The sequence below is a fragment of the Streptomyces sp. NPDC058307 genome (assembly GCF_042880295.1).
Classification (GTDB): domain Bacteria; phylum Actinomycetota; class Actinomycetes; order Streptomycetales; family Streptomycetaceae; genus Streptomyces.
This window is the reverse complement of sequence record NZ_JBHVYZ010000027.1, coordinates 1-57,671: the sequence shown is the minus strand read 5'-3', so window position 1 is coordinate 57,671 and position 57,671 is coordinate 1. Positions and strand designations below refer to the sequence as shown.

Genomic DNA, 57,671 nt, shown 5'->3' with positions numbered 1-57,671 from the left:
CTGACGGCCGGCTTGAGGATGGACTCGATCCACACCGTGTGCATCTTGAGGTACGAGTCGAGCGCCAGCGCGTCCTGCACCTGCTGGCCAGGCGACTCCGACAGGTGCGCCGCGTAGAGGTGCTGCAGGATCGGCAGCAGCTCGTTGTCGATGCTGGCGCACTGCTCGGAGCCGGAGCCGGAGCCGGAGCCGGAGCCGGAGCCGGAGCCACCGCCGGAGGTCGGCGTGGCCGTCGGGGTCGCGGTGGGAGTTGCGGTGGGCGTGCCGGTGGGCGGCGTCACGGTGGGGGTGGCCGTCGGAGTGGCCGTGGGCGTGCCGGTCGGCTTCACCGTCGGGGTGGGCGTGGGCGTCGTACCGCCACCGCCACCGCCGCCGCCGGACGCGGCGACGACCTTCACGGACGACACCATGTCCGGGTGTACCGCGCAGTAGTACTCGTACGTCCCCACCTTGGTGAAGGTGTACGACCACGACTGGCCCTGCTGCAGGGTCCCCGAGTCGAAGGCCACGGGGGCCTTGGTCGTGGTCACCGTGTGCGGTGCGCTGTCGTGGTTGGTCCACCGGACGGTCTGGCCGGCCTCGACGACGAGCTGCTTGCCGTCGCCGAACTTGTAGCTCATGATGTCGACTTGGTAGTCCGGCTTGGCGGCCGCGGCGGGCTGTACCTCGGCAGCGGCGGCAGCGGGCGCCTGAGCCGCGCCCGCGGTCTGCTGCGAGGAACTCGTGGATCCCGAGGCCACGTTCAGCAGTCCGAGACTGAGCACGGCCGCGAGTGCCGCGCCGAGCCCCACGAACAGCAGGGACCGGCCCCCGGACCTACCGGCCTCGGCCGTCGGCGGCTCGAGCCGCCGTTCGCCGGTCTCTTCGCTTCTTTTCACTTCAACTCCTATTGTTTCCCAGGGAGTTGTTTCCCATGGAGTTCAGCGGCCAGGATCGGCCGTGACCAGCAGACTCGTCACGGCGAGGACGACGAGGACCAGCCCCGTCTCGACCGCGACCGAGTAACCGAAGGGCCGCACGGTGGCGGCGTCGCCGCGCAGCAGCACGGCGAGATCGAGGCGGGTGCGCACCCACTGGCGGCTCGCGTACGCGGCCACCAGGACGCCCCCGAGGACGGCTGTCTTGACGAGCAGCAGATGCCCGTACGAGGTGTGCAGCAGGGCGCCGTACGACCCCACCACCTGCCAGGCGAGCACCAGCCCGGCGCCGACGATGCCGGTCACGCTCACGGCCGCGAGCTTCGAGTAGCCCGGCACGACCCGCGCCAGCTCCCCGGCTTGGCGGCGCGGGAGCACGGCCAGCGCGAGCATCGCGAGCCCGCCGATCCACAGGGCGGCCCCGAGCAGGTGCACGAAGTCGGCGATGGCGCCCCAAGTGGGCTCGCTGCCCTCGGAGTTGTGGCCCGTCATCCCGGTAGTGCGCAGCAGGCCGAAGGTCACGGCGAGGGCGCCCACCCGCCAGCCCGGCGAGCGGGAGGTGGCCGGGCCGCCCTGGAGCAGGGCGCTGAGCACCACGGCCGCGAGCACCCACATCAGCCCCCGTGCGGCGAGCACGATGCCGGGTTCGGTGGCCAGGACGTCCGCGTAGGTCGCCGGGCGCAGGGCGTCCCGCAGGCCGCCGAGGGAGGTGTAGGCGCCCTGGAGTCCGAGGGCCGCCACGGTCGCCAGCAGTCCGGCCGTCCAGGCGAGCCCGAGCAGCACCCGGGCCCGCGGTTCGTGGGTGCCGCCCGGCCACAGCAGCGCGACGAACGCGAGCCCGCCGACGAACAGGGCCAGCGCGAGATAGCCCGCCCAGCGGGCGGCGACGAGACCCTTGCGGACCGAGGGGGACGGTCCGGGAGCGGCAGCCGGGGCCTCGTCGCCGCCGGTCTTGATGGCGGCCGTGCCTGCGGTGAAGGCGATCCGGCCGGAGGAGGCGTGCCCGTCCTTCTCGTCCACGACGGACCAGACGACGGCGAACCTCCCGTCCGCCGGGCTGTTGAGGGCGACCCGCACGACACTCTTCTTCGCCGTACCCGACACCGGCAGCCGGTCGCCGTCCACGGTCAGCACCCGTACGTCGGTCAGGTCGACGGGCTCGTCGAAGGTGAGGGTGAGGCTGCCGGGCGCCTTCTTCAGGTCGGCCCCGTCCTTGGGGGAGGAGCTCACCAACTGGGTGTGGGCGAAGGCGGGCTGGACCGCGCCGAACAGGGCGCAGAGCAGCGCGGCGAGCAGGAGCAGGGTCCGGCGCAGGGTCCTCACGGGGTCGCCTCCGGCTGCGGGGAGGCGGAGGCGGGGGCGAGGATGCCGCCCAGGAGGCTCGACGCGGGGGCGAGTCCGACGCAGGGGGAGGAGGCCGGCGACGGGGAGGGGCTCGCCGCCGGGCCGTTCAGGAGGCCGAGGACGGAGTCGGTGACCCCGACGAGCAGCGGCTGTACGAGGTTGACCTCGCCGTCCGTGCAGCCGTCCGTGTCCGAGGGGGAGGGCGTGGGGGTGGTGGGCCCGGGGGTGGGCGTGGGGGAACCGGTGCCCGGGACCGGCGTGGTCCCGTGGCCGGTGTGCCCGCCGCCCTGACCGCCACCGGAGCCGACGGGGACGGTACCGGTCACCACGCCCCCGCCCCCGCCCCCGATGCCGTACCCGCCGCCGTATCCGAGGCCCCCGCCGACTGAGCCGAATCCGCCGGCTCCACCGACGCCGCCTCCGCCGACTCCGCCGTACGACGGCAACTCCCCTGATCCCACCGGTGCTTGACCTGCCCCAGGGGAGGTCGTCGCCGGTGCCGTGGCGGCGGGCGGGTTGAGCGCCGGAGCGGCCTCGGCCGCGCCGGAGGCGGGGGCGCCGATGCCCGACGCATAACCCAGCACGATCACCACGGTGCCGACGAGCGCCCCGGCGACAAGTTCGTCACGGTGGTCGCGTGCGGAGGCTCGGGTCGCCCTGCGGAACAAGGGCATGACTCACTCCTGACATGCTCATCTCAATCCGGCCGGAGAACGCGGCCGATGACGAACAGTGGAGTGGAGGGTGGATTCCGCATCACTACGCACTGGTTAACCGATGGTTGCCTACCTCTCCACAGCGGGGGTGTGGTCTGTGAGAACGGTCGATTCCGCACTGTGCTCGAATGCAAATCGAACTCGTGTTGAGGATTCCGGGGAGGCTTGGCGTATGCCAAGACGGAGGGTCCCGACGGGAATTCAGAGAAGCCGGCCGACGACGGCCGCGGCCCACTCCGGCTGCTCCTCCAGCCAGCGTCCCAGGTGTTCCCGGACGGCTTCCTCGACGGCGGAGCGCACGGTCACGTTGCCCAGCGCGCCGCTTGTGGCGCCGAGGAACTCGGGCTCGTCCACCTTCACCGACACGACAGCGGTCAGGCCCGCACAGATTTGCTCGGTGCTCAGACCGGGATCGGCCGGGGGCAGCAACCGCTGCTTTCGCGCATACGCGTTGAGCGCGGCGGCCACTCCGCCGAGGAAGCCCTCCGTATGCGTGCCGCCATCAGGGGTGGGCCGGCTGTTGGCGTAACTCCGGATCCGCTCCTGGCCGGAGCCGCGCCACCGCAGGCCCACTTCCACGGTCCCAGCCGCTTTCGGGTCCTCTCGCTCGAAGCGGATGACGTCCGGATGGAGGGGCGGCCCCGCCTCCGCGTCGAGGAAGGCGACGAACTCCGCCACCCCGTCCGGGAATCGCCACCGCACCGAACGTGGCTCGCCCGAAGTGCGCTCGTCGGTCAGCGAGATGTCCAGGCTCCGGTTCAGGAAGGCCAGTTCCCTGAAGCGCTCCGCCAGCGCGGTGAACGAGAACTCCGTCGTCTCGAAGATGGTGTCGTCCGGTCGGAAGACGAGGGTGGTCCCGCTTCCGGTCGCCGGTCCGGCGGTGACGGGTGCGGAGACCGCGGCGCCGTGGACGTACTCCTGGACCCAGCGCACCCCCTCGCGCCGCACCTCGGCCCTCAGGCTGCTCGACAGGGCGTTGGTGACGCAGGGGCCGACACCGACGAACCCTGACGTCACCGAGTGGCGGCCACCGGGGTCCGCCCCGGTGACGGGCCGGGTCAGCAGGCTCTCGAGACCGGGACTGCCGACGTGACCCGCGGCCTCCACCGGTACACCAGGTCCGTCGTCGGCGACCCGCACGCCGCCGTCGGCGGTGAGGGTGACGTCGACGCGGGTGGCGCGGCCGGCCAGGATCTCGGCCACGGCCGGGTCGGTGGCCTCGAACACCAGCTGCCGCAGCCCGCGTTCGCCGACGGAGCCGGCGTACATCCCGGGCCGTCTCCGGATCGCTTCCAGCCCCTCCAGAACCTTGATGCAACTGGCGTCGTACCTGATGGCTTCCTCGCTCACGAAATCCTCCCGCGGTGGTGCCCGAAAGACCTCGCCAGCGTAGGGGAAATTCAGGAAACGGCCAGGTCAGAGCAGATGTGCCGAGGCCGTGGACGGGCGGGTGGGCAGCGACCGCGAGGCCGCCGACCAAAGGGGTCCGAGCCCGTCACCGCATCGTGTCCACGGCCGCGCCGAGAGCGCGCATGGGGCAACTCCCGTCCGCTCCCGGGCCGTTGATTCCGTTGATTCACTATCGTGCACGGATGTGGAGGACGTTGCGGCTGGCGGTCGCTCAGAGCACGGTCACGGAAGATCCCACCGACCCCGGGAACCTGCGGGCGAGCGGCTCGGAGATCCGCGGTCTGATGCGTGACGCGCGGGCCGCAGGTGCCCGGCTCGTGCAGTTCCCGGAGGGCGCGATCACCTATCCGGGCAAGTACGTGATGTCGTCCGGCGCCCCGGGGACACTCGCCGCCGCGGACTGGAGCCGGGTCGACTGGGACGTCGTACGGGAAGAGGCCGAGGCCGTCGCCGACCTGGCCGGTGAGCTGGGGCTGTGGGTGGCCTTCGGGGCCCCGCACCCGCTGACGCCTCCGCACCGGCCCCACAACAGCCTGTACGTCGTCTCGGACGCCGGGGCACTCGTCGCCCGCTACGACAAACGCCACCTGTCGCACACCGAGGTCTCGTACCTGTACACCCCCGGCACGGCACCCCTCGTCTTCGCGGTCGACGGCGTCCGCTTCGGTGTCGCGCTGTGCATCGAGGCGAACTTCCCCAAACTCTTCGCGGAGTACGAGCGGTTGGACGTGGACTGCGTACTGCTCTCCGTCATGGTCGACGACGCCGCCCGCGCGGCCCTCGCGCAGGCGTACGCCACCCTCTACAGCTACTGGGTGGGCTACTCCGTCCCGGCCCAGTTCGCAGCGAGCGCCCCGGCCACGATCACCGCCCCCGGAGGCCGGCGCCTCGCGACCGGGCCGGCCGGCAACCGGCCCGGCCTCGCCGTCGCCGACATCGACCTGGACGCCCGGGATCCCGACATCGACATCGCCCTGCGCCGCGCCCGCCCCTGGCGCCGGACCTCCCGCGCCGGCCTGTACGACAGCCACGTCGTCGTGGGCGACACCAGAAGCGACACCCGCACCGAATTCTGACGTGAACGCGCCCGCAGCCGTACGGCATCATGCGGGGATGCTCACCGTGCGGCCCGTCCTGGAGATCTGCGCCCCCGAGGGGTTCGACCTGTGGCCGACGGCGACGGCTGGGCCGGCTTCGGCCACCACCCGTCACCGGTGGCCGAACGGCACGGCGAAACGGTCCGTCTGACCGTCGACAGCGAGGCGGACGCGAGCCCGGTCATCGAGGTCTCCGTGCCCGAACTGCGCCGCCTGCTCAGCGAGGCCGAACGCGAGGTGGCCGCCTTCGCGCACCGGGCCGCACTCTGGACCGCCGCACAACTGCCCGACCACTCGGAGCAGGTCTCCCGGGCGATCAGACGTGCGCTGACGCTGCCCGCACCCGGGACGTCCGAGCCCTGTGCGCTGACGCTGCCCGCACCCGGGACGTCCGAGCCGTAGACCTCTGTGCGCCGTTGTCGAGGCGGTCGGCCCGCGCCTCAGGCGGTCGGCCGTCCCATCGCCCGGTACGTCCACCCGGCCTTGCGCCACAACTCCGGGTCCAGGGCGTTGCGGCCGTCGAGGACGACCTTCGCCGCCGCGACCTCGCCGAGGGCCGCCGGGTCCAGTTCGCGGAACTCCCGCCACTCCGTGAGGTGGAGTACGACGTCGGCGCCCCGGACCGCGTCCACGGCGGTGTCGGCGTAGCCGAGGGTCGGGAACAGGCGGCGGGCGTTGTCCATGCCCTTCGGGTCGTAGACCGTGACCTGGCCGCCCTGGAGGTGGATCTGCCCGGCGACGTTCAGCGCGGGGGAGTCGCGGACGTCGTCCGAGTCCGGCTTGAAGGTGGCGCCGAGCACCGCGACCCGCTTGCCGAGGAACGGCCCGCCGCCCAGGATCTGCCGGGCCAGCTCCACCATCTGGCCGCGCTGGCGCATGTTGATGGAGTCGATCTCGCGCAGGAAGGTCAGCGCCTGGTCGGCGCCGAGCTCACCCGCCCGGGCCATGAATGCGCGGATGTCCTTCGGCAGACACCCGCCGCCGAAGCCGATCCCGGCCCGCAGGAACTTCTTCCCGATCCGGTCGTCGTAGCCGATGGCCTCCGCCAGCTTCGCCACATCGCCGTCCGCGGCCTCGCACACCTCCGCCATCGCGTTGATGAAGGAGATCTTCGTGGCCAGGAAGGAGTTCGCGGACGTCTTCACCAGCTCGGCGGTCGGGAAGTCCGTCACCACGAACGGCGTGCCCTCGCCGAGCGGCGTCGCGTACACCTCGCGCAGCAGCTTCTCCGCGCGCTCACTGCGCACGCCGACGACGATCCGGTCCGGGTGCAGCGTGTCGTCCACCGCGAAGCCCTCGCGCAGGAACTCCGGGTTCCAGGCCAGCTCGGCGTCCGCGCCCGCGGGGGAGTGGTCGGCCAGGTAGCGGGCCAGCCGGTCCGCGGAGCCCACCGGCACGGTCGACTTGCCGACGACCAGGGCCGGGCGGGTCAGGTGCGGGGCGAGGGAGGCGATCGCCGAGTCGACGTACGACATGTCGCAGGCGTACTCGCCGTGCCGCTGCGGGGTGTTGACGCAGACGAAGTGCACGTCACCGAAGGCGCCGGCCTCGGCGAAGTCCATGGTGAAGCGGAGCCGGCCGGTGGAGCCCTCGATCCCGGCGACATGCTTGCGCAGCAGGTCCTCCAGGCCCGGCTCGTACATCGGGACCTCACCCCGCTGGAGCATCTCGATCTTCTCGGGCACCACGTCGAGCCCCAGCACCTCGAAACCGAGCTCGGCCAAGGCCGCGGCGTGGGTGGCGCCGAGGTAGCCGGTGCCGATCACGGTGATCTTGAGGGCCATGGAGACTCCATAAAGGGGGACGGTCCGGTGCGCGCCCGAGCATAGTCGGAGCGCCTGACGGGCAGCTTTCCCGCTGTCGCCAAGCTCACGTCGTCACTCCCGTGGGCGGACCCCTAAAATTTGAGTTACTTAACGGTAATTAGCACAGGCACTGCAGCGTCCTTGGAGCGTGAGAGACCTTGGCCGGATCGGCTGACTTCGACCTGTACCGCCCGTCCGAGGAGCACGACATGCTCCGGGACGCCATCCGCTCGCTGGCGGAGGCGAAGATCGCGCCCTACGCCGCCGCGGTCGACGAGGAGGCCCGCTTCCCGCGCGAGGCGCTGGACGCCCTGGTGGCCAACGACCTGCACGCCGTGCACGTCCCCGAGGAGTACGGCGGCGCGGGCGCCGACGCGCTGGCCACGGTGATCGTCATCGAGGAGGTCGCACGCGCCTGCGTGAGCTCCTCCCTCATCCCAGCCGTGAACAAGCTGGGCTCGCTCCCGGTGATCCTCTCGGGTTCCGAGGACCTGAAGAAGAAGTACCTCTCGCCGCTCGCCAAGGGCGACGCGATGTTCTCCTACGCCCTCTCCGAGCCGGACGCCGGCTCCGACGCGGCCGGCATGAAGACCAAGGCGGTCCGCGACGGCGACCACTGGATCCTCAACGGCGTCAAGCGCTGGATCACCAACGCGGGCGAGTCCGAGTACTACACGGTGATGGCCGTGACGGACCCGACGAAGCGCTCGAAGGGCATCTCGGCGTTCGTCGTCGAGAAGTCCGACGAGGGCGTCTCCTTCGGCGCCCCCGAGAAGAAGCTCGGCATCAAGGGCTCCCCGACCCGCGAGGTCTACTTCGACAACGTCCGCATCCCCGCCGACCGCATCATCGGCGAGGAGGGCACCGGCTTCGCGACCGCCATGAAGACCCTGGACCACACCCGCATCACCATCGCCGCGCAGGCGCTCGGTGTCGCCCAGGGCGCCTTCGACTACGCCAAGGGCTACGTCCAGGAGCGCAAGCAGTTCGGCAAGGCCATCGCCGACTTCCAGGGCATCCAGTTCATGCTCGCCGACATGGCCATGAAGATCGAGGCCGCGCGCGCCCTGACCTACCAGGCCGCGGCCGCCTCGGAACGCCTCGACAAGAACCTCACCTTCCAGGGCGCGGCGGCCAAGTGCTTCGCCTCGGACGTGGCGATGGAGGTCACCACGGACGCTGTCCAGCTCCTCGGCGGGTACGGGTACACCCGTGACTACCCGGTGGAGCGGATGATGCGCGACGCGAAGATCACACAGATATACGAGGGCACGAACCAGGTCCAGCGGATCGTGATGGCAAGGAACCTTCCCTAGCAGGGTTTTTGCAGGTCAGAAGTTGTTTCGAAGGTCCGGAGAGACACCCTCGGCTTTCTGCCCGCTGCGGTCCGATCAGGGCCGTTCCTGGGCGTCATGCTGGGGGAATCCTGGGCAGATGCCGGGCTGGAAACGGCCACTGACCTGCACAAACAACACAGCCCCCGGCGTCGCGCCGGGGGCTGTTGTCGTACGCGCATCAGGCGACCTCTGATGCCTCCGTGGGGTCGTCGGCGCCGGGCGTCAACATCGTTGCGATGGCGGCCCGACCGCGCTGCTCGGCCCCTTCGAAGATGTAGTGGTAGTGCTCCCTCAGCACGTCCGTGCTGCTGTGGCCCATCCAGTCGGCCACATCGTTCTCGGGGACTTCGGCGTACAGCAGCCGCCATCCGTAGTAGTGCCGGAGTGAGTGGGCCTTGCAGTACTTCACCTGCCCCTTGCCCAGAGCCTCCATCCAGATCCTCGGGTAGAAGTACGACGCGTAGAGGTAGCCGGTCCGCGTCACGTTGGGGAAGAGAAGCCGCTCCGGCCCCCATAGGCCGTGGTTCTTGATGTGCCGCCGAAGCTCGAAGGCGACGTTCGGAGGGAGGGGGACAGTGCGCCCTGGCTCGCCTTCGTCACGAGCCTTGATGTGCCGACGCTGGATGGCGCTGTTCTTCCCCGACTCGGTGTCTCCGTCCTCCGCAATCTGGAAGTCGACGCGAAGCGTCTCGGCCTTGAAGTCGATCTGATCGCGGGATACCGCCATGGCCTCACCCAGCCGCAGGCCGCACCCGAACTTCATGGAGGATCGGCCACGTCCTCGCAGATTCTCCCGTACATGGGAGCGACGGCCGCTGAGGTCCGAGCGCTTCCGGAAGTTGTGGTGACCGTAGAACGGTCAGGCAAGACGGGTCGGCCAGCCACCGTTTTCAGACTCCGCGGTGACGATTCCGAGCCCGCGCCAGAACCGGTCTCCCATTCTCCCGCCCCCATGCCGGCCGAAGCGGAACGGGAGGCGAAGCGGCCCACCGTCGTCCGCCTGGACGCCTACCGCCCGGAACCGAAGCAGGCCCCGGATCCTGTGCCGGAACCGAAGCGGCCGGTTCTCCCTCGGGTTTCCGTGACCAGGCGGCCCGAACCGCTCGAAGAGAACCCGTTCCGCGCACTGATCCAGCGAACAAAGCCAGCCCTCGGAGCCACTTCTGGGGGCTTCGGTGAACCCGCACCGATGAGAGGGCGCAAGCGTCCTGCGAGCAACCGCGCGGTCCGGCCAGGGACTGAGAGTCCGGTGTTTATACCTTGCTCGCGACCACCATGTAGTTCTCGGCCTCCAGATCGAACGTGCTCAGTTCCACCTGGAGTCCGACCCGGTGCAACTCGACTTCGAGTTCCTCGTACCGGTAGGGCCAGCAGGACAGCAGTTCCGAGCGGACAAGAACCAACCCGGTCGCATCAACTTGCGCGATCGCAATCTCGATATGGTGCTCCTCCTCCCAATGCGGCGCAATCTCCCAGCGGTAGACCACGACAGCATCGCGACCGTTCCGGCGGACGAGTCGGTCACTGATGTCCAGCCGGGAACCTCTGGCCCTCACGAGTTCCCAAGTACGGGAGGTGAGTACCAAGCGCCCGCCGGGACTCAGAAGCCGTGACATCGACTCCAGAGCAGCAACCCTGCCTCTCGCGCCCACGGCATGGTGCAGCGAGTTGCCAACGCAGAACACCATGTCGAACGTGTTGTCCTGGAAATGGTCGGGCAACTCTTCCCAGTTCGCCCGTACGGCCCGGACGGATGCCCCGAACTCCTCAGACAACTCTGCAGTCCGACGAACCATCGTTTCGCTGGCGTCAGTTGCGACAACCTGCATGCCACGACCGGCGAGGCCAACCGCCAACTGTCCGGTTCCGCACGAACAGTCGAGGACGTGAGAGTTCGACGGCAGGAGATTGAGGACGTCATCGAACGACGCAGCGAACTCGGCTGGAGCCAGCTTTGCATCCGAGATGAGCCACTCGTACACCTCGGCAAGCGCGTTATAACCCGTCACAACTACTACCTCCGTCACGCGGCAGACTCACGGCTGGACGTCAGTTCATCAACGGAGCAAGCCGGGCACCAATGGTTTTCGCAAGGATGGCTCTGACGGTGTTTGTGGGTTGTCAGTTGTCCGTCTGAGTGGATGTCATCGGCTGGTCAGCTGAGAAGTTGTTCGTGAGGTAACTCTGCGCCGCAGCCGGCCAGCACGGACAGCAACAGGAACCGGGACACTTCCCGTCACGCTGAGCTGCAGCCGGCCAGCGCGGAGCGCGAACAGAACCGCGCAACGGTTGGCCAGCTTGACGCTTACCGACCAGCACCCAAGCCTGCGCCGGAACCGAAGCGACCGGAACCGCTCGGGGACACGAATCGACTACGCGACTGGGCAGGCCGCTCCAGGAAGCGCACGATTCGGGGAGCACGTCACCACTGCCAGGGACAGATACGAGGGACGTTCCAGATAGAAGCCGTACGACACATCAGCGCCCGAGTGCAGGTGTTCGGCAGCAGAGACCACCAGGCGGGCCAGGCGGGGGGTGTCTCGGTCCCGTTTCGCCGCGAACCGGGGCGCGTACTCGGCCAGCCGCTCACCGAGCCAGGCCGCCGCCTCCTTGGCTTCCTCCCATGTGCCACGAACGATGGAACGGGGCTTGATCAGCCAGTATGCCGTTTCAAGGGGCGGCAGATCGGTGGTCGGGAACTCCGCCGCGACCTCTCGATAACGCTCGATCAGTTCTGGTCTGCTTCCCGCCGGGGGCGGCTCAGGATGTGGAGGTGGCCGCAGGGCCTCATTGTCGAAACGCTCTTTCGGGCCGGTCCATAGATAGCCGTGGTGGTGCACCAGTCGTTCCGTTCCGAGGAGTGCCAGCCGGGCCGGACCCAGGGACAGGAGGACCCGGCCCGGCTGGCGGGAGGGGGAGGCTCAGACGTTCAGTCCGAAGCGCGCGGGGTCGATACCGGCCGCGTCCAGTTCCTCCGTGGTGAACCGCAGCGGTTGGGCGTCCAGCCGCTTGCTGTCACCCAGGGCCCAGGCGTCGTCACCGATCCGCGCCAGGGTCACGCACCCTTCGGTGCAGGGGCCGCCGCATGCCTTCACGAACGACGCCCCGTTGATGTCGAGCGCGTACAGATCACTTCCGTCCAGCATCACTGCACCTTCCTGCTCAACTGATCACGGCCATGACTGACCGTCGCCGCCCATACCGGGCGGGAGTTCAGGGATTCCACCGCAGGGGCGGTGTCTCACTCGGCGCGAACGACCATGGCGAACGAGGTCCGGATGCGCCGGAAACCGGCGTGCCCGGACCGGCCCGTGTGGCTCATGCACTCCACGTCGACGGAGGCCGAGTCATCGGCGGGAGTTGCCTTCCAACCGCAGTGCAGACACTCGGCCTCGAACGTCACGTCCGTGTCGGGATGCTCGATGATCCGGTGCATGACGTACCGCATGGCCGCTCTGACGCTCACAGCCCACCCCTACGGCTCCGCGCGTTGGCTGCGGAGACTCTGCCGCTCAGTCCCGCTGACGGGCTATTCGGCGGGGGCTTGTAGTCAGGACACTTCGGGCTCCCGCACTCACACCGAGGCCAGTGCAAAGCCGAACTCGGCGCCAGGTCCGCGCCCTCGGGGCCAGGGTCGCTCTTCTGCACCATGAGCACGCCGCCGACGCCGAACGCTCCGGAGAGACGGGAGGGGAACTGTCGGGCCTCACTGCTGCCCAGATGATCTGCCGCTTCGGTCCTATGTGCCTTGCTGTCGCTCACCATGGCCTCCATCTTCGGCGGCCCACGATTGCGCCTCTAGCCTGTTTCCTGTTCCCGCAAAAAGTCGTTGCGGATGCTTTCGATCAGATCCCGCATTTCATCGCCGGCCAGCGCGGCTCGCGCGAATCCTTCGAACTTGTCAACGTAGAGACTCACATCTCGCGGGTCCGTAACGACGACTTCGGCATGGACGGTTTCAACCGTCACCATGCGGTCGTCACGGATGACGAAGGCATGATTTGCGATGTCATGTTGCTGAATTCTCAGAGGGACTATCCGGATGTCCACGTGGGAGAGCCGTGAAATGGAGACGATGCGATCAAGCTGAGCGGCCATCATCTGCGGTCGCACGATGCGCCAGCGCAGAACAGGTTCGGTGATGATGAACCGGAGCGACTTTGTGTTGTCGTAGAGAACCGCTTGCCGTTCGAGTCGCCCATTGATCGTTCGCGTGAGTGCGTCTTCACTCAGATTGTGCCGTTGCAGAATGGCCCTGATGTACTCGGGCGTCTGGAGCAGGCCCGGAACGAGCGCGGGTTGAAACAGCCGCAGTACAGACATCTGGGCTTCCAGAGCCTTGGCGGCCTGCTGGCCCTTGTGGACCCCGATTCGCTTGAGCAGGCGCCACGCCGTCGCTTCCGTCGCTGACGCGCGTGCGGCTTCTGCGTACTCCGCTTTGACCTCGTCCGAGACACCGATGGCGGTCAGGATGCGCTCTACGTCCGTCGCGCTGGGTGCCAGCTTCGCATTCTCGATCTTGGACAGCTTGGACGGAGACATGAGGGCGCTGCGGGCCACCGCTTTGGCTTCCTTGCCGGATGCCACTCGCAGCGCCCGCAGCGCGGCTCCAAGCTGTGCTCTGTTCACGTCCCGTACTTGGCCCACCATTCGGTGAACGGTTCCGCGTGGGCGAGAGCCGCATCACGGTACCCCGTGAATTCCGCTGTTCGTTCCGGCGGTAGCACTTCCGATCCCAGGTACTTTCCGCTTCCGTCGTAGTTCATCACGGCCACGGATTCGGAGTCGAAGAACCAGAAATCCGGAACGTTCTCCAGGGCGTTGGGTTTGTCGGTGATGTCGAGGATGAAGAACTCTTCACCCCCGCTCGCATTCTTGTGGTAGCCCCAGCCGAGTTCGAACCTAAGATAGTCCGTGAGCGGGCGGGACAGGATATGGACCCGGTATACCCGCTTCCCCTTCTCGGTGTGCGAGCGTAGTTCTTTGATCCAGCCTGCGTTGTAGTCGTCTGGCTGTGGCTCCCCGGCCAGGAATGCCTGATAGGCGTCGATGCTCCCGGACTTGCTGTAGTCGTCCAGGGTCTCCAGCCGGAATGCCTCGCGCTCGAATGCCTCGAAGAGGTCGCCGAGGGTCCTAGATGAGGTTGTCACGGATGGCCTTCTGGATCAGTTCCATCGGGATCTCGACCAGGGTTTCGTGCGCGGGAATCTGAAGCCCGTGGTCGGTCGGCGTCTCGCCCTGTACCAGGAAGGTGCCACGATCCGTGGCGTAGATCGTCGGGCAGTCCTTGATGTCGCACGTGCTGACCAGCTTGGTGACCTTCATGGTCTGGGTTCCCCTCTCCCGTGCCGCTGCCCGTACCCCGCATCTGGGTTGATGCTCCCGAGGGCTGTGCGCACCGGTCAAGCGATCACGGTTGACGGAACGGGAAACCGCGTAACTTGAGTCGGGCCTGCTCGTATACCGCGCGACTGGCGGCGGTGCCTCCAGCGCGCTTCGTGCCTGCGGTAAAGCACGCAGATCTACGAGGGCACGAACCAGGTCCAGCGGATCGTCATGGCCCGCAACCTGCCGTAGCGAGCCGCGGAGGAAGCCCCGGTCCGATGGGGCCGGGGCTTTTCAGTGCGCTGCCCGCGCCGCGTACGACACGAACTCCGCCCAGGCGGTGGGCCCGAGGGGGAGGTGGGGGCCGGTCGGGTTCTTGGAGTCGCGTATGTGGATGGCGGTGGGGGTGGGGGCTATCTCGACGCAGGAGGACGCTTCCTCGCTGTACGTGGACTTCTGCCAGTTGAGTGCGGTCATTGACCAGCCTCCTAGGTGTCCTGGGTGATGCGGTGGATCAGGTCATGGGATGCATCAGGGGCTAGGGCGGCCTCCTGCATGCGGTCGAGGATGAGTCGGTACTTGGTCAACTGTGCGACGGAATCGATGAGTTCGCTTCCGTGAGCCGCGTCTAGCTGTGCCGTGTCGAGGGCGGGGACAGGCCCGTACGTGTAGTCGAGCCCATGGCCGACGGTGGGGAACATGGTGCCGTCGAAGGGGATGACCCGGAGGGTGACGTGCGGTAGTTCGGCCATCTTTGACAGATGATCCAACTGGGCGCGGGCCACTTCGGCACCGCCGAATCGCATGCGCAGCGCGGCCTCGTGAATGATCGCCGTGTACTGGGGCGGCTGCTCGCGATAGAGAATGGCCTGGCGCTTGATGCGGTGGGAGATGCGGTACTCGATCTCGTGCGGCCGCAGGGCCGGCACCGCCTGACGGAACAGGCTGCGGGCATGTTCCGGGGTCTGGAGCAGGCCGGGGATGTTGATGACCTGGGCCACGCGCAGGGCGACCGCGTGGTGCTCCATCTCCGCGACATCCAGGAACCTTGGCGGCAGCGTGTCCCGGTACTCCTCCCACCAACCGCGGTCCCTGGACGTCGCCATGGACACGAGCGCCTCGATCAAAGCCTCGTCGGTGCAGTCGTAATTGTGGGCGAGGGTGCGGACGCTCTGTTCGCTGAGGCCGAAGCGGCCTGTCTCGATGTTGCTGATGCGCGCCTGGTTGGCGCCGATCATCTCGCCGGCCTGCCGGGCAGTCAGCCCCGCGTTCTCGCGCAGCTTGCGCAGTTCGACGCCCAGACGTAGCTGGCGTGCCGTAGGTGACTGCCGTGGAGGCATGGTTCCGCTCCCTCGCCTGATTCGTACATGGTCACCCACACGAGTGCAGAGTCGGATGTATCTGCAGATTGAGTAGAAACTATTCTACGGCCACCAGTACGGTGGAACCCAAGCCGCTCAACCCTCCCCGCCGACAAGCCGGAAGCGCACCGCGCCGTCACGCCTCGCGCGCGGCACTGCCACCGCAGGCAATCCCTCCACCGCAGGAGCCGTTCATGGTCACCGTATCGCCGCCCGGCACCTGGACGTACGCCCTCCGCCTGCCCCGCAACCCTCGCGCGGCACGCGTCGCACGCATGACCGTACGGGCCGTGCTCGACAGCCATGGCAGGCCCGAACTCCTCGACACCGTAGAGCTCTTGACCTCCGAACTGGTCACCAACACCTACCTCCACACCACCGGCCCCGCCTCCCTCCGCCTCACGGCTCTGGCGGACGGACGCCTGCGGGTCGGCGTCTGGGACAGCCACCCACGCGTCCCGGCCCTCTTCGGCGAAGCCCCCTCGGACAACGTCCCGTCGGACTGCGACGGCGGGCGCGGTCTGCATCTGGTGCGGGCGTACGCCGACCGCTGGGGTGGCTGGTCGTTCGCGGACGGGCCGTTCGACCGCCGTGCCGGAAAGCTGCTCTGGTTCGAGACGGGGGGATGAGACCCCGCCCCCGCCCTCGGTGTCCGGCTTCAGTCCTCGAATCCCTCCGCCGCCCGCTTCTCCCGCAGCTCCACGATCGCCCGGCGCCTCGCCAGTCGATGTGTCCGGCGGATCTGCGCCTCCTGGTAGCGGCGCTCGTCGCGTTCCGTCTCCGGGAGCACCGGAGGGACCCGGCGCGGCCTGCCGTCGGCGTCGACCGCGGCGAAGACGAGGTAGGCGGAGCCGACCTGGGTGGCGGGCGTGGACTCGTTCCAGCGTTCGGCCAGGACCCGCACACCGACCTCCATCGAGGTCCGGCCGGTCCAGTTGACCTGGGCCTTCACATGGACGAGGTCACCCACCCGGACCGGCTCCAGGAACGCCATCTCGTCCATGGAGGCAGTGACCGCCGGCCCGCCGCTGTGCCGCCCGGCCACCGCACCCGCCGCGTCGTCCACCAGCTTCATGATCACGCCACCGTGCACGGTACCGAGGAGATTGGTGTCGGCCTGGGTCATGATGTGGCTCAGCGTGGTGCGGGACGCCGACGTGGGCTTGCCCGGGATCTCCGGCGTCTCCGGCGTCTCCGGGATCTCCGGCGTCTCCGGGGTGCCTGGTGCGGCGGCGGTGGCCTGGTCTGTCATGGCCCCCACCCTATGCCTGATGACAATTCGGGAATTTGTGTCAGCTTGGCAACAGCGCTGACCTGATTTTCCGACGACCCTTGTATAGGGCACAGCGGGTACCTGCACACTGGGCCCCATGAGCGATTGGCCCCAGGGACGGCCCGGCGACGACCGCGGCGACCGGTACGGACGCGGCAGCGCGAGCGCGCAGCCCGAGAGCGCCCGCGTGATGCGGCAGGTCCGCCGCGGTCAGGCGGCGCCCGGGCAGTCGGCGCCGCCGTACGGAAACGGCGTGCCCCACCAGCAGCCGTCGTACGTCGACGGCCAGGGCCACGGCGGCGGCTACGACAGCGGCTACAACACCGGCCAGGTCTACGGCAGCCCCGGCGGGGGCGGCGGCTACGGCGGTCCGGACGAGCCGGGCGGCGGCGGCCGGGGTCCGCGGCCCGCGCCGAACTGGCGCAAGCGGATCAAGTGGACCGCGATCGTCGTCATCACCGGGCTGGTCGTGACGACCGTCGGCACCTACTTCTGGGCCGACTCCAAGCTCAACCGCGAGGTCGACCTGTCCAAGGTGATCGACCGGCCGGAGCAGGGCGACGGCACCAACTACCTCATCGTCGGCTCCGACAGCCGCGCAGGGCTCTCCTCCGAGCAGAAGAAGCAGCTGCACACCGGATCCGCCGAGGGCAAGCGCACCGACTCGATGATGATCCTGCACACCGGCAGCAACGGCGACACGCTGATCTCGCTGCCGCGCGACTCGGACGTGGAGATCCCGACCTTCGTGGGCTCCGAGTCCGGCAAGACGTACAAGGGCACGGGCCGGCACGTGAAGCTGAACGCCGCCTACGCCGAGGACGGCCCCGAGCTGCTGGTGCGCACGGTCGAGTACAACACCGGCCTGAAGATCGACCACTACGTCGAGATCGGCTTCGCCGGCTTCGCGAGCATCGTCGACGCGGTCGGCGGGGTCGAGATCGACATCGACAAGGGCTTCAAGGACAAGTACTCCGGCGCCGACTTCGCGGCGGGCAAGCAGAAGCTGAACGGCGACCAGGCGCTCGCCTTCGTCCGCACCCGGCACGCGTTCGCCGCCTCCGACCTGCAGCGCACCAAGAACCAGCAGAAGTTCCTCGCGGCCCTCGCCCACCAGGTGGCCACCCCCGGCACGGTCCTGAACCCCTTCAAGCTCTACCCGACGCTCGGCGCGGGCCTGGACTCGCTCATCGTCGACAAGGACATGGGCCTGTATGACCTGGGGTCCATGTTCTTCGCGATGAAGGGCGTCAACGGCGGCGACGGCACCTCGCTGAACATGCCGGTCTCCGGATCCACCGGAGGCAACCTCCTCTGGGACAAGGCGAAGGTGAAGCAACTGGTGCAGGAGCTGAACAACGACGAGAAGGTCACCGTCTCCGGCAACTGAGGGCCGGGGCCAGGGCCCTGCGCCCGCCGTCCCGAGCCGAGCAGCGCGATGTGCGGAAGGGCCGACCGCCCTTCCGCCACCGTGTGTTCGGCGCACATCCGGTCGTACTCCCGCCGCATCGGTACGACGGTCTCCGGCGCGGCGCACAGGCGCGCGAAGCTCCCGGCGTAGGCCTCGGTGCGGTCCTTTCACATCTCGCGCTCGGCGGCGTCGAAGGCGTCGGTCACGTTCGCGTGGGTCATGGGCGCCCCGCCTGCCGCACCCATGGCCGGGAGCATCTCGGCGGATGCCCCCGGCCCCTGGACCGCTGTCAGCCGGCAGGCGTCACATCGCCATGCCCGACATCGCGCGACAGGTCTCCATACAGCGACGACACGCCTGCGCGCAGCGCATCATCTGGGGATCGTCCGGCATGGACATACACGCCTCGGCACACATCTCGCACGCCTTGGCGCACAGCGCGCACATCTCCGCCGACATGGGCGAGCGGCGCATCATCATGTCCGCGCACATGCGGGTCATCTCGGCACAGTCGATGAGCGCGCGCATGATCTGCATCTGCGCCTGGCCGCCCATCTGCATGCAGGAGCTCATGGTCTCCTCGCAGACGCTGTGGCACTCCATGCACGCCGCCACGCAGTCCTGCATCTCCTTGCTCATCGCGGACATGCTCTCGGCCTGGGTCATGGCTTCTCCTAGGGGGACGCGGGAGCCCGGGGTGGGCCCCGTGCCCTTCCGTCCTACGCCCGTCGGGCCCCGACCGCCACGGGACTGACGCAATCGGGCACGGGTCCGGGCCCCGGGGTGCGGCTGCCGCATCGACCCCGACCGGGGTCGTGGCTCCTACACGCACCCCACCTCGTCCCCCCGCACCACCCCGAACTCCCCCTGCAGCTCGTCCTCGGCGCGTACCTTCCGTACCCGTTCGAAGTCGGTGCCGGCGAGCACCTTCAGCACCGCCCCCTGGCCCTTCACCGCCCGCAGCTCGCTCCCGGGCAGGGCCGCCGCCAGGGAGCGGGCCGAGCGGTCCCAGCGGGGGTCGTAGGCGATGACCGTGCGCTTCAGGGTGCGGTCGGCCGCGTCGACCGGGCGGCCCGTCGTACGGAAGCCCGTCGACGCCAGTGCCGCGTCCACCCGCTTGCCGAGTCCGGCCGTCGCCGTGCCGTTCTCGACCTGGACGCGGATCTGCTGCGGGGACACCGGGACCAGCAGTGCCTTGTTCTTCGGCTGGTGCGCGGCCAGCGGCTGGTCCTCGCGCAGGGCCTTGAAGAGCCGCTCCGACTTCACGGGGTCCCACTTCAGGGTCGAGCCCACGCCCTTGACGGCGTATCCCATCTGCCCGATCGGCACGGTCGTGAACTCCGAGGAGGAGGGGGAGAAGTTGCGCATCGCCCGGCCCAGGTCGAGCAGTTCGTCCGTGCCGAAGCCCTTGTCGGCCCGTACGGAGCCGAGGACGGCCCGGGCCACGTCGCGGAACCTCATCGGGTTCAGCAGGACCCCTGACGAGGTGGCCCGCTCGATCAGCGCCGCCAGGAAGCGCTGCTGCCGCTTCATCCGGCCGAGGTCGGAGGAGCCGTCGGCGTGCCGGGAGCGGACGTACTGGAGTGCCTGCCCGCCCATCAGCCGGTGCCGGCCCGCCGCGAGGTCGAGGCCGGTGTACGCGTCCTTCAGCGGGTCGGCGTTGCAGATCTCGACGCCGCCGAGCACGTCCACCGTCCTCATGAAGCTGGTGAAGTCGACCTCCAGGTAGTGGTCGATCTTCACATGGGTCATGACCTCCACGGTCCGCACCGTCAGCTGCGGCCCGCCCTCCGCGTACGCCGCGTTGATCTTGAGGGGGTGTCCGTGATGGCGTTCCCCCGTGGTCGCGTCGACGTGCGCGGGTGTCGTCGCGTACGAGTCGCGCGGCAGGCTCACCACGCTCGCCCGCTCGCGGTCCTCCGAGATGTGCACGATCATGATCGTGTCGGTGCAGTGGCAGGGCGCTCCGCCCAGCCGGTACTTCCGCCGCTCCGCCGCGGTGATCCTGTCGCGGCCGTCGGTACCGACCAGCAGCACGTTCATGCCGTGTCCGGCGCGCGGCCGGTTCTTCATGTCCTTGAAGGGGTCCACGCGCGTGATGTCCGCGTCGAGGCTGGTCATCACCGCGTGTCCGATCCCGACGGAGGCGAGCACGACGACGGACAGCGTGGTCGCCGCCCGCATGGCCCAGCGGGGCCGCTTGCGCGGTACGGGGGGCCGGGAAGCCTTGCCCTTCGGGGGCCGAGGACGGGCCGCGGAGGGCCGTGGGGGCGTGGCGGGCATGGGGGGACACCTCCGCGAGGAACAGCCGAACGAGGGATCTTGAGCACCGTAGGCCCATACGATCTGCGACGACCGGCACCGCCCCGGGCGGGGCGCGATGGTGTCCCCCGTTCGCGGTAACGTGATCCCCCTATGAACGCCAAGCCCGACGTGCGGCCCCCCGCTGTGTCTGTGATCATGCCCGTCCTCAACGAGGAGCGGCATCTGCGCGGAGCCGTCGAAGCGATCCTCGCGCAGGAGTACGCCGGCGAGATGGAGGTCGTGATCGCCCTCGGTCCGTCCACGGACCGCACGGACGAGATCGCGGCCCGGCTCGTGGCCGAGACTGCATCTTTTGAAAGCAAGCGCGTCCACACCGTCCCGAACCCCACCGGCCGCACCCCCGCCGCCCTCAACGCCGCGATCAAGGCCTCCCGCCACCCGATCGTCGTCCGCGTCGACGGGCACGGCATGCTCTCGCCGAACTACATCGCCACCGCCGTACGGCTCCTGGAGGAGACCGGCGCGCAGAACGTCGGCGGCATCATGCACGCCGAGGGGGAGAACGACTGGGAGCACGCGGTCGCCGCCGCGATGACCTCGAAGATAGGCGTGGGCAACGCGGCCTTCCACACGGGTGGTGAGGCGCAGGCCGCCGAGACCGTGTACCTCGGGGTGTTCCGCCGCGAGGCCCTGGAGCAACAGGGCGGCTACAACGAGGAGTTCATCCGCGCCCAGGACTGGGAGCTGAACTTCCGGATCCGTGAGGCGGGCGGGCTCATCTGGTTCTCGCCCGAGCTCAGGGTGTCGTACCGCCCGAGGCCGAGCGTGAAGGCCCTCGCCAAGCAGTACAAGGACTACGGCCGCTGGCGGCGCGTCGTCGCCCGCTACCACGAGGGCTCCATCAACCTGCGCTACCTCGCCCCGCCGGCCGCCGTGTGCGCGATCGCGGCCGGGATCGTGGTCGGCGCGGCGCTGACCCCGCTCGGCTTCGTGATCCCCGGCGGCTATCTCGCGGCGATCGTCCTCGGCTCGCTGCCCGCGGGCAAGGGGCTCCCGCTGAAGGCCCGTCTGCAGATCCCGGTGGCGCTCGCCACCATGCACATGTCGTGGGGCTACGGCTTTCTGACCAGCCCGCGCTCCCTGGCCAGGCGGGTCATCGCCTCGCGGCGGCCGGCCGTACTGAACAAGGTGTGACGTCAGGACGGCGCCCATCGGGACCGAGGGGCGCCCCCGTCACCAGGTGAAGCCCGGGTTGACGTGCATGCAGGCCGTGTCGTCCGCGCCGTTGAGGGCCTCCGCGGTCTTCGGGGTCGTGTCGTCCTCCTTGGGCGCCTTGTACGTCGTACCCTCTCGCCAGTCGGCGCCCACGACGAGCGTGACCCCGGAGACATCCGTCGACTTCTTCACCGAACTCATCGGGATACCCAGGGACTTGGCGACCGCCTGGGCGTCGCCCCGCAGTTCCGCGCTCGGGTAGCGCACGAGCGTCGTCGCCTCGCTCAGTGACGCGGAACGGTCGGAGACGGCCTTCTCGAAGCCCTTGTCCACCAGCAGCCCGGCCACCGTGCTCGCGCGTCCGCGGGCCGCGGCCCGGCTGTCGGTGCGGGTGCCGTTCTGGACCAGGACCCCGATCTCGTCCTTCGCGGCGGCCGGGTCGTCGGAGGCCGCCTCGGTCTTGCCGGCGGTCGCCTTCTTCACGTCCTTGCCGTCCAGCGCGATGTCCTCGCGCACCAGCCGGAAGAGCTGCTCGGCGTCCTCGGTGGGCTCCACGCGCGCGCCGACGTAGCGGTTGGGCATGGTCGTCATGGTGATGCGCGCCGGCTCGACCTTGCGCAGCTCGTCGGTGAGGTCGTAGAGCTTCTTCACGGTGCCGAGCCCCGAGTCGACGGTGACGGCCCTCGTGGCCTGCTCGGCGAGCTTGCGCAGCTTGTTCGGGCTGGTCAGCGTGGCGTTGTCGCGCAGCTCGCGCACCATCGAGTTCATGTACATGTGCTGGGCCTTGGCGCGGGCGAGGTCACTGCCGTCCTCGAAGCCGTAGCGGGTGCGCAGCCACTGCAGGGCCTGCTCGCCCTTGACGGAGGTGGTGCCCTTCTTCAGCTTCAGGCCGGAGCCGTGCCCCTGGCTGTCCCGGGAGTGGATGTTGGCGTCCACGCAGACCGGCACCCCGCCGATGGCGTCGGCCATGGACACCACGCCGGAGAAGTCGACCATCATGAAGTGGTCGATGTGGATGCCGGTGAGCTCCTGCCAGGTGGCCACCGTGCAGCCCGGACCGCCGTGGCCGAGGCTCTGGTTGGCCATCACCCGCCCGTCGCTCGCCGCGTACACCTTGCCGTCGTCCGGGTCGGTGCACTTGGGGACCTTGACGAGGGTGTCGCGGGGCATGCTGACGACCGAGAGGTTGCTGCGGTCGGCGGACAGGTGCAGCAGCATCTGCACGTCGGCGAGCGGAGTGGAGCCGAACGTCTCCTTCGCGCCGCCGAGTTCCTGGTTCTCCTTGCTGTCCCGGGCGTCGGAGCCGATCAGCAGGATGTTCAGCGGGGTCTGGCCCGCCGCGTTCGGCGTCGGCCCGGCGACCTTGCTGTCGCCCAGGTTCAGGTCGTCCTGCTTGAGGTTGTGGTTCAGGTGCCGGTAGTAGAGGTAGCCGGTCCCGGCCACCGCGAGTATCAGCACCGCGAGCGTGGCCGCCGACCATCTGAGCATCTGGTGCTTGCGCGGCGCCCTGCGGCTGCCGTGCCCGCTGTCCCCCTCGGTCGCCGGCGCCACTTCCTGCACGCTGTATTGCGTTGTCAACGTTCCCGTCCTCCCACCCACCCCACCGGACCCGCGGTCATGCCACGGGCCCGCCGCACGTCTTAGACATACGACGGGGCCGTGAGGTTGCCCCATGAACCTGTGCGAGACCTGGGACCCGCCTGGGGGAACCTCAGCTCGCGCACTGCGCCTTGTCGGCGGTGGACTTGTCCACGCCCGGCGCGGCGGCCGTGGCGGAGCCGGGCTTCACGCCCGCGCCCTTGAAGTCCTTGCCCAGGGTGAGGGTCATGGCGGGCAGACCCTGGGAGTTGACGACGCTCTTGCCGGGCTTCAGCGCCGACCCGGACAGCCCCATGATGTCCGCGAGGCGGCGGGCCTGGTCGGCCTGGTCGGGGGCGTACTCCAGGGTCGTCCTCGCCAGCGCCGCGTCGGCGTTGCCCGCGTTCTCGGACTTGGTCACGCCCGCCTCGGTCTGGAGATAGGCCAGCTGCTGCTGCGCGCTGCCGCCCGCCGCACCGCCGTTGAGGATGCGCACCCGTACGTCGGACGCGGCGGACTTGGCGCCCTTGAGCCGGGCCGCGACCTCCGCCTTCTCCTTCTTCTGCTGTGCCTTGACCTCGGTGAAGGAGACGTCGTTGTTGATCGCGTCGAAGACCTGGGGAGCCCTCGACTCGTCGATGACCACCGTCACCGGCTTCGGCTCGGCGGGGTTGTCCTTGACCGGGATCGTCATGAAGCTGATGTTCTTCGTCGGCACCTTCTTCAGCTCCAGGGCGATGTCCTTGAGCGTGCCGACCTTGCCGATCGCCTTGTCCACGGTCAGCGCGCTGGTCGCGGCCTCCGCCAGCTTCAGCAGCTTGGCGGGGCTGGTGAGGGTGTCGCCGGAGGTCATCTTGCGCATCAGCGAGCCCAGGAACTGCTGCTGCACCTTGATCCGGTCCAGGTCGCCCTCGTTGCCGAAGGCGTGCCGGGTGCGCACGAAGGCGAGGGCCTGCTCGCCCTCCACCTTCGACGTGCCCGCGGGCAGGACGAGCTTCGACTTCTTGTCGTTGACGGCCTTCTCCACGCAGACCTCGACCCCGTCCACCGCCGTGGTCAGGGTCTTCACCGCGTTGAAGTCGGCCATCACGAAGTGGTCGGGCTTGATGCCGGTGGCCGCCTCGACCGTGCGCATCGTGCAGCCCGGGTCGCGGCCGCTCTCACCGAGGCTCCGGTTGAAGCGGACGTCCTCCTGCCCCGCGACGACCGTCTGAGAGCCGTCCTCCCGCGTGGTCGGGCAGTCGGGTATGTCGATGATCAGGTCGCGCGGGATGCTGAGCGCGGTCGCGTTCGTCCGGTCCTTGGCCACATGCAGCAGGATGTTGGTGTCGGCATGGCCCACGCTGCCCGCGTCGCCGTAGCCCTCGTTGCCCTCACCGGTGCGCTTGTCGGTGCCGATGATGAGGATGTCGAAGGCCTCGTCCTTGCTGAAGTTGCTCGCGGCCGCGTCGCCGACGTCGGTCGTGCCGACGTTGCCCTCCAGGTGCTTGAGGTAGACGTAGCCCGTCGTGGCACCGGCGACCAGGACCAAGGCCATGGTGCCGCCGGTCCACAGCAGCGCCTTCTTCGCCTTCGACTTCTGCTTGACCGGCCGGCGTCCGCGCCGCCCCGGCAGCGGATCCTCGGACGGCGCGCCCCGGCGCCTGCGCGGCGACGGGACGTCCCGGCCGGGGGCCACGGGGGCGGTCGTACGACCACGCGGGGCTCCCGGCCGGCTCGGGCTCGGTGAGGGTGCGGAGCCACGCGGACCGGGGACGGCCGACTGCGGTGCGGAAGGGGCCAGTCGCAGTTCGTATTCGCCGGTGTCCGGATTGAGCACCCACTGGTCGGCGGGGTCGACGTCGTCCGCCCGCCCACGGCCTTGTGCGTCCACGGTTGTCCGAATCCTCCGTCAGGGCCACGCGGCGATCGCTGGATCGCTCACCCTATCCGCCCGGTCGGGCCTTGAGCGACGTGAGTTGTTCCCGTGCCGTTCTGCAAGCAGGTACGTACGCCCGGGCCCCAGCGTTCGACTACCACTGGTACACCCCGTACACGTCCATGCACTGCCCGGTGTCCGAGCCGTTGATGGCGTCCGTGTTGCCCGGGAGATCACCTGCCTTGGCCTCGGACTGCTTCGGATACGCCGTCCCGGTACGCCAGTCGGCGCCCACGACGAGGGTGACCCCGGAGACGTCGGTCGACTTCTTCACCGAACTCAGGGGAATCCCCAGGGACTTGGCGACGCGCTGGGCATCACCCTCCAGGTCGGCGCTCGGGTAGCGCACCACGGTCCGGTCCTCGGAAAGCCCTGTCGTCGCGTCCTTGGACGCCTGCGAGAAACCTTTCCGCACGAGCTCCTCGGCGATCGTGCCGGCCCGTCCGCCCACCGGGCCGAGCGTGGAAGTCGCCGTGGCGTTCCGCACGAGCACGCCGATCTCGCCGTCGGGCGCGGAAGGGGCCTTGGTGGCCTGCGCGGTCTTCTTCCCGGCGGAGCTCTTGCCGTTCTTGCCGTTCTTGTCGAGGGGCACGTCGTCGCGGAGCATCTCCCAGAGCTTGTCGGCGTTCGCGCCGTCGGGTACGACGTGGACCTTGTTCTTCGGGTCCTCGACGTTCGGCATCGTCACCGAGGTGATGCGGTCCGTCGGCACCGACTTGAGCTGCATGCCCAGGTCGTACAGGTCCTTGACCGAGCCGATCTCCTCGGACACCTTCAGGGACTTGGTGGCCGCCTCGGCCAGGCCCATCAGCCGCGGGGTGTCGGTGAAGACGTTCTGCCCCTTGAGGGTGCGCATCATCGAGTTCAGGTACATGTGCTGGGCCCGGGCCCGCATCAGGTCGCTGCCCCAGGCGTGCCGGGTGCGCAGCCACTGCAGGGCCTGCTTGCCCTTGACCTTGTGCGTGCCCGCCTTCATCTTCAGCCCGGAGCCGCCGGGCGCATCGGGCGTCGGGTGGTCCCACACGTTCTGCTTCACACAGACGGAGACGCCGCCGATGGCGTCCGCCATCCGCACCACGCCGGAGAAGTCGATCGTCATCCAGTGGTCGATGTAGACGCCGGTGAGGTTCTGCCAGGTGGCGAGCGTGCAGCCGGCGCCGCCGCGGGCCAGGGAGGTGTTGATGATGTCGTTGACCGCCGGGTACTTCTTGCCGGTGTCCGGGTCCGTGCACTTGGGGATGTCGACGCGGGTGTCGCGCGGGATGCTCACCATCGCCGCGCTCTTGCGGTCCGCGGAGAGGTGGATGAGCATCTGCACGTCGCCCAGCGGCGGGTTGCCGCGGTTGTCCCTGCTGCCGCCGAGCTTCACGTTCTCGTCGGAGTTACGGCTGTCCGAGCCGATCAGCAGGATGTTCAGCGGGGTCTGCCCGGCCGCGTTGGCCCCGGCCTTGCGCGCCTTGGAGTCACCGCTGCTGCGCTCGCCCTTGCGGATGTTGTGGTTGAGATGTTCGTAGTAGAGATATCCGGCGCCGGCCGTGCCGAGTATCAGCACGGCGAGCGTGGTCGCCGACCATCTCAGCACCCGGTGCTTGCGCTGGGCCCTGGCCCGCCGCCGCCCGTGCCGCCCGGGTTTCTCCGGACCGGGCCCCTGGGCGGGCCGTACATCCGCCCGCGCCCCCTCCTCGTGCACACTGCTGTGCCCCATCCCCTGTCTCCCCACCCTCACACACCGAACGAACGAAAAGACCTGCCGTACGACTGGTTAGACGCACGACAGGCCTCTTAGGTCACCGTGGAGCCGGCGAACAACTCCCCGTCTGCGGCGCGAGCGTCCCGCACGCACGCTCGCGGCCTTGCCGAAACGCCCACATGGCTCTTGCGCGAGGACACTCCGGCGCCTTGCGATCCAGCGCACCGGACGCCGCACTGCCCGGCCCTTCGGGCAAACGACGGGAGGTGTTCACCGGCTCCTACTTGGCGCACTCGACCTTGTCGGCCGTGGACTGCTGCACCCCCTCGGGTGCCTTGGTCGCCGTGGTGAAGGAGACTCCGGCGCCCTTGAAGTCCTTGCCGAGGGTGAGGGTCATGGTGGGCAGGCCCTGGGAGTTGGTGACGCTCTTGCCGGGCTTCAGCGCCGAACCGGACAGTCCCATGATGTCCGCGAGGCGGCGGGCCTGGTCGGCCTGGTCGGGGGCGTACTCCAGGGTCGTCTTCGCCAGCGCCGCGTCCGCGTTGCCCGCGTTCTCCGACTTCAGCACGCCCTCCTCGTTCTGGAGGTACTCCAGCTCGGCCTGCGCGCTGCCCGCCTGCGCACCGCCGTTGAGGATGCGCACCCGCACCTCGGACGCGGCGGACTTGGTGCCCTTGAGACGGGCCGCCGCCTCCGCGGCCTCGGCGCTCTTGGAGGCGCTCGCCTTCTTCTTGACCTCGCTGAACGACACGTCGTTCTTGATCATGTCGAAGACCGTGGGAGCCGTCGTCCTGTTGAGGACGACCGTCGCCTTCACCTTCTCCGCCGGGTTGTCGACGACCGGCACGGTGGCGAACGTCAGGTTCTTCACGTTCAGCTTGCCCAGCTCCAGGCCGAGGTCCTTCAGCTTGCCGATGCTGTCGAGCTGCGAGTCGACGGTCAGCGCCTTGGTGCCCGCCTCGGCCAGCTTCAGCATCTTCGCCGGGTTGGTGAGCGTGTCGTTCGACTTCAGCTTGCGCATCAGCGCGCTCAGGAACTGCTGCTGCAGCCCGATCCGGCTCAGGTCACCGCCGAAGCCGACCGAGTGCCGGGTACGCACGAACGCGAGGGCCTGCTCGCCCGAGATGGTGTGCGTGCCCTTGGACAGCTTGAGCTTGGAGTCCTTGTCGTCGATGTCCTTGGCCAGGCAGACCTCGACCCCGCCGACCGCCGTGGTCAGCGTCTTGACCGCGTTGAAGTCGGCCACCATGAAGTTGTCGGCCTGGATGCCGGTGAGCTCGGTCACGGTCCGCACCGTGCAGCTGGGGGTGCGCTCGTCCTGGCCGAGGCTGGTGTTGAAGCGGACGTTGTCCGTGCCCGGGATGACCTTGGTGGTGCCGTCCGCCTGCGTGGTCGGGCAGTCCGGCACGTTCACGATCAGGTCACGCGGGATGCTGAGCGCGGTCGCGTTCGTCCGGTCCTTGGAGACGTGCAGCAGGATCGTGGTGTCCGCGTGTCCGACGCTGTCCTTGTCGCCGTAGCTGTCGTTGCCCTTGCCGGTCCGCTTGTCGGTGCCGATCAGCAGGATGTTGATCGCCTTGTCGGACTGGAAGCCGCCGGTGCTCGCGCCGTCGTCGGAGACGGAGGTGATGTTCCCGTTGAGGTGGCGGATGTAGAGGTACCCGCCGCCCGCGGCCGCGACCAGCACGAAGGCCATGGTGCCGCCGGTCCACAGCAGCGCCTTCTTCGCCGTCGACTTCTTCTTGACGGGCCGGCGTCCGCGCCGCCCCGGCAGCGGCTCCTCGGGCGGCGCGCCCCGGCGCCTGCGCGGCGCCGGTACGTCCCGGCCGGGGACCACCGGAGTGGTGGCCGTACGACCGGCGGGCGCGCCCGTCCCGCTCGGGGAGGGCGCGGATCTACGGGGACCGGGAACACCCGACTGCGGTGCGGAAGGGGTCAGTCGCAGTTCGTATTCACCGGTGTGCGGGTTGAGTACCCACTGGTCGGCGGGGTCGATTTCGCCCGCCCGCCCACGGCCTTGTGCGTCCACGGTTGCTGAATCCTCCGTCGGCCGGATGCACCGGATCGCTCACACTAGCCGTCCGATTCGCCGACAGGTTACGGCGGTGACGCATTCCACGTCCCTACAACCGGGCAATCCGCCCATTTGCCCGGACACCGCTTCCTCGCTTTGGGAAACGCTTTACCCGCAGGTGTCCTGGGCGGCCGTGTGGCCGCGGAAGGCGGAATGCTCTGACACCTTCGGGGCTTTCTCGGTCACCTTCACCGGCGCATCCTTGCGCAACCGTTCGAAAAGCCGCCGGGCCTCGGGTTCTACGAGTTGATCACGATTGGCGTCGTAGACATACGACTCCCGCGGCACGGTAAGGAATTGCACCCGCCCCGTGGGGATGTGCCGGAGCCCGCGCACGAGTTCGTACAGCCCGCGCAGACTCGCCAGCGCGGGATCGGTGGTGAGCGAGGAAGTCGCCGCGTCCAGCACGGGATAGAGCTTCACCGGATTCAGCAGTACGTCATTGCTCTGCACCTTGTTGACGAGTGCCCCGAGAAAGCGCTGCTGACGGTCCATCCGGCCGGTGTCGCTGCCATTGCCGAGGGACTTGCGGGCCCGCACATAGCCGAGCGCCTCCTCACCGTTCAGCGTCACCCGCCCCGCCGGAAGCCGCAGCTGGGCCGCCTTGTCGTCGATCGGCTGGTCGAGACAGACATCGACCCCGTCGACGGCGTCCACCATGTCCTTGAACCCATGGAAGTCGACGACCATGTGATGGTCCACGCGGATGTTGGTGAGTTTCTCGACGGTCCGGATCGTGCAGGCCGAACCGCCCAGCTGGAAGGCGTGGTTGAACATCGCGAACATGGGCTCGCTGCGGGTCCCGTCCCGCCCCAGACAGGCCGGCACGTCCACCATCAGGTCCCGCGGCAGCGACACGGCGGTCGCGGAGCGCCGCCCGGCGGCCAGATGCAGCAGGATCGTGGTGTCCGACCGCGCGGTCCCGGAGTCCCGCCCGTACCGCGCGTTCCCGTCGCCGGAGCGCGAGTCGGACCCGATCAGCAGGATGTTCTGCGCGCCCTTGACGAGCGACGTCGGCCGGTCCTTCTCGTACCGGGCGAGCTCCGCAGCGGCGGCGTCGTCCGGGGTGATGTTCCCGTCGAGCTTGGCGTAGACGGCCCATCCGGTAGCGCCGGCCGCCGTGGCGACCACGGCGCCGGCGAACCCGGCACCGCGCAGCCACCGCCGCCGGCGCCGGCGTATGAGCCCTTCACCTTCGGCCGACGCCCCGAGGCCGGGCCCGAGTCCGCGAGCAGTGTCGGTCACGAGTCGGCCCACCCCTCATGGCGTACGGGTCTGTCCGTACGACCATGACGCGAACCGCTTCCCGGAGGCGGCCGGTACTGCTCCACTCGGGTGACGGCACCCGGCGTCCGGCAAGACGCGGCCGAAGCCGAGCGTGGTCAGCTCCGCGGCCTCGACCTGCGCCCGCTCGGCCGGCGTGTGCCGTGCGGGGTCGTACTGCGGCCGGGCACCGCCCCTTCGCTGCCGGGCCCGCCGACGCGGCCGCAATCCGGTCAGCGGCGAACGGCCGTGACCCGCTCGCTCTCGATCCGCTGGGCGAGCCCTTCCTCGCCCAACTGCTCCAGATGACGGCACAGCACCACGGACCCGCTGTTGGCGAGCGCCCCGTACAACCCGGCGTTCAGCCCGTCCCAGGTGTCGTACGGCAACCCCGACAGCACGCGATCGCCCGTCCCCTCGGCCCGGGCCCGCTCGACGACCTCCGCCGCGCTGAACTCCCGCCCAGCCACGACCAGCGCGGGCTCGTCCGGATCCACCGGCGCGAACGGAACGAACCGGTCACCCTGGCCCGGTACCTCCACGGCATAGTCCACGAACCCGTCCGGTGGCTGCGGGAACCGCCCGCCCAGCGGCCGCAGGGCCAGGGCGACCCGCTCCCCGGAGCACGCCCGTGCCGCCTCCAGTGCGTCCGGCCCGCTCACCACGACGTCCGCCGCCGAGGGCTCGCCGCCCACGTCCGCGACCACTCCCACCGACGCGCACGCCAGCAGCCACACCGCCGTCTGCCAGTGCGCGGGCAGCAGCAGTGCCACCCGGTCACCGGGTGCCGCGGCGAGGTCGCCCTGGAGGAGGTTCGAGGTCTTGGCCACCCAATTGGCGAAGGTGGCCACGGACAATTCGACACGTTCGCCCGTGGCGTCGTCGTAGAAGGTCACCAGGGGGCGTCCGGGGTCCGCGGCGAGCGCGGAACGCAGCAGGTCGGCAGGGGTGCGATCGGTGGCGTTCACCCGCAGAAGCGTACGCGGGCCCGCGGCCGGACACCTGCGCGCGGGGCCACCGGTTCGGCGCAACGGCACCCGACGGCCCGTCAGTTCCCCGATGGACAGTTTTATATGACTATGTCCAGGATCGGGAGCATGCGTGGACTTCTTGCTTCCTCGGTCGGCGTCACCTGCGCGGCCGCCCTCGCCCTCCCCCTCACCTCGCCCGCGGTCGCGGCGAGACCGGTGTCCCCGGCTGCCGTGAGACCGGCGCCGGGCGCGGAAGCCCTCGGGAGTACCCAGTCGCTGCCCCTCGCGCCCCTCGCCTCCCGGGACCGCACCCTCGCCCCGGTCGCCGAACAGGGCCTGCCGCGCCGGGACGTACGGCACTTCTCCCTCGTGGGCGTGATCTGGGACGACCCGGACGCCGTCCTGAACGGCCGCGTCCAGGTCCGCACCCGAGCGGTCGGCGCCGACATCTGGTCGGGCTGGCAGGACCTGGAGACCCACAACGACGACGCCGCCGACCCCGGCACGGCCGAGCGCACTTCCGGCCGCGTCCACGGCGCCACGGCCCCGCTGTGGGTGGGCGACTCCGACGGCGTGGAGGTACGGGTCCGCGCCGAGGCCGACCGCAGGACCGAGGACACGGCCCGCGGCTCCCGTACGGCGACGACGACCGCCCCGCTTCCCGCCGGTCTGCGTCTGGAACTCGTGGACCCGGGGGAGAGCGCACCGGTGCCCGCCCGCGAGGAAAGCGCGGCCGGCGCATCCCAACGCGCCGTCGCACCCCGTCCCGCCCCCGCACCCGCCCCCACCGCCGACGACGCCGATGCCGATGCCGATGCCGCCATGGACGCTTCCGCCGCCAACGCCGATCTCGCCGGCCTGGGCGCCACCGAGATCCCGGCGCTGGACCGGCAGCAGACCGAAGAGGAAATGTTCGCCCTGCGCGCGGCGGAGTTGACGGGGCAGCAGCGGGTGAAGCCGTACATCGGGCCGCGCCCGCGCATCGTCACCCGGTACGGCTGGGGAGCCGACGAGGGGCTGCGCGAGCGGTCGTTCGTCTACACGAAGAAGGTCAAGGCGGCCTTCGTGCACCACACGGCGTCCGGCAACGGCTACCGCTGCACCCAGGCGGCCTCGCTCATCCGCGGTATCTACCGCTACCACGTCAAGAGCATGGGCTGGCGGGACATCGGCTACAACTTCCTCGTCGACAAGTGCGGAAACATCTACGAGGGCCGCGCGGGCGGCGTGGCGAAGCCGGTCCTCGGCGCCCACACCCTGGGGTTCAACTCCAACAGCATGGGGATCGCCGTGCTCGGCAGCTACGGCTCCAAGAAGCCGTCCGCCGCCGCGACGCTGGCCATCGCACAACTCACCGCGTGGAAGCTCGGTCTGCACGGCGCCAATCCCAAGGGCAAGACGTATCTGAAGTCGGGCGGTGGCAACCTCTATCCGAAGGGTAAGAAGGTACGACTGAACGTGATCTCCGGCCACCGGGACGGCTTCGCCACGGAGTGCCCCGGACGGCAGCTCTATCGCAAGCTCGGATCCACCCGTACGACAGCCGCCCGTCTCCAGGGCCGCTGACGGTCGGTTCAGACACCGTTTCACCGCCGTCGGGGGGCAGGCGCGAATGCCGCACGGTCGCCGAAGGTGCCGCACAACGGTCTGCATACACTGGCCGGTCGAAAGGCAGTTCGGGCCGGTCCCGGCAGGAAGCGGAGACGACAGGTGACAGAAGCGATCCTCCTGGTCGGCGGCAAGGGCACGAGGCTGCGACCCCTCACGGTGCACACCCCCAAGCCCATGGTCCGCGCGGCCGGCGTCCCCTTCCTCACCCATCAGCTGGCCCGGGCCAGAGCGGCGGGCGTCGACCACATCGTCCTCGCGACGAGCTACCTCGCGGAGGTCTTCGAGCCGTACTTCGGTGACGGTTCGTCCCTGGGGCTCCACCTCGAGTACGTCACCGAGGAGGAGCCCCTCGGCACGGGCGGCGCGATCCGCAACGTGGCCGCCCGTCTGCACTCCGCCCCCGACGACCCGGTACTGGTCTTCAACGGCGACATCCTGACGGGCCTGGACATCAGGGCGCTGGTGCGCACGCACGAGACCACGGGCGCCGACGTCTCCCTCCACCTCACGAAGGTGACGGACCCCCGGGCCTACGGCCTGGTCCCCACCGACGACACCGGCAGGGTCCTCGCCTTCCTGGAGAAACCCCAGAGCCCCGAGGAGATCGTCACCGACCAGATCAACGCGGGCGCCTACGTCTTCCGCCGCTCGGTCATCGACACGATCCCGCAGGGCCGCCCGGTCTCGGTCGAACGCGAGACGTTCCCCGAACTCCTGTCGGCCGGAGCCCACCTCCAGGGCATGGTGGACTCCACGTACTGGCTGGACCTCGGCACCCCCGCCGCCTTCGTCCGCGGCTCGGCGGACCTGGTCCTCGGCCGGGCCCCCTCCCCGGCGATACCCGGCCGCTGCGGCGACCGCCTGATCCTGCCCACGGCGAGGGTCGCCGCCGACGCGAAACTGACGGGCGGCACGGTGGTCGGCGAGGGCGCGTACATCGCGCGGGGCGCGAGAGTCTCCGGCTCGACGATCCTGCCGGGCGCGGTGATCGAACCGGGCGTCGTCATCACCGACTCCCTGATCGGCACCAGGGCCCGGGTGGGCGAACGCTCGGTCCTCACCGGCACGGTCATCGGGGACGGCGCGGTCATCGGCGCCGACAACGAGCTGAGGGACGGCGCGCGGATCTGGTGCGACGCGAGGATCCCGGCAGGAGCGGTCCGCTTCTCGTCGGACCAGTGACGGGGGGTTCCCCAGACGCCGGGGCACCCCCGTCCGCCGCCCTCCGCTCCGGCGTACCGTCTCTTCACAACCGCCCGATGTCCCCCCGGGTCATCTTCGGCGCCCGCCTGGGAGGCGTACGCCCACTCAGCAAGATCAACCGAGCCGCCCGATGCCGCTGCCCCGCATACGGCTCCAGCAACGACAACATCGCCGCGTCATCCGCGTCCCGGTCCCCGGCGAGCGCGAACCCCACGATCCCCGGCAGATGCAGATCCCCCACGGTCACCGCGTCCGCCGCCCCATGACTGCGCTGCACGACCTCCGCGGAGGTCCACGGCCCCACCCCCGGCACCACCTCCAACCGGGCCTGCGCGGCGGCCGGAGACATCCCCACCGCCTCCTCCAGCCGCGCGGCCACCCGCACGGCCCGCAGGATCGTCGAGGCCCGCTTGTTGTCCACCCCGGCCCGATGCCACTCCCACGACGGAATCAACGCCCACGTCCGCGGCGACGGCATCACCCACAACCGCCCGCCCGCCGCGGGACCGGGCGCCGGCTCCCCGAACTTCCGCACCAGCGACCGCCACGCCCGATACGCCTCGTCGGTGGTGACCTTCTGCTCCAGCACGGAGGGGATCAACGACTCCAGCACCAGCCCGGTCCGAGTCAGCCGCAACCCCGGCCGCCGATGCCAGGAATGCGCCACGATCCGATGCCGGGGCACGAAGGCGGAAGGATCGTCCGCGGCCCCGAGCATCTCCGGCAACTGAGAGAGCAGCCACTCACCCCCCGGCCCCCACGCCTCACCGCGCACCTCACCGCCGTACACGCACACCCGCAGGGTCCCGGGCCCGGCGGGCGTACGGCTGGCCCGCCACACGGACCCGTCCGGAAGGGCCCGGAAGGTGGGATCCGCCGGCCCCCGCCGCAGCGCCCCGAGCACCAGCCCGAGATCAACGGGCCACCCCGGAGTCCACCTCCGCACCAGCGGGTTCTCCACCCGCGCCGCTGCCCGCCGCGCGGCGGGCACGACGACCTCCCCGCCGCGCACGGGCATGGGGGCCCCTCCCACGCCCTTAAGGCTGTGGGGGAGCGTGGGCCGCGGAGTGAAGCGTCCTGCCACGAATGGAGTCCTGAGCTAGGAGAGGAACCGGGGGAAGCAGTCCTAAGAGACTAGGCGCAAGCCGAGGAGGACCACCGCACCTCGGCACAACAGGCGCACCTCACTGCACCTCACCGCACCTCGATGAAGCTCCCCGCGTCCCGCTCCGGCCGCGGCCGGGGCTCCTCCGCCGGATGACCCACCGCAACGGCCCCCATCGGATCCCAGTCCTCCGGCAGCCCGAGCACCTCCCGCACCACATCGCGGCAGAACATCGTGGACGACACCCACGCCGACCCCAGCCGCTCCCCGGCCAGCGCGACGAGGAAGTTCTGCACCCCGGCCCCCGCGGCGACGACGAACATCTCCCGCTCGGCCGCGTCCCGGCGCACATCGCCGTACGTGTGCGACCCGTCCATCACGAGACAGGGCACGACGAGGTACGGCGCCTTCCGCAGCACGTCCCCGCGCCGCACCCGTTTGGCTATGGACTCCTCGGACTTCCCGTCCCGCCGCAGATCGGCGATCCAGGCGTCCCGCATGGCGTCCAGCAGCCCGGTCCGCGCGCCCTCGGACTCCAGCAGCACGAACCGCCACGGCGTGGTGTGGTGCGGCGCAGGCGCGGTGACGGCCGCGGCGACGGCCCGCCGTACGGCACCGGGGTCGACGGGCTCGTCCGTGAAGGCCCGTACGGTACGGCGCTGGGTGACCGCCTCCCGCACGGCCTCGGAGGTCCCCAGCCGGAACATGTCGTCACGCGCGTCACGCACCATGGCCCGCGCCCCCTGCCCGTGCTCCCCGGCCACGACATGCGCCAGCCCGCGCACGACGGCGACGGGCAGCCCGGCGGCCTTGCCCTTGACGAGATCACCGGCGGCGGCCAGTTCGTCGGCCGTCGCCACGACGGTCGCGCTCAGCGGATTGCCGTACGCGTCCGTCCCGCCCCGCAGATCGTCCAGCACCCGCACCCCGGCGGCGCCGATCGCGACATCGGTGAGCCCGGCGCGCCAGGGCCGCCCGAAGGTGTCGGTGACGACGACCCCGACCTCGACCCCGAGGGCGTCCCGCAGCCCGTCCCGGATCGCCCGCGCGGACGCGTCCGGGTCCTCGGGCAGCAACAGCACGGTCCCCGAAGGGGTGTTGGAGGCGTCCACCCCGGCGGCGGCCATCACGAGCCCCTGCCGGTTCTCCACGATCCTGAGCGGCCCGCGCCGGGCCACGACCCGTACGGTCTCGGCGTCGATCGCGGCCTCCCGGTCGCCCGCCTCGACGACCCGCCCCTCCGCCTTGGACACGATCTTCGAGGTGACGAGCAGAACGTCCCCGTCGACCAGCCCCGGCTCGGCGGCTGCGATCAACTTGGCAAGATCGTCCCCCCGCGCAACCTCGGGCATCCCGGAAACGGCCCACACGCGGTAACCGCCGCCACCCCCGTCCACCGCACCGCTCGCCGCCCCGTCGTCCTTCGCCGGCCCGCCGCCGCCGGCATGCGCGCCGCCCCGGCTCCCGGCCACCGCTTCCGGCGTTTCCGCCGCGTCCCGCGCCCTGTCCGACGCCTCGCCGCTCAAGCTCCGCGCACCTCCTCCGCCAGCTCCAGCGCCTCCTGGGCCATCCGCGCGGTCGCGTCGAGGTCGGTCATCATCAGCGGTACGGCCCGGCAGCGGATGCCGGCCGACTCGATCCGCTCGACCGCGCCGGCGTCCACCGTGTCGACGAGCCAGCCGTCCAGGAGCCCCGAGCCGTAGTGCTCGGCGACCGCCGCGGCGGTGGACTCGACGCCGACCGCCGCGAGGACCTTGTCGGCCATGCCGCGCACGGGCGCGTCCCCGACGATGGGGGACAGCCCCACGACCGGCACCCCGGCCTCGGCGATCGCCTCGCGGATCCCCGGCACGGCGAGGATGGTGCCGACGGACACGACGGGGTTGGACGGCGGGAACAGCACGACGTCCGCCTCCGCGATCGCCTCCAGGACCCCCGGCGCCGGCTTGGCCTGCTCCGCGCCCACCGGCACGACCGCGTGGGCCGGCACGGACGCCCGCAGCCGCACCCAGTACTCCTGGAAGTGCACGGCCTTGCGCTCACCGTCGACCTCGACCGCGACATGCGTCTCGACCCGGTCGTCGGTCATCGGGATCAGCCGCACCCCCGGCTTCCACCGGTCGCACAGCGCCTCGGTCACCGCGCTCAGCGGATACCCGGCACCGATCATCTGCGTCCGCACGATGTGCGTGGCGAAGTCCCGGTCCCCGAGCCCGAACCACTCGGGCCCCACCCCGTACGCCGCGAGCTCCTCCTTGAGGTGGAAGGTCTCGTCCGCCCGCCCCCACCCCTGCTCCTCGTTGATGCCGCCGCCGAGCGTGTACATCACCGTGTCGAGGTCCGGGCAGACCTTCAGCCCGAAGAGGTGGATGTCGTCCCCGGTGTTGCCGATGACCGTGATGTCCGCGTCCGGCGCGGCCTGCTTGAGACCACGCAGGAAACGGGCACCGCCGATGCCGCCTGCCAGAACCACGATTCGCATGGGAACCAGTCTTGCAGGCGGGTACGACAACGCGTCACGCGGTGACGACGTCCACCTCGTCGTAGCTCTCGCGGGCGGTGCACGCCGTGTACATGGGCATCTCCGTCAGGCCCGGGTAGTAGACGTGCAGACTCACCGCCGGCTCCAGCGCGTCGTTGACGACCTCGTGCACGTACCCCGGCGCGAACACCCGCTGCCCTTCCGCCCCCAGCGTGCGCGTGCCCCGCTCGGTCCGTTCGGTCAGCGTGCCCTCCAGGACGGTGAGGACCCCGGAGGAGCGGCCGTGGTCGTGCAGGCCGCTGCCCTGCCCGGGGACCCAGGACAGCAGCCACACCTCGTAGCCGGGTCCGGTGCGCAGCCGGTGGTACCAGCGGCTGGTCGCGTCGTACTGGACGAGGTGCGCCCACTGCGAGCGGTCGGCGGCGAGGGAGCGGGCCAGTCCGACGAAGTCGGCGACGGTGGCCGGGTGCTCGCTGGGGGCCTGGAGGAGGTGCGGGACCTCGAGGAGGTCGCCGGCGATCTGGAGGTCGTTGTCGCTGTTCATGGGATGCGGTGGATCCTCGGCGAAGAGTGGGGGGGGGTGGCTGGGTGTCGCGTACCGCCCGCCCGGATCACGGGAAGACAGGAATGCCCGGGTGCGGGCGGGGCACAAGCAGCCGAGTCACGGTGGACTCAGGAGCAGCCGGAGCGCGATGGGCTCAACAGCTGGAACAGCAACAACAGCTACAGCGAGCGCGGGCAGCACCGTGGGACCCGGCCGTGCGGGTCGAGGTGAGTGCCAAGTTCGCGAGCATGCCCACAAGGACAGCGGCTCACACCTTCACTGTCAACTCGACACCCTGGAAGTGGGACATGTTTCACCTCATCCGGTCCATTCCCATGGTGAAAGGTTTGTTCAGGCGCCGACCGGGACACATGGCGCACAACCGGGCGCACGGGCCGTGAGGTCACCGTGACTTCCACCGGTGCGTACGGAACGAGTTCGAACTGACGGGCGTCCTTCCCTGCACAGGTCCGAAAGGCCTGGCGCGGCTCGGCAGCCCTCTCGGGTCTCGTCTGCCTGTCAAGGTTTATGCCGATTTGAACACTTTCAGCTAGGCCTTGGTTCCGCAGAGTGAATAAGGGGCCCAATAGCAGATCTCGGCTTGACTCGCCCGGAGCAGCACACTTGTAATTTCACTCGTGTCGTTCAGCCGAAATCGGTAACGGCCGTCACACGGGGACGCGAAGACAGACGAGGGGCGCACATGACCGAGCTGGTGCAGCAACTGCTGGTCGACGACGCGGACGAGGAACTCGGCTGGCAGGAGCGCGCGCTGTGCGCCCAGACCGACCCCGAGTCCTTCTTTCCCGAGAAGGGCGGCTCCACCCGCGAGGCCAAAAAGGTCTGCCTCTCCTGCGAGGTCCGCTCCGAGTGCCTCGAGTACGCCCTGGCCAACGACGAGCGCTTCGGCATCTGGGGCGGCCTGTCGGAACGCGAACGCCGCAGGCTGAAGAAGGCCGCCGTCTGACGCGCGGCAGGCTCCACCGCACTTTCCGTACGCAACCGAACGGCCCGTCGCGCCTGGGTTATCCACAGGCGGCGGGCCGTCGTCCTGCCCAGCCGATAGTGTGGGCGCTCGTCCGAGACGCCTCGCCGCCCCCTCAGGGCACAGGCGTCCACCGCAGTCCACCGAACCGGGGCCCGTACCTCGATGTCCGTGCATAGCCACACGGCAGCCCAAGACCTCGCTGCCACTCCTGAGTTCCCGCGTCATGTGGTGACCGCGGTGCTCGTCTCCCACGACGGCGCCCGCTGGCTGCCCGACGCGCTCGCCGGGCTGCTCGGCCAGGAGCGCCCCGTCCAGTTCGCCGTGGCCGCCGACACCGGCAGCGCGGACGACTCCGCGCAGCTGGTCACCGACGCCCTCGGCGCCGACCGGGTCCTGCACCTCGCCCGGCGCACCGGCTTCGGCCAGGCCGTCGAGGAGGCGAACCGCACCGCCCCGGTCCTCACTCCGGACGAACTGCCGTACCTCAAGCGGCCGAGCGGCTGGGACCCGGTCACGCGCACCTGGCGCGACGACGCCTACGACCTGCCGGAGCTGCCGCACGGCGAGCCGGTCCAGTGGCTGTGGCTGCTGCACGACGACTGCGCCCCCGAGCCCGACGCCCTGGCCCAGCTGCTGCGCGTCGTGGACAACGAACTGGAACTCGGCCGCGACGACGTCGCCGTCGTGGGCCCCAAGCTCCGCGGCTGGTACGACAAGCGGCAGCTCCTGGAGGTCGGCGTCTCCATCGCCAACTCCGGCCGCCGCTGGACGGGCCTGGACCGCCGCGAACAGGACCAGGGCCAGCACGACCACGTCCGGTCCGTCCTGTCGGTGTCCACCGCCGGCATGCTGATCCGCCGCGACCTCTTCGAGCAGCTCGGCGGCTTCGACCGGCGCCTGCCCCTCATGCGCGACGACGTCGACCTGTGCTGGCGCGCCCAGGCCGCCGGCCACCGCGTGCTCATCGCCCCCGAGGCCGTCGTACGCCATGCCGAGGCGGCCTCCCGCGAGCGCCGCACCGTCGACTGCGCGGGCCGCACCACGGCCTCCCCGCACAAGGTCGACAAGGCCGGCGCCGCCTACACCCTGCTCGTCAACGCCCGTACGGCGGCGCTGCCCTGGGTGCTGGTGCGCCTGGTCCTCGGCACCCTGCTGCGGACCGTCGCCTACCTCGTCGGCAAGGTCCCCGGACAGGCCCTCGACGAGATCCGCGGTCTCCTCGGCACCCTGCTGCGGCCCGAGCGGATCATCGCCGGGCGGAGCAGGCGCGGCAAGCCGGTCGTCGACAAGGACGAGCTCAGACAGCTGTTCCCGCCGCCCGGCGCGACCGTGCGGGCCACCGTGGAGCAGGTCGCGGGCAACCTCTTCGGAAGCTCCGACGCCGAGGCCACCAACGCCGGACGCCACGGCGGCGGCATCGAGTCCGGACCCGGCGGCGACGACGCGGAGTTCCTGGAGATCGAGCAGTTCGCCCGCCTCAAGCGCATCGCCCGCAAGCCGGGCCCGGTGCTCTTCCTGGCGCTGCTGCTGGTCGCCCTGGTCGCCTGCCGCAACCTCCTGGGCGGCGGCGCGCTGTCGGGCGGCGCCCTGCTGCCCGCCCCGGCCGACGCGAGCGAGCTGTGGTCGTGCTACGCGGACGCGTGGCACGCGGTGGGCGCCGGCGGCACCCCGTCCGCGCCGCCGTACCTGGCGATCATCGCCGCGCTGTCCTCCGTGCTGTTCGGCTCGACCGGTCTCGCCCTGACGGTCCTGCTCGTCTGCTCGGTGCCGCTGGCCGGCTTCACCGCCTACTTCGCCTCCCGCCCGCTCGTCGAGTCCCGCCTCCTGCGCGCCTGGGCGGCCGTCGTCTACGCCTTCCTGCCCGCCGCCACCGGCGCCCTCGCCGGCGGCCGCGTCGGCACCGCCGTCCTCGCCGTCCTGCTGCCGCTCATCGCGCGCGCGGGCGTCGTGGCCGGCGGGCTGACGAGCAGCACGGGCGCGCGTGGCAGTTGGCGCGCCACCTGGGCGTTCGCGCTCCTGCTGACGATCACCACGGCGTTCACGCCGATCATCTGGCCGATCACGCTGATCCTCGGCATCGGCCTCCTCGTCGTGCGCCGCACCGACATCACCGCCTACGGCCTGCGCTTCCTGGCCCAGTTCGGCACCCCCCTGCTGGTCCTCGCGCCCTGGTCGCTGTCGCTGCTCCCGTTCGGGTTCTTCCAGCAGGCGGGCCTGGAGTACGGCTCCTCGGCCGCCTCCGCCCTCGACCTGCTCGGCGCGAGCCCCGGCGGACCCGGCACCGTCGACGGGCTGATGCTCACCGGAGTGGTGCTGGCCGCGCTGGCCGCCCTGCTGCGCACCGAGCGGCAGTTCGGCATCTGGACGGCCTGGGCGGTGGCCCTGGTCGGCCTCGTCTTCGCGGTCCTGTCCAACGAATCGACCTGGGCGGGCCCCGCCACCCTCGTCTACGGCCTCGCCCTGCTGGCCGCCGCCGTGCTCGGCGCGGACGGGGCACGCGCACGCGTGGCCGAGCAGAGCTTCGGCTGGCGTCAGCCGGTCGCCGCCCTGATCGCCTTCGCCTCCGCCGCGGGCCCGCTGCTCGTCGCCGCCGGCTGGATGATCGGCGGCGCCGACGGACCGCTGGAGCGCCGCGACCCCGTCCAGGTGCCCGCGTTCGTCGCCGAGGAGAGCGGCACCCGCGACCAGGCCCGCACCCTCGTCCTCGACAGCGACTCCGCCACCCGCGTCGGCTACATGCTGGTGCGCGGCTCCGGCGCCCGCCTCGGCGACGCCGAACTCGCCGCGGCCGACGGGGAGAACGGCAAGCTGGACAAGGTCGTCGCCAACCTCGTCGCCGGCTCCGGCGCCGACCAGGCGGACCAGCTCGGCGGTTTCGCCGTGCGGTACGTCCTCGTGCACAAGGGCGCGCCCCGCCAGGTCACGCGTGTACTGGACGCCACACCCGGCCTGACCCGGCTCAGCCAGCAGGACGGCAGCGGACTGTGGCGGGTCGACCAGGAGGTCGCGCGCGCGACGATCGTCGCGAAGTCCGGCGCGGGCACCGCGCAGCCGGTGGCCGCGGGCCCCGTCGACCTCCACACCACGATCCCGTCCGGCGCCGACGGCCGGATCCTGCGCCTCGCCGACAGCGCCGACGAGGGCTGGACGGCCACCCTGGACGGCAGCCCGCTCACCCGCACCACCGTCGACGGCTGGGCCCAGGGCTTCGAACTGCCCGCCTCCGGCGGCAAGCTGGACGTCACCTTCGACGACCCCTTCACCCACACCCTCTGGCTGTGGATCCAGAGCTTCCTCGCCGTCGTCCTCGTGGTGATGGCCCTGCCCGGCCGCCGCCGTGACGTCGACGACGACCTCCCCGAGGAGCCCGCGGTGCCCGCCCAGGCCGTGGCGGGCGAAGGCCGCCGTGCCCGCCGACTGCGCGCCCAGGCCGAGGCCGAGGAGACCACCGGGCCCGAGGACCTCCCCGCTCCACCGCAGGAGGCTCCCGCGGCGGTCCCGCAGCAGCAGTCCTACGGCGACTGGGACGCCCCGAGCTACGCGAACGCCGAGTACGGCACCTACACCGGTGACCAGTACCAGGGCACCGCCCAGCAGTACCCGGCGGGCGGCTACGACCAGCAGCCGTACCAGGCGGACCCGTACCAGGGCGGCCAGTACGACCCGTACGCCTACGGCGGGCAGAACCAGCAGACGCCGTACGACCAGACGTACGGCGGCCAGTACGAGCAGCAGTACGACCAGGGCTACGACCCCGCGTACGACCCGGCGCAGCAGCAACCGGACTCCACCGGCAGTGAGCGCCCCGACGGGAGTCAGCAGTGAACCGCACCACCGTGTCCCTCATCGCCGGCACCGCCGCACTCGCCGCCGTCACCGGGTTCGCCACGCTCAGCTCACCGAAGGCCGCGGGCACCGCCGGGACGGCCGCCGAGCTGCCCGTGGAGCGCACCAGCCTGCTGTGCCCCTCGCCCAGCGCCTCCGACATAGCCGAGACGTCGTACACGTCCTTCACGCCCGTCACCAAGGGCGCGGGCAGCGGCGGCAAGGCCGAACTCCAGGCGGCCGCCGAGGAGTCGGACGGCAAGAGCAAGAGCAAGAACAAGAGCAAGGGCAAGAAGGCCGACAAGCCGGTCCTCGAACCCGCTGAGCCCGGCAAGCCCGCCACCGGTGACACCTCCGGCGGTTCCGCACCGGCTCTGGTCGGCACCGCCGAGGGGGAGTTCGCGCCGGGCTGGACCGTGCAGGAGACCACCGAGGTCGCCGCGGGCTCCGGACGCGGGCTGCAGGGCGTCAACTGCGCCGCCCCCGACACCGAGTTCTGGTTCCCGGGCGCGAGCACGGCCGCCGACCGCACCGACTACGTCCACCTGACCAACCCCGACGACTCCGCCGCCGTCGTCGACATCGAGCTCTACGGCAAGGACGGCGCCCTGGACTCCACGCTGGGGGAGGGCATCACCGTCGCGCCGCACTCCAGCGACCCGATCCTGCTGTCCACGCTCACGGAGGAGAAGCAGGAGAACCTCACCGTCCATGTGAACGTCCGCAGCGGGCGCGTGGGCGCCGCCGTGCAGGCGCTGGACGACAAGCTCGGCGGCGACTGGCTGGCCGCGTCCACCGACCCGTCCGGCAGCCTGGTGCTGCCCGGCATCCCGAAGGACGCCACCGCCGTACGCCTGGTCGCCTTCGCGCCCGGCGACGCCGACGCCGACCTCAAGGTGCAGCTCGCGTCCCCGTCCGGCCTGATCACCCCCGCCGGGAACGAGACGCTGCATGTGAAGGCGGGCATGACGGCCTCCGCCGACCTCGGTGACGTCACGCGCGGGGAGGCCGGTTCGCTGGTCCTGACCCCCACCGACACCTCCGTGCCGGTGGTCGCCGCGCTGCGGGTCGTGCGTGGCAAGGGGCACGACCAGGAGACGGCCTTCATCCCGGCCACGCGTCCCGTCGGCACGCGCGCGACGGTCGCCGACAACAGCGCCAAGGGCACCACGCTCTCCCTGACCGCTCCCACGCGCGGGGCCACCGTCAAGGTCACGGCGTCGGCGGGCAGCAAGGGGGGTGAGGCCGTCTCGAAGACGTTCACCCTCAAGGCAGGCACCACCCAGAATGTGGAGGCACCCACCCCGGCCGGCCTCAAGGGCACGTACGCCCTCACGGTGGAGCACGTCTCGGGAGGCCCGGTCTACGGCGCCCGCACCCTGGCGGCGACGGAGGACGGCGTCCCGGGCTTCACCATCCAGGCCCTCCCCAATGACCGGGGCATGGTGGCCGTGCCGGAGGCGGACCAGGACCTGTCGGTGCTCCAGAAGTAGCCCGCGACAGAAGTAGCCCGCGACGATCCGCGGCCGGTTCAGTCCTCGCCGTACCGCGGATCGACCGTCTCGGGAGTGAGTCCCAGCAACTCGGCCACCTGCTCCACGACGATCTCGTGCACCAGCGCCGCCCGCTCGTCGCGCCCCTTGGTGCGGATCTCCACCGGACGCCGGTAGACGACCACACGCGCGGGGCGCCCCTCACGCGCGGCGACCGTCCCGCCGAGCGGTACCGCCTCGTCGTTCCAGGACTGTCCGTCCAGCCGAGGCACCTCCAGGACCAGGAAGTCGATGTCGGCGAGCTGCGGCCAGCGCCGCTCCAGGCGCTCCACGGAGTCCTGCACCAGGTCCGCGAACGCCTCCGCCCGGCTCGCGGCGAGCGGCACCTGCGGCGGGGCGATCGGCCCGCGCATGCCCCGTCCGTGGCGATCACGGCGGCGGGGGCCGGGGCTGGTGGCGCGGGGCGGTACCTGGTTGTCCATCACTGGTGAAGGGTAATCCTCGCCGCCCTCCGGCGCCCGAGCCCACGCGGTACCACGGAAGCGGTCCGAAACGGCGTACGACCACCTCGTACGGCATGTCGGCAGTTGACCATTCCAGCCAAGGTTCGGCTCGATTCCGTATCTCTCGACGACCGTCGATCTCAAGGCAATTGACATGCTTTGTGTCGAGTCGTGGCCGGGTCGAGAGGTGTTCGGTCCCTCGAAAAGGGATGTCCACGCAGGTCATGGCGTTGTGACCGGAGTGGTGTGTGGGACGTTTCACAGCACGACACGGTGGAGTGACCTGGGGGAGAGTCTTCGCGGCCCGCTCAAGAGTGCGGTACCGTCCAACGTCGTGAGCCCTGTACGTCGCTGTTCGCGCACCGCTTGCGGCCGTCCCGCCGTCGCGACGCTGACGTACGTCTACGCCGACTCGACCGCGGTCCTCGGCCCGCTCGCCACCTACGCCGAACCCCACTGCTACGACCTGTGCGCCGAGCACTCCGAGCGCCTCACCGCCCCGCGCGGCTGGGAAGTCGTCCGGCTCCTCGACGCCTCGGCCCCGGCCCGGCCCAGCGGGGACGACCTGGAAGCGCTCGCCGACGCCGTGCGCGAGGCGGCCCGTCCCCGGGAGCGCGCCGCCGAGGCCGGCGGGGCCCGGCGGGCCGACCCGATGGAGGTCGCGCGCCGAGGCCATCTCCGGGTGCTGCGCTCTCCCGACAACTGACCTGCTCAGCTCCGGCACGACCCACTGTCAGTGGCTACGGGTAGTTTGTGGTGACCGACAGGACTTTCAGAAGGGTTGGCCGTGGCTGATCTGTCACAGCTCGTGAAGGCGTACGACGTGCGCGGAGTCGTTCCCGACCAGTGGGACGAGACGCTCGCCGAGCTCTTCGGTGCCGCCTTCGTCCAGGTGACCGGAGCGAGCGCCATCGTGACGGGTCACGACATGCGGCCCACGTCCCCGGGCCTGTCGCGGGCCTTCGCGCGCGGAGCGGCCGCCCTCGGCACGGACGTCACCGAGATCGGCCTGTGCTCGACCGACCAGCTGTACTACGCCTCGGGCGCGCTCAACCTGCCGGGCGCGATGTTCACGGCCTCCCACAACCCCGCCCAGTACAACGGCATCAAGCTGTGCCGCGCGGGCGCCGCCCCGGTCGGCCAGGACACCGGCCTCGCCGAGATCCGCGAACTGGTCGAGCGCTGGAGCGAGACGGGCGCCCCGGAGCCGGCGGCCTCGACGGGAACGATCACCGAGCGGGACACGCTGGAGGACTACGCGGCCCACCTGCTCTCCCTCGTCGACCTGACCGGCATCCGCCCCCTGAAGGTCGTCGTCGACGCGGGCAACGGCATGGGCGGCCACACCGTCCCGACCGTCTTCTCCGGACTGCCCCTGGACACCGTCCCGATGTACTTCGAGCTGGACGGCACCTTCCCGAACCACGAGGCCAACCCCCTCGACCCGGCCAACATCGTCGACCTCCAGAAGCGGGTCCGCGAGGAGGGGGCCGACCTCGGCATCGCCTTCGACGGCGACGCCGACCGCTGCTTCGTCGTCGACGAGCACGGCGACCCGGTCTCCCCGTCCGCCGTCACCGCCCTCGTGGCCTCCCGAGAGCTCGCCAGGAACGGCGGCAAGGGCACGGTCATCCACAACCTGATCACGTCCTGGTCGGTCCCGGAGGTCGTCGAGGAGAACGGCGGCACACCGGTACGCACACGCGTGGGCCACTCCTTCATCAAGGCCGAAATGGCGCGGACCGGCGCGATCTTCGGCGGCGAGCACTCCGCGCACTACTACTTCAAGGACTTCTGGAACGCCGACACCGGCATGCTGGCGGCCCTGCACGTCCTGGCCGCGCTGGGCGGCCAGGCCGGCCCGCTGTCGTCCCTGGTGGCCCAGTACGACCGTTACGTCGGCTCCGGCGAGATCAACTCCACGGTCGCCGACCAGGCAGGCCGCCTGGCGGCGATAAGGGCGGCCTACGAGGGCCAGGAGGACGTAAGCCTCGACGACCTCGACGGCCTCACGATCACCACCCCCGACTGGTGGTTCAACGTCCGCCCCTCCAACACCGAACCCCTCCTGCGCCTGAACGCGGAGGCAAGGGACGAGGCGACGATGACGAGGGTCAGGGACGAGGTACTGGCGGTCATCCGGGCCTGACGCAACGCGACCCGCTGGGTGGCGACGGGGGTGGTCGGCCGGTGACGCTGCGCCTCAACACCGGCACTTACCGCACCCCGGCCGCCTACGGGGCGCCGCCCCTCAGCGCCGTTCCCGGCCGCTCCTGCTCGTTCAGCCCGTCCAGCGTTGGAGGACGAGGCACTTCGGGGCCGAAGGGGTCGGGGCGGAGCCTGGCCGGATCGGGGTCGAGCCTCGTGGGGCCCGGGGGCGGAGCCCCGGCGGGTGGGCCAGGGGCGACAGTCCTGCGGTCCGTGAGGTGCGCGGACCCGTGGCGGACCCGTGGTCCGTGAGGTGCGCGGACCGGCGGCAGCCTCGCAGCCCCCGAGGTACGCAGACCCGTGGCGGACCCGTGACCCCCGAGGTGCGCAGACCGGTGGCAGCCTCGCAGCCCCCGAGGTGCGCAGACCGGCGGCAGTCCCGCGGCCCCGAGATACGCGGACCCGCGCCAGACCGCGGGCGCATCCGCGGCAATCCCCAGGTGCGTCCCCCTGCGTCCCCCTGCGCCCCACTCGGCGCCCCCGCTGCGCCCCACGCAGCGCCCCCCACTCCGGCCCACCCGGCGCAGCCCCCGCGCGGGGTCGAAGGGGCGGCAGCCCCTGGGGACGTGACAGGTAGGGGCGGCGGGGGCGAAACAAGCCCTACGGCACCCCCACCACCGACCTCGCCCCAACCCCCGCGCTCAACTCTCCCCGGCGGTACCCTGACCAGGCACATCCGCACAAGCAGCCGTATCGCCCCGAAGGGAACCCCCATGCCGCTCGAAGCCGGCCTCCTGGAGATCCTCGCCTGCCCGGCCTGTCACGCCCCCCTCAAGGAGCAGGACAGCGAGCTGATCTGCACCGGCCAGGACTGCGGCCTGGCGTACCCCGTCCGCGACGGCATCCCCGTCCTCCTCGTCGACGAGGCCCGCCGCCCCGCGTAACGCCCCGCTGCCGCCGTAGGCGAGACAGCACCCCGTTGCCGTGAGCGACACGACACAGCGACCCACAGCGACCTGGTGTCCCGGACCCGCGCGACCGACGACACCCGGCGAAGCGACAACCCGGCGTCCCGGAGACCCGGCGATCGGAGGCTGCCGCCCCATGCTCGACGAATCGCTGCTAGACACCCCCGAGGCACTCTCGGAGGCCGACCGCCGAGGCCTGCTCCGCGGCGCCGCGGAGGCCGGCGCCCGCGTCCGCACAGCGGCCCGGCACGCCGTCGAGGCCGGGGTGAACGACCTCAAGCCCGACGGCCGCCCGCGCGCGGTCCTCATCGCGGGCCCCGGCGCCGCCGCCACCCACGTGGCCGACCTCCTCGGCACGCTCGCCGGTGCCGGCAGCCCCGTCACCCGTCTCGCCCCCACCGGCGTGGCCCCCGCCGCGGGCGCCCTGCGCTGGGAACTCCCCGGCTGGGCGGGCTCGGTCGACCTCCTCCTGATCGCCACCCCCGACGGCACCGAACCCGGCCTGTCCCTGCTCGCCGACCAGGCCTACCGCCGCGGCTGCACGGTCGTCGCCGTGGCCCCCGCCGGCACCCCGCTCTTCGAGGCGGTCGAGGGCGCCCACGGCCTGTTCGTGCCCCTGGCGACCGCCCCGTACGAGCAGGACACATCCCTGACCGCATCCGCCCCCGGCGTCCTGTGGGCCCTGCTCACCCCGCTCCTCGCGATCCTCGACCGCACCGGCCTGCTGACCGCCCCGCCCGAGACCCTCGAGAAGATCGCCGGCCGCCTCGACCACATCGCCGAGCGCTGCGGCCCCGCCATCGCGACCTACAGCAACCCGGCCAAGACCCTCGCCTCCGAACTCGCCGACGCGCTCCCGGTGATCTGGACCGAGGGCACCTCCGCGGGGCCCGCGGGCCGTCGTTTCGCCGCGGCCCTCGCCGAGCTCTCCGGCCGCCCGTCCGTGGTCTCCGAACTGCCCGAGGCCCTGGCCGCGCACAGCACGCTGCTCGCCGGACCGCTGGCCGCCGGCGCCGACCCCGACGACTTCTTCCGCGACCGTGTCGAGCAAGACCCCGCGCTGCGCGCACGCGTGGTGCTCCTTCGCGACCGTCCGATCGGCGGACTCAGCGCCGCCCCGGCCGCCCGTGACCTGGCCCTCGGCCACGACACGCCGATCAGCGAGCTGGAACCGGAGCCCGGGGGCGAGATCGAGACCCTCGCGGAACTGATCGCCGTCACGGATTTCGCCGCCGTTTACCTGGCGCTCGTCTCGGGGGCCTGACGTTGTCGGGACGCCCTGAAAGCCGTACGTAGAGAAAGAGCCTGATGGACCGCCTCGAGAACACCATCCGCCCCTACGCCTGGGGATCCGCCACCGCCATCCCCGAACTCCTCGGCACCCGGCCGACCGGTGAACCGCAGGCGGAGATGTGGATGGGCGCCCACCCGGGAGCCCCCTCACGCACCGGCCGGGGCACGCTCGTCGAGGTCATCGACGCGGACCCGGAGAAGGAACTCGGCGCCGAGGCGGTCGCCAGGTTCGGCCCCCGGCTGCCCTTCCTGCTCAAGATCCTCGCCGCGGGCGCCCCGCTCTCCCTCCAGGTACACCCCGACCTCGCCCAGGCGAAAGAGGGCTACGACGACGAGGAGCGCCGCGGCATCCCCGTGGACGCGGGCCACCGCAACTACAAGGACGCCAACCACAAGCCCGAACTGATCTGCGCGCTCACCGAGTTCGACGGCCTGTGCGGCTTCCGCGAGCCCGCGCGCGCGGCCGAGCTGCTCGACGCGCTCGGCGTCGACTCCCTCAAGCCGTACGTCGACCTCCTGCACGCCCGCCCCGAGGAGGCGGCCCTGCGCGAGGTCCTGACGGCCGTCCTGACCGCCGACCGCGCGGAGATGGCGCACACGGTCACCGAGGCCGCGGCAGCCTGCGCCCGCCTCGGCGGCGACCACGCCCCCTACGCCGACATCGCCCACCACTACCCGGGCGACCCGGGCGTCATCGCCGCGATGCTCCTCCATCACGTCCGACTCCAGCCCGGCGAGGCCCTGTTCCTCGGCGCCGGCATCCCGCACGCCTATCTGAGCGGCCTCGGCGTCGAGATCATGGCCAACTCCGACAATGTGCTGCGCTGCGGCCTGACCCCCAAGCACGTCGACGTCCCCGAGCTCCTGCGCGTCGTCCGCTTCGAGGCCGCCGACCCGGGCGTGCTCCGCCCCGAGGCGTCCCCCGACGGCGAGGAGGTCTACGAGACCCCCATCGACGAGTTCCGACTGTCCCGGTATGTCCTCCCCGAGGGTGCCGCTTCCCACGACCTGACCCGCCCGACCCCGCAGATCCTGCTCTGCACGGCAGGTTCCGTGCGAGTCGGGGCAGACGAACTGAGCCCCGGCCAGTCGGTGTTCGTTCCGGCGGGTGAGAAGGCCGAGGTGTCGGGCGCGGGCACCGTCTTCCGGGCGACTGTGATCGTGTGACCGACATGTACGACTGAGACGTGTGATCGTATGACCGGCCCTGTGGACGGCTGAGACGTCCGCGCCGGGCGGGGCTGCAAGAATGGCCCCGTCGGCAAAGGACGGGCAAAGAGCCTGGACGGCGTAGAGACATTTGAGGCGAAGGGACAACGCGACCAGATGAGCGCGTCAGGCGGAACCAGGGCGATCGTGGCGGCACTCGGCGCCAACCTCGCGATCGCGGCATCGAAGTTCGTGGCGTTCGCGTTCAGCGGCTCGTCCTCGATGCTCGCCGAGGGCGTGCACTCGCTCGCGGACTCCGGAAACCAGTTCCTGCTGCTCGTCGGCGGCAAGAAGTCCCAGCGCGAGGCCACCCCGCAACACCCCTTCGGCTACGGCCGCGAGCGCTACATCTACGCCTTCCTGGTCTCCATCGTCCTCTTCTCGGTCGGCGGCATGTTCGCCGTCTACGAGGGCTACGAGAAGATCAAGCACCCGCACGAGATCGAGCACTGGTACTGGCCGGTGGGCGTCCTCGTCTTCGCCATCATCGCCGAGGGCTTCTCCTTCCGGACGGCCATCAAGGAGTCCAACCCGCTGCGCGGCGACCTCTCCTGGAAGGAGTTCGTGCGCCGCGCCAAGGCTCCCGAACTCCCGGTCGTGCTCCTGGAGGACTTCGGCGCACTGGTCGGTCTGGTCCTCGCTCTCGGGGGCGTCGGCCTGGCTCTGCTCACCGGCGACGGCGTATGGGACGGCATCGGCACCCTCTGCATCGGCATCCTGCTCATCCTGATCGCCCTCGTCCTGGCGGTGGAGACCAAGTCCCTGCTGCTCGGCGAGTCCGCCGGAATCGAGGCGGTCCGGAAGATCGAGGCCGCGATCGTCGACGGCGCCACCGTCACGGGCATCATCCACATGCGCACGCTCCACCTCGGCCCCGAGGAACTGCTCGTCGCCGCCAAGATCGCCGTCCAGCACGACGACACGGCCGGTGAGGTCGCCTCCGCGATCAACGCGGCCGAGTCCCGCATCCGCGAGGCCGTCCCCATCGCCCGCGTCATCTACCTCGAACCGGACATCTACAGCGAGGCCGAGGCCCTCAAGGGCCCCGACCGCGAGGCGACCCCTGGGGGACCGGCACCGCACCCTGCCGAGCACTGATCACCGGTCCACAGCGGCCGTAAGGGCCCGCGCCCCCGCACCGGGGCGCGGGCCCTTCGCTCACTTGATCTCGCTCAGCACGACCAGCACGGCTCCCTTCTCCGGCACCGCGAGGAGCCGCGCCCGGAACCTGGAACAGGGCGAGGGTGCGCAGGTGTTCATCACCCGCGGCCGCCTCCGGCACGGAGATCATGAACACCAGCCTGGCCTCCGTACCGTCCAGCGAGCCCCACTCGACGCCTTCGGCGGACCGTGCGAACCGACGACAGGCGCGGTCACGGCATCCGTCTTGGCGTACGGGATCGCTGTCTCCTGCTCAGTGAGACAGCCGGAGTGGGCCTCGCGATCGGGTTCGGCCATGACGTGTGCGTCGGCTGCTGCCGCGGGTGCGTTGTTGGCTTCGGCCTGAATGCTGGTCCTGGGGATGCCCAGACCACCGAACGGGTCGGTGTGCCCGCCGAGCGAGAGCGAGATCAGCAGCCCGCCGACCACCACGAACGGGATCATGTAGCTGACCCCGTTCATCAGCGCCTGATCCCCGACGCTCCGCTCCTTGCCGCCGCCCGACACGGAGACGGCCGGGACGCCGTCCGACGTGTGCACCGGCGCCGACCTCACGGTCAGAACCAGCCTGCCCACGAAACGGCTCAGGTCCATGTCCTTGTCGGCGGCGACGATGATGCCGTCCGCGGTGCTGACATCGTTTTGATCAGGACGTTTTCAGCCCCGATCGATCCCTGCGTCTCCCCCTTCATGTGACGCCACGGCTCGCGGCGGCCTGCGCGAGCTTCTCCGCGGCCATGTACGTGTGCGCCATGCCGGTCGGGCACACGGTCACCGCCAGCAGCTTCACCCACCGCTGCTCACTGCCGCCGCCCATTGGGGGAGGTCCGACCGGACTGGCCCCGTCGATCTCCTCACGCCTTTGTCACACGGAAACGCCGTCCCGGACGCCCAGCAAGATCGATCAGCTGTTCCGATCTCTCCACATCCCCCCTCACCGGCCCCTGCCGTCCAAGCAGCAAAAGTCCTCGGATGACCTGGTCCGTTGCCGCCCGTTGCCGCCCGTTCGGCAGTGCGTGCGCCGGTTGCCACCACCGTGACGGCACCCTGCCCGGGCGGCCGACGGCACCCGGCCCCCATCCCGGACTGCAGCCGGCGATCGGCCTGATGTATTCGGAGGCGGACTGGGGTGCCCCGGCCGACCGGTGTAGCTTGGGACGAAGCCAGACGTCGCTGCTGATGGCGGTCGGGCGGTCCCACCGCGGACCGGCCGAGGGAGAGAGGGCCTCCGACGGACTGCGCTGCGCGCACCGGGCATGCCTATGTCCTCTTCGGGCACCCCTGTGTCCGCCGCCGCGCAGACCAGCCGTACCCACCTCGCCCCAACCCCGAGGAGCACCTCGCAATGACGACTGTCGACAACCGACAGGACTTCAAGGTCGCCGACCTCTCCCTGGCCGAGTTCGGCCGCAAGGAGATCACCCTCGCCGAGCACGAGATGCCCGGCCTGATGTCGATCCGCAAGGAGTACGCCGAGGCGCAGCCGCTCGCCGGCGCCCGCGTCACCGGCTCCCTGCACATGACCGTGCAGACCGCCGTCCTCATCGAGACCCTGGCCGCCCTGGGCGCCGAGGTCCGCTGGGCGTCCTGCAACATCTTCTCCACCCAGGACCACGCGGCCGCCGCCATCGCCGTCGGCCCGAACGGCACGCCCGACAACCCCCAGGGCATCCCGGTGTTCGCCTGGAAGGGCGAGACCCTGGAGGAGTACTGGTGGTGCACGGAGCAGGCGCTGACCTGGCCGAACACCCCCACCGGCGGCCCGAACATGATCCTGGACGACGGCGGTGACGCCACCCTCCTCGTCCACAAGGGCGTCGAGTACGAGAAGGCCGGCAAGGTCCCCTCGGTCGACACCGCCGAGAACGAGGAGCACCGGGTCATCCTGGAACTCCTGAACCGCACCATCACCGACGGCTCCCAGAAGTGGACCCAGCTCGCCTCGGAGATCCGCGGCGTGACCGAGGAGACCACGACCGGTGTCCACCGCCTGTACGAGATGCACCGCGACGGCACCCTCCTGTTCCCGGCGATCAACGTCAACGACGCCGTCACCAAGTCGAAGTTCGACAACAAGTACGGCTGCCGTCACTCCCTGATCGACGGCATCAACCGCGCCACCGACGTCCTCATCGGCGGCAAGACCGCGGTGGTCTGCGGCTACGGCGACGTGGGCAAGGGCTGCGCGGAGTCCCTGCGCGGCCAGGGCGCCCGCGTCATCGTCACCGAGATCGACCCGATCTGCGCCCTCCAGGCGGCGATGGACGGCTACCAGGTCACGACCCTCGACGAGGTCGTCGACAAGGCCGACATCTTCATCACCACGACTGGCAACAAGGACATCATCATGGCCTCGGACATGGCCAAGATGAAGCACCAGGCCATCGTCGGCAACATCGGCCACTTCGACAACGAGATCGACATGGCCGGCCTCGCCCAGATCCCCGGCATCGTCAAGGACGAGGTCAAGCCGCAGGTCCACACCTGGAAGTTCCCCGACGGCAAGGTGCTCATCGTCCTGTCGGAGGGCCGCCTGCTGAACCTGGGCAACGCCACCGGCCACCCGTCGTTCGTGATGTCCAACTCCTTCGCGGACCAGACCCTGGCCCAGATCGAGCTGTTCACCAAGCCCGACGAGTACCCGACCGACGTCTACGTGCTGCCCAAGCACCTCGACGAGAAGGTCGCCCGCCTCCACCTGGAGGCGCTCGGCGTGAAGCTGACCCAGCTGCGCCCCGAGCAGGCGGCGTACATCGGCGTCGAGGTCGACGGCCCGTACAAGCCGGACCACTACCGCTACTGAGCCGTACGGCACAGCAGTAGTACCTCCGAGGCAGGCCCCCGCACCCCCGTGTCGGGGGCCTGCCCCGTTGGCCTTGTGGACCCTTCTTCGGCCCTGCTCCCGCGCCATGTGACCGTCAGGCCGGACAGCCCGTCAGAACCCAGGACTCCCATGCCCCGCGGCCGTTATTCGCTCCACGATCCGCACGATCACACCCCCCTCGCGGAAGAACACTTCCAGTGCGCCCCCGGCCCGTCCGGCTGGCGCTACGTCTCTCAACTGACCACCCCCGCGGGCGATCACAGCGGCTCGGTCGACCTCACCCTCGACGAACTCGGCCGCCCCATCCGCCTCGAACTGCACGCCGCGAGCTGGCAGGTCCGCGGTGCCGCGCTCGACGGCGTCACCTGGGTCCGCACGGACCCCACCGGGTCCCACGCCACGGAAGGCAATGTCCCCGCCCACGCCTTCACCGGCACATCCCCCGCGTTCCTCGTCGCCACCACCCGTCTCCTGCGCCTCACCCCCTCCGCATCAGCAACTCGCGTACGCCTCGTGGCCTTCACGGACCCCGTCCTCGCCCCGCGCACCGTGGACCAGTCCTGGACCTTGCTGAAAAGAGAAGCACACGCCACTGACAACGGCCCGCTGATCGTGGAGGAATACCAGGTCACAGCGCTGGACACGGGCGAGCAGCACACCGTGCACATCGCCGGGGACGTGGTCCTCGCAGCCCCCGGAATCGAGCTGGAGGACCTCGAATCACCGCCGTCGACGTTCCCCGGAACACCGCTCGACTGAACCGACCTCGGCGGATGCCCGCTCCGGCACTCGACACCAGTGGGGCCGCGGGCACCCGCGGGATCACGCCGGCGGGACGAACCCGGAAGCTGGCCTGCCCTCCGACGGCACTGCGGGCGGGGGTCCGTCGGAGGACTCCTCGACCGGAACCCCAGGACGCTCCACGACCGGATTCGCCTCGACGCCGTACGAGACGGGCGACTGAGGAGAGGAGGGACCGAAGGGTCGCGCCCCCGGATACGGATAGCCGCCCTGCATCCCGAACGCAGGGCCGGGCACCACGCCAGTAGGGGCCCCGGCTCCCACCGCAACGCCGCCGAAGGCCCGCCGGGACTCGCGGGCCTGCCGCTCCTGCACCACCGCCGCCAGATACGCACCCGGCGGCACATCCCGCGGCGCCGGAGCCCCCGTACGCGCCGCGAGATCGGACGCCAGCCGCTCCGCCATGGCCCAGCCGACCTGCGGATCGAGTTGGTGCATCCGCGTCAGGTACTGACGGATGGCAAGCCACAGGCCATCGGGAACCGCCGACAGATCGAGCTGGGAGAACCGGCCGGCCAGCCAGGGCGGAGGCGGCGGCACGAATCCGCTGGGCGCCACGGGAATCCGTTCCCGCACGACCAGCGTCCCCGCGAACACGTCACCGAGCCGACGCCCACGCGCGGAGACGAGCGAGGCGATACAGGCCACGACCCCGAACGTCATCAGAATCTCGACCACACCGATCGCACCACGCACCAGCGCATGCCGGAACCGGATGGGCCCGCCGTCGTCCCGCACCACGCGAAGCCCCACAGCGAGCTTCCCCAGCGACCGACCATGGCTGAGCGTCTCGACCGCGATGGGCCCGCCCACCAGGACGAGCAGGAACGCGGCGATCGACAGCGCCACCTGGGCCGCGTCGTCCAACGACGCGGAAGCGGCCACTACCGCGACGGTCACGGCGATGTACACGACCACTGCTACGACCAGATCGACCAGCACGGCCAACGCCCTGCTGGGCAGCCTCGCAGGGCGCAACTCAAGCGCCACCGCCTCGCCCGTCACCAGCTCACTCACGCCTGCCGTCCTTCCCCTGACCCGCCTCGTGAACCGCCAGTCTGCCAAGCTGAGGGCGCATCGCGCCGCAGTACGACAAGCTGACATCCACGACGGACCGCCGACGAAGCCGAGGAGCAGGCACACCGATGGACCTCGACGTCTTCGTCACCGCCCACCGAGCCGAGTGGGACCGCCTCGACGCCCTGCTCCGGCGCCAGCGCCGCCTCAACGGCGCCGAGACGGACGAGCTCGTCACCCTCTACCAGCGCACCGCCACGCACCTCTCCCTGATCCAGTCCAGCGCCCCCGACCCACAGCTCACCGGCCGGCTCAGCCAACTCGTGGCACGCGCGCGTAGTGCCGTCACAGGAACCCGCCGCGCCTCTTGGCGCGACGTCACACGCTTCCTGGCATACGGCTTCCCCGCCGCGGTCTACCGATCGCGCCACTGGTGGGTGCCCACCGCGCTGCTCTCCACGGTCGTCGCAGCCCTCCTCGGCTGGTGGATCGGCACCCATCCCGAGGTGCAGTCCTCCATTGCGGCCCCCAGCGAACTGCGCGAGCTCACACGCCCCGGCGGCCAGTACGAGACGTACTACTCCAGCCATCCCGCCGCGTCCTTCGCCGCCCAGGTCTGGACGAACAACGCACAGGCCGCTGCCACGTGCCTCGTCCTGGGCATCTTTCTGGGCCTCCCGGTCCTCTGGATCCTGTTCGAGAACATGCTCAACCTCGGTGTGGGCGTCGGCCTCATGTCCTCGGCCGGCCGCCTCGACACCTTCCTCGGCCTCGTACTCCCTCACGGACTCCTCGAACTCACCGCAGTCTTCGTCGCCGCCGGCACAGGTCTGCGTCTCGGCTGGACCCTGATCGATCCGGGGCCCCGCTCCCGGCGCACCGCACTGGCGGAGGAGGGCCGAGCCGCCGTCGGCATGGCGATAGGCCTCGCCATGGTCCTGTTCGTCTCGGGCGCCATAGAAGGCTTCGTCACGCCCTCGGGCCTGCCCACCTGGGCCCGCATAGCCATCGGGATCGTCGCCGAGCTGACCTTCCTCGCCTACGTCTTCGTCCTGGGCGGACGAGCGGCGCGTGCGGGTGACACGGGCGACGTCGAGGCGGCCGAACGCAGCGCCACCGTGCCTACTGCTGCCTGATGTGCGAGGGGCCGTACCGAGCTGCTACTGTCTCCTTCGCCCCACAGGAGCCGTTGACACGGAAGCTGCGGGGAGGTAGATTCGAACAGTTGCCTGGAGCCGGGTTCATCCCGCTCGGCAGCGGTGAGTGTCTGTCTGCTTCTGGAAATCTTGATTTCGAAGAAGCTACTTCCCGATAAATCGGAAACAGATGGCCTGTCAGTCCGGCCCGAAACTTCTGATAATGTTGGGAGCGCCGGAAAGGGAAACGCGAGAGCGGGAACCTGGAAAGCACCGAGGAAATCAGAACCGGAAACGGTCTGATAGAGTCGGAAACGCAAGACCGAAGGGAAACTGCCCGGAGGAAAGCCCGAGAGGGTGAGTACAAAGGAAGCGTCCGTTCCTTGAGAA

General features: G+C 70.4%; 50 protein-coding genes and 1 pseudogene (1 of these 51 running past the window's edge). 20 read left to right on the top strand and 31 right to left on the bottom strand.

Going from position 1 to position 57,671, the window contains the following annotated elements; all coding sequences use genetic code 11:
• From ACFVYN_RS20600 to ACFVYN_RS20585, 4 genes are all read right to left on the bottom strand, one after another.
• Positions 1-878, bottom strand: the 5' portion of a protein-coding gene (locus ACFVYN_RS20600; RefSeq protein WP_390000517.1) for a plastocyanin/azurin family copper-binding protein. Its footprint begins 190 nt before the window's first position; only the first 878 of its 1,068 coding nucleotides appear in the window; it begins with the start codon at positions 876-878; its stop codon lies beyond the left edge, outside the window.
• Between the two features lie 42 nt (positions 879-920).
• Positions 921-2,240: a copper resistance CopC/CopD family protein gene (locus ACFVYN_RS20595; RefSeq protein ID WP_390000514.1), complete on the bottom strand. Its 1,320-nt coding sequence runs from the start codon at positions 2,238-2,240 to the stop codon at positions 921-923.
• Positions 2,237-2,935 carry a hypothetical protein gene (locus ACFVYN_RS20590; protein WP_390000511.1) on the bottom strand — a complete coding sequence of 233 codons (699 nt, stop codon included), beginning with the start codon at positions 2,933-2,935 and terminating at the stop codon, positions 2,237-2,239. Before ACFVYN_RS20590 ends, ACFVYN_RS20595 begins: the two co-directional genes overlap by 4 nt.
• A 243-nt stretch (positions 2,936-3,178) precedes the next feature.
• Complete coding sequence (locus ACFVYN_RS20585; protein ID WP_390000508.1) at positions 3,179-4,327, bottom strand: DNA gyrase subunit B; 1,149 nt, start codon at positions 4,325-4,327, stop codon at positions 3,179-3,181.
• Between the two features lie 242 nt (positions 4,328-4,569).
• Here ACFVYN_RS20585 and ACFVYN_RS20580 point away from each other — a divergent pair, with 242 nt between their 5' ends.
• Positions 4,570-5,463 carry a carbon-nitrogen hydrolase family protein gene (locus ACFVYN_RS20580; protein ID WP_390000505.1) on the top strand — a complete coding sequence of 298 codons (894 nt, stop codon included), beginning with the start codon at positions 4,570-4,572 and terminating at the stop codon, positions 5,461-5,463.
• A gap of 90 nt (positions 5,464-5,553) precedes the next feature.
• On the top strand, positions 5,554-5,886 hold the full coding sequence (locus ACFVYN_RS20575; protein ID WP_390000502.1) for a hypothetical protein: 333 nt from the start codon (positions 5,554-5,556) through the stop codon (positions 5,884-5,886).
• Between the two features lie 38 nt (positions 5,887-5,924).
• Here the strand turns inward: ACFVYN_RS20575 and ACFVYN_RS20570 are convergent, their stop codons facing one another.
• Entirely contained in the window at positions 5,925-7,268 is a 1,344-nt protein-coding gene (locus tag ACFVYN_RS20570; protein ID WP_390000499.1) for a UDP-glucose dehydrogenase family protein, read from the bottom strand.
• Between the two features lie 179 nt (positions 7,269-7,447).
• Here ACFVYN_RS20570 and ACFVYN_RS20565 point away from each other — a divergent pair, with 179 nt between their 5' ends.
• Entirely contained in the window at positions 7,448-8,605 is a 1,158-nt protein-coding gene (locus ACFVYN_RS20565) for an acyl-CoA dehydrogenase (RefSeq protein ID WP_390000496.1), read from the top strand.
• 199 nt (positions 8,606-8,804) lie between these two features.
• On the opposite strand, the gene ACFVYN_RS20560 is transcribed toward ACFVYN_RS20565, so the two are convergent.
• The 10 genes from ACFVYN_RS20560 to ACFVYN_RS20515 form a co-directional block, all read right to left on the bottom strand.
• On the bottom strand, positions 8,805-9,353 hold the full coding sequence (locus tag ACFVYN_RS20560; RefSeq protein WP_390000492.1) for a tyrosine-type recombinase/integrase: 549 nt from the start codon (positions 9,351-9,353) through the stop codon (positions 8,805-8,807).
• 526 nt (positions 9,354-9,879) lie between these two features.
• The gene (locus ACFVYN_RS20555; RefSeq protein ID WP_390000624.1) at positions 9,880-10,635 is read right to left on the bottom strand and encodes a class I SAM-dependent methyltransferase; all 756 of its coding nucleotides are present in this window, start codon (positions 10,633-10,635) and stop codon (positions 9,880-9,882) included.
• A gap of 363 nt (positions 10,636-10,998) precedes the next feature.
• Positions 10,999-11,466 (bottom strand): hypothetical protein, encoded by a 468-nt coding sequence (locus tag ACFVYN_RS20550; RefSeq protein ID WP_390000489.1) that lies wholly within the window; start codon positions 11,464-11,466, stop codon positions 10,999-11,001.
• A gap of 81 nt (positions 11,467-11,547) precedes the next feature.
• A complete protein-coding gene (locus ACFVYN_RS20545; RefSeq protein ID WP_390000486.1) occupies positions 11,548-11,772 on the bottom strand; it encodes a DUF397 domain-containing protein in 225 nt (74 codons plus the stop codon).
• Positions 11,773-11,867: 95 nt separating this feature from the next.
• Entirely contained in the window at positions 11,868-12,092 is a 225-nt protein-coding gene (locus ACFVYN_RS20540) for a hypothetical protein (RefSeq protein WP_250404821.1), read from the bottom strand.
• A gap of 332 nt (positions 12,093-12,424) precedes the next feature.
• Positions 12,425-13,255 (bottom strand): helix-turn-helix domain-containing protein, encoded by an 831-nt coding sequence (locus ACFVYN_RS20535; RefSeq protein ID WP_390000483.1) that lies wholly within the window; start codon positions 13,253-13,255, stop codon positions 12,425-12,427.
• The gene (locus tag ACFVYN_RS20530; RefSeq protein ID WP_390000479.1) at positions 13,252-13,776 is read right to left on the bottom strand and encodes a DUF6879 family protein; all 525 of its coding nucleotides are present in this window, start codon (positions 13,774-13,776) and stop codon (positions 13,252-13,254) included. Before ACFVYN_RS20530 ends, ACFVYN_RS20535 begins: the two co-directional genes overlap by 4 nt.
• Positions 13,760-13,951 (bottom strand): hypothetical protein, encoded by a 192-nt coding sequence (locus ACFVYN_RS20525; protein WP_030115393.1) that lies wholly within the window; start codon positions 13,949-13,951, stop codon positions 13,760-13,762. Before ACFVYN_RS20525 ends, ACFVYN_RS20530 begins: the two co-directional genes overlap by 17 nt.
• A gap of 294 nt (positions 13,952-14,245) precedes the next feature.
• A complete protein-coding gene (locus tag ACFVYN_RS20520) occupies positions 14,246-14,428 on the bottom strand; it encodes a DUF397 domain-containing protein (RefSeq protein ID WP_390000476.1) in 183 nt (60 codons plus the stop codon).
• Positions 14,429-14,439: 11 nt separating this feature from the next.
• Positions 14,440-15,291, bottom strand: a complete 852-nt coding sequence (locus ACFVYN_RS20515) for a helix-turn-helix domain-containing protein (RefSeq protein ID WP_390000473.1) — start codon at positions 15,289-15,291, stop codon at positions 14,440-14,442.
• Between the two features lie 215 nt (positions 15,292-15,506).
• Here ACFVYN_RS20515 and ACFVYN_RS20510 point away from each other — a divergent pair, with 215 nt between their 5' ends.
• A complete protein-coding gene (locus ACFVYN_RS20510) occupies positions 15,507-15,941 on the top strand; it encodes an ATP-binding protein (RefSeq protein WP_390000470.1) in 435 nt (144 codons plus the stop codon).
• 29 nt (positions 15,942-15,970) lie between these two features.
• On the opposite strand, the gene ACFVYN_RS20505 is transcribed toward ACFVYN_RS20510, so the two are convergent.
• Complete coding sequence (locus tag ACFVYN_RS20505) at positions 15,971-16,564, bottom strand: acyl-CoA thioesterase (protein ID WP_390000467.1); 594 nt, start codon at positions 16,562-16,564, stop codon at positions 15,971-15,973.
• A 118-nt stretch (positions 16,565-16,682) separates the two neighbouring features.
• Here ACFVYN_RS20505 and ACFVYN_RS20500 point away from each other — a divergent pair, with 118 nt between their 5' ends.
• Positions 16,683-17,975 carry an LCP family protein gene (locus ACFVYN_RS20500; protein ID WP_390000465.1) on the top strand — a complete coding sequence of 431 codons (1,293 nt, stop codon included), beginning with the start codon at positions 16,683-16,685 and terminating at the stop codon, positions 17,973-17,975.
• A gap of 324 nt (positions 17,976-18,299) precedes the next feature.
• On the opposite strand, the gene ACFVYN_RS20495 is transcribed toward ACFVYN_RS20500, so the two are convergent.
• Together ACFVYN_RS20495 and ACFVYN_RS20490 are read right to left on the bottom strand one after the other, a co-directional pair.
• Positions 18,300-18,662, bottom strand: coding sequence for a four-helix bundle copper-binding protein (locus ACFVYN_RS20495; RefSeq protein ID WP_390000462.1), 363 nt, complete (start codon positions 18,660-18,662; stop codon positions 18,300-18,302).
• Between the two features lie 156 nt (positions 18,663-18,818).
• Positions 18,819-20,279, bottom strand: a complete 1,461-nt coding sequence (locus ACFVYN_RS20490) for an LCP family protein (RefSeq protein ID WP_390000459.1) — start codon at positions 20,277-20,279, stop codon at positions 18,819-18,821.
• A 132-nt stretch (positions 20,280-20,411) separates the two neighbouring features.
• Here ACFVYN_RS20490 and ACFVYN_RS20485 point away from each other — a divergent pair, with 132 nt between their 5' ends.
• A complete protein-coding gene (locus ACFVYN_RS20485) occupies positions 20,412-21,455 on the top strand; it encodes a glycosyltransferase family 2 protein (protein WP_390000457.1) in 1,044 nt (347 codons plus the stop codon).
• A 39-nt stretch (positions 21,456-21,494) separates the two neighbouring features.
• On the opposite strand, the gene ACFVYN_RS20480 is transcribed toward ACFVYN_RS20485, so the two are convergent.
• The 6 genes from ACFVYN_RS20480 to ACFVYN_RS20455 form a co-directional block, all read right to left on the bottom strand.
• Positions 21,495-23,036, bottom strand: coding sequence for an LCP family protein (locus ACFVYN_RS20480; RefSeq protein WP_390000621.1), 1,542 nt, complete (start codon positions 23,034-23,036; stop codon positions 21,495-21,497).
• A 151-nt stretch (positions 23,037-23,187) separates the two neighbouring features.
• Complete coding sequence (locus ACFVYN_RS20475) at positions 23,188-24,927, bottom strand: LCP family protein (RefSeq protein WP_390000454.1); 1,740 nt, start codon at positions 24,925-24,927, stop codon at positions 23,188-23,190.
• Between the two features lie 139 nt (positions 24,928-25,066).
• Positions 25,067-26,677 (bottom strand): LCP family protein, encoded by a 1,611-nt coding sequence (locus tag ACFVYN_RS20470; protein WP_390000451.1) that lies wholly within the window; start codon positions 26,675-26,677, stop codon positions 25,067-25,069.
• Between the two features lie 265 nt (positions 26,678-26,942).
• Positions 26,943-28,691 (bottom strand): LCP family protein, encoded by a 1,749-nt coding sequence (locus ACFVYN_RS20465; RefSeq protein WP_390000449.1) that lies wholly within the window; start codon positions 28,689-28,691, stop codon positions 26,943-26,945.
• A 153-nt stretch (positions 28,692-28,844) separates the two neighbouring features.
• The gene (locus ACFVYN_RS20460) at positions 28,845-29,981 is read right to left on the bottom strand and encodes an LCP family protein (protein ID WP_390000446.1); all 1,137 of its coding nucleotides are present in this window, start codon (positions 29,979-29,981) and stop codon (positions 28,845-28,847) included.
• Between the two features lie 251 nt (positions 29,982-30,232).
• Positions 30,233-30,967, bottom strand: coding sequence for a TIGR03089 family protein (locus ACFVYN_RS20455; protein ID WP_390000443.1), 735 nt, complete (start codon positions 30,965-30,967; stop codon positions 30,233-30,235).
• 129 nt (positions 30,968-31,096) lie between these two features.
• On the opposite strand from ACFVYN_RS20455, the gene ACFVYN_RS20450 reads away from it, so the two are divergent.
• Together ACFVYN_RS20450 and ACFVYN_RS20445 are read left to right on the top strand one after the other, a co-directional pair.
• Positions 31,097-32,536: a peptidoglycan recognition protein gene (locus ACFVYN_RS20450; protein ID WP_390000441.1), complete on the top strand. Its 1,440-nt coding sequence runs from the start codon at positions 31,097-31,099 to the stop codon at positions 32,534-32,536.
• A 144-nt stretch (positions 32,537-32,680) separates the two neighbouring features.
• Positions 32,681-33,763: a sugar phosphate nucleotidyltransferase gene (locus ACFVYN_RS20445; RefSeq protein WP_390000439.1), complete on the top strand. Its 1,083-nt coding sequence runs from the start codon at positions 32,681-32,683 to the stop codon at positions 33,761-33,763.
• Between the two features lie 64 nt (positions 33,764-33,827).
• On the opposite strand, the gene ACFVYN_RS20440 is transcribed toward ACFVYN_RS20445, so the two are convergent.
• The 4 genes from ACFVYN_RS20440 to ACFVYN_RS20425 form a co-directional block, all read right to left on the bottom strand.
• Positions 33,828-34,868 carry a DNA-3-methyladenine glycosylase family protein gene (locus tag ACFVYN_RS20440; protein ID WP_390000436.1) on the bottom strand — a complete coding sequence of 347 codons (1,041 nt, stop codon included), beginning with the start codon at positions 34,866-34,868 and terminating at the stop codon, positions 33,828-33,830.
• Positions 34,869-34,978: 110 nt separating this feature from the next.
• Positions 34,979-36,286, bottom strand: coding sequence for a coenzyme F420-0:L-glutamate ligase (locus ACFVYN_RS20435; protein ID WP_390000618.1), 1,308 nt, complete (start codon positions 36,284-36,286; stop codon positions 34,979-34,981).
• 125 nt (positions 36,287-36,411) lie between these two features.
• Positions 36,412-37,371 carry a 2-phospho-L-lactate transferase gene (gene cofD, locus ACFVYN_RS20430; RefSeq protein ID WP_381133203.1) on the bottom strand — a complete coding sequence of 320 codons (960 nt, stop codon included), beginning with the start codon at positions 37,369-37,371 and terminating at the stop codon, positions 36,412-36,414.
• A 34-nt stretch (positions 37,372-37,405) separates the two neighbouring features.
• Positions 37,406-37,915, bottom strand: a complete 510-nt coding sequence (locus tag ACFVYN_RS20425; protein WP_390000433.1) for a cysteine dioxygenase — start codon at positions 37,913-37,915, stop codon at positions 37,406-37,408.
• 703 nt (positions 37,916-38,618) lie between these two features.
• Between ACFVYN_RS20425 and ACFVYN_RS20420 the strand changes: the two genes are divergently transcribed.
• The 3 genes from ACFVYN_RS20420 to ACFVYN_RS20410 all read left to right on the top strand — a co-directional run bounded on the left by ACFVYN_RS20420 (position 38,619) and on the right by ACFVYN_RS20410 (position 44,221).
• Positions 38,619-38,882 (top strand): WhiB family transcriptional regulator, encoded by a 264-nt coding sequence (locus ACFVYN_RS20420; RefSeq protein ID WP_003990679.1) that lies wholly within the window; start codon positions 38,619-38,621, stop codon positions 38,880-38,882.
• A gap of 183 nt (positions 38,883-39,065) precedes the next feature.
• Positions 39,066-42,728, top strand: a complete 3,663-nt coding sequence (locus tag ACFVYN_RS20415; RefSeq protein WP_390000431.1) for a glycosyltransferase — start codon at positions 39,066-39,068, stop codon at positions 42,726-42,728.
• Positions 42,725-44,221 carry a DUF5719 family protein gene (locus ACFVYN_RS20410; protein WP_390000428.1) on the top strand — a complete coding sequence of 499 codons (1,497 nt, stop codon included), beginning with the start codon at positions 42,725-42,727 and terminating at the stop codon, positions 44,219-44,221. Before ACFVYN_RS20415 ends, ACFVYN_RS20410 begins: the two co-directional genes overlap by 4 nt.
• 38 nt (positions 44,222-44,259) lie before the next feature.
• Here ACFVYN_RS20410 and ACFVYN_RS20405 read toward each other — a convergent pair whose 3' ends face one another.
• A complete protein-coding gene (locus ACFVYN_RS20405) occupies positions 44,260-44,703 on the bottom strand; it encodes a metallopeptidase family protein (protein WP_390000616.1) in 444 nt (147 codons plus the stop codon).
• 355 nt (positions 44,704-45,058) lie between these two features.
• Between ACFVYN_RS20405 and ACFVYN_RS20400 the strand changes: the two genes are divergently transcribed.
• The 6 genes from ACFVYN_RS20400 to ACFVYN_RS20375 all read left to right on the top strand — a co-directional run bounded on the left by ACFVYN_RS20400 (position 45,059) and on the right by ACFVYN_RS20375 (position 51,440).
• Positions 45,059-45,430 carry a DUF3499 domain-containing protein gene (locus ACFVYN_RS20400; RefSeq protein ID WP_390000425.1) on the top strand — a complete coding sequence of 124 codons (372 nt, stop codon included), beginning with the start codon at positions 45,059-45,061 and terminating at the stop codon, positions 45,428-45,430.
• Between the two features lie 75 nt (positions 45,431-45,505).
• A complete protein-coding gene (locus tag ACFVYN_RS20395) occupies positions 45,506-46,873 on the top strand; it encodes a phosphomannomutase/phosphoglucomutase (protein ID WP_390000422.1) in 1,368 nt (455 codons plus the stop codon).
• A gap of 772 nt (positions 46,874-47,645) precedes the next feature.
• Entirely contained in the window at positions 47,646-47,816 is a 171-nt protein-coding gene (locus ACFVYN_RS20390) for a Trm112 family protein (RefSeq protein WP_109005418.1), read from the top strand.
• A 160-nt stretch (positions 47,817-47,976) separates the two neighbouring features.
• Positions 47,977-49,104 carry an SIS domain-containing protein gene (locus ACFVYN_RS20385; protein WP_390000419.1) on the top strand — a complete coding sequence of 376 codons (1,128 nt, stop codon included), beginning with the start codon at positions 47,977-47,979 and terminating at the stop codon, positions 49,102-49,104.
• A 44-nt stretch (positions 49,105-49,148) separates the two neighbouring features.
• Positions 49,149-50,300, top strand: coding sequence for a mannose-6-phosphate isomerase, class I (gene manA / locus ACFVYN_RS20380; protein ID WP_390000417.1), 1,152 nt, complete (start codon positions 49,149-49,151; stop codon positions 50,298-50,300).
• Positions 50,301-50,459: 159 nt separating this feature from the next.
• The gene (locus ACFVYN_RS20375; protein WP_390000414.1) at positions 50,460-51,440 is read left to right on the top strand and encodes a cation diffusion facilitator family transporter; all 981 of its coding nucleotides are present in this window, start codon (positions 50,460-50,462) and stop codon (positions 51,438-51,440) included.
• A 390-nt stretch (positions 51,441-51,830) separates the two neighbouring features.
• Here the strand turns inward: ACFVYN_RS20375 and ACFVYN_RS20370 are convergent.
• Positions 51,831-52,320: pseudogene (locus ACFVYN_RS20370) on the bottom strand (fructose PTS transporter subunit IIB); the annotation flags it as partial.
• A 528-nt stretch (positions 52,321-52,848) separates the two neighbouring features.
• Here ACFVYN_RS20370 and ahcY point away from each other — a divergent pair.
• Both ahcY and ACFVYN_RS20360 read left to right on the top strand, forming a co-directional pair.
• On the top strand, positions 52,849-54,306 hold the full coding sequence (ahcY, locus tag ACFVYN_RS20365; protein ID WP_390000412.1) for an adenosylhomocysteinase: 1,458 nt from the start codon (positions 52,849-52,851) through the stop codon (positions 54,304-54,306).
• Between the two features lie 150 nt (positions 54,307-54,456).
• Positions 54,457-55,086 carry a hypothetical protein gene (locus tag ACFVYN_RS20360; protein ID WP_390000410.1) on the top strand — a complete coding sequence of 210 codons (630 nt, stop codon included), beginning with the start codon at positions 54,457-54,459 and terminating at the stop codon, positions 55,084-55,086.
• A 63-nt stretch (positions 55,087-55,149) separates the two neighbouring features.
• Here ACFVYN_RS20360 and ACFVYN_RS20355 read toward each other — a convergent pair whose 3' ends face one another.
• Positions 55,150-56,145, bottom strand: a complete 996-nt coding sequence (locus ACFVYN_RS20355; RefSeq protein WP_390000408.1) for an RDD family protein — start codon at positions 56,143-56,145, stop codon at positions 55,150-55,152.
• A gap of 128 nt (positions 56,146-56,273) precedes the next feature.
• Here ACFVYN_RS20355 and ACFVYN_RS20350 point away from each other — a divergent pair, with 128 nt between their 5' ends.
• Entirely contained in the window at positions 56,274-57,281 is a 1,008-nt protein-coding gene (locus ACFVYN_RS20350; RefSeq protein WP_390000406.1) for a stage II sporulation protein M, read from the top strand.
• Positions 57,282-57,671: the final 390 nt, after the last annotated feature.

Bases quoted from the DNA above. Each gene is read 5' to 3' on its own strand.
- ACFVYN_RS20590 (WP_390000511.1), bottom strand. From the start codon at position 2,935: ATGCCCTTGTTCCGCAGGGCGACCCGAGCCTCCGCACGCGACCACCGT.
- ACFVYN_RS20580 (WP_390000505.1), top strand. From the start codon at position 4,570: ATGTGGAGGACGTTGCGGCTGGCGGTCGCTCAGAGCACGGTCACGGAA.
- ACFVYN_RS20570 (WP_390000499.1), bottom strand. From the start codon at position 7,268: ATGGCCCTCAAGATCACCGTGATCGGCACCGGCTACCTCGGCGCCACC.
- ACFVYN_RS20560 (WP_390000492.1), bottom strand. From the start codon at position 9,353: ATGGCGGTATCCCGCGATCAGATCGACTTCAAGGCCGAGACGCTTCGC.
- ACFVYN_RS20545 (WP_390000486.1), bottom strand. From the start codon at position 11,772: ATGCTGGACGGAAGTGATCTGTACGCGCTCGACATCAACGGGGCGTCG.
- ACFVYN_RS20525 (WP_030115393.1), bottom strand. From the start codon at position 13,951: ATGAAGGTCACCAAGCTGGTCAGCACGTGCGACATCAAGGACTGCCCG.
- ACFVYN_RS20520 (WP_390000476.1), bottom strand. From the start codon at position 14,428: ATGACCGCACTCAACTGGCAGAAGTCCACGTACAGCGAGGAAGCGTCC.
- ACFVYN_RS20515 (WP_390000473.1), bottom strand. From the start codon at position 15,291: ATGCCTCCACGGCAGTCACCTACGGCACGCCAGCTACGTCTGGGCGTC.
- ACFVYN_RS20510 (WP_390000470.1), top strand. From the start codon at position 15,507: ATGGTCACCGTATCGCCGCCCGGCACCTGGACGTACGCCCTCCGCCTG.
- ACFVYN_RS20505 (WP_390000467.1), bottom strand. From the start codon at position 16,564: ATGACAGACCAGGCCACCGCCGCCGCACCAGGCACCCCGGAGACGCCG.
- ACFVYN_RS20500 (WP_390000465.1), top strand. From the start codon at position 16,683: ATGAGCGATTGGCCCCAGGGACGGCCCGGCGACGACCGCGGCGACCGG.
- ACFVYN_RS20495 (WP_390000462.1), bottom strand. From the start codon at position 18,662: ATGACCCAGGCCGAGAGCATGTCCGCGATGAGCAAGGAGATGCAGGAC.
- ACFVYN_RS20490 (WP_390000459.1), bottom strand. From the start codon at position 20,279: ATGCCCGCCACGCCCCCACGGCCCTCCGCGGCCCGTCCTCGGCCCCCG.
- ACFVYN_RS20485 (WP_390000457.1), top strand. From the start codon at position 20,412: ATGAACGCCAAGCCCGACGTGCGGCCCCCCGCTGTGTCTGTGATCATG.
- ACFVYN_RS20470 (WP_390000451.1), bottom strand. From the start codon at position 26,677: ATGGGGCACAGCAGTGTGCACGAGGAGGGGGCGCGGGCGGATGTACGG.
- ACFVYN_RS20450 (WP_390000441.1), top strand. From the start codon at position 31,097: ATGCGTGGACTTCTTGCTTCCTCGGTCGGCGTCACCTGCGCGGCCGCC.
- cofD (WP_381133203.1), bottom strand. From the start codon at position 37,371: ATGCGAATCGTGGTTCTGGCAGGCGGCATCGGCGGTGCCCGTTTCCTG.
- ACFVYN_RS20425 (WP_390000433.1), bottom strand. From the start codon at position 37,915: ATGAACAGCGACAACGACCTCCAGATCGCCGGCGACCTCCTCGAGGTC.
- ACFVYN_RS20420 (WP_003990679.1), top strand. From the start codon at position 38,619: ATGACCGAGCTGGTGCAGCAACTGCTGGTCGACGACGCGGACGAGGAA.
- ACFVYN_RS20415 (WP_390000431.1), top strand. From the start codon at position 39,066: ATGTCCGTGCATAGCCACACGGCAGCCCAAGACCTCGCTGCCACTCCT.
- ACFVYN_RS20405 (WP_390000616.1), bottom strand. From the start codon at position 44,703: ATGGACAACCAGGTACCGCCCCGCGCCACCAGCCCCGGCCCCCGCCGC.
- ACFVYN_RS20390 (WP_109005418.1), top strand. From the start codon at position 47,646: ATGCCGCTCGAAGCCGGCCTCCTGGAGATCCTCGCCTGCCCGGCCTGT.
- ACFVYN_RS20385 (WP_390000419.1), top strand. From the start codon at position 47,977: ATGCTCGACGAATCGCTGCTAGACACCCCCGAGGCACTCTCGGAGGCC.
- manA (WP_390000417.1), top strand. From the start codon at position 49,149: ATGGACCGCCTCGAGAACACCATCCGCCCCTACGCCTGGGGATCCGCC.
- ACFVYN_RS20375 (WP_390000414.1), top strand. From the start codon at position 50,460: ATGAGCGCGTCAGGCGGAACCAGGGCGATCGTGGCGGCACTCGGCGCC.
- ahcY (WP_390000412.1), top strand. From the start codon at position 52,849: ATGACGACTGTCGACAACCGACAGGACTTCAAGGTCGCCGACCTCTCC.
- ACFVYN_RS20360 (WP_390000410.1), top strand. From the start codon at position 54,457: ATGCCCCGCGGCCGTTATTCGCTCCACGATCCGCACGATCACACCCCC.
- ACFVYN_RS20350 (WP_390000406.1), top strand. From the start codon at position 56,274: ATGGACCTCGACGTCTTCGTCACCGCCCACCGAGCCGAGTGGGACCGC.